Source organism: Hydrocarboniphaga sp., assembly GCF_028291725.1.
Lineage (GTDB): Bacteria > Pseudomonadota > Gammaproteobacteria > Nevskiales > Nevskiaceae > Hydrocarboniphaga.
Genome location: NZ_JAQGNT010000047.1, coordinates 1 through 57,077 on the forward strand (window position 1 = coordinate 1; position 57,077 = coordinate 57,077).

Annotated in this window: 50 protein-coding genes (1 of these 50 running past the window's edge); 21 read left to right on the top strand and 29 right to left on the bottom strand. The window is 65.6% G+C overall.

Going from position 1 to position 57,077, the window contains the following annotated elements; translation table 11 throughout:
* Window positions 1-365: 365 nt before the first annotated feature.
* From vapB to JWQ90_RS13515, 3 genes are all read left to right on the top strand, one after another.
* The gene (vapB, locus tag JWQ90_RS13505; protein WP_299694901.1) at window positions 366-596 is read left to right on the top strand and encodes an antitoxin; all 231 of its coding nucleotides are present in this window, start codon (window positions 366-368) and stop codon (window positions 594-596) included.
* A gap of 2 nt (window positions 597-598) precedes the next feature.
* On the top strand, window positions 599-1,009 hold the full coding sequence (locus JWQ90_RS13510; protein WP_299694904.1) for a type II toxin-antitoxin system VapC family toxin: 411 nt from the start codon (window positions 599-601) through the stop codon (window positions 1,007-1,009).
* A 168-nt stretch (window positions 1,010-1,177) separates the two neighbouring features.
* On the top strand, window positions 1,178-1,576 hold the full coding sequence (locus JWQ90_RS13515; RefSeq protein WP_299694907.1) for a DUF1801 domain-containing protein: 399 nt from the start codon (window positions 1,178-1,180) through the stop codon (window positions 1,574-1,576).
* Between the two features lie 72 nt (window positions 1,577-1,648).
* On the opposite strand, the gene JWQ90_RS13520 is transcribed toward JWQ90_RS13515, so the two are convergent.
* Complete coding sequence (locus tag JWQ90_RS13520; RefSeq protein ID WP_299694910.1) at window positions 1,649-2,590, bottom strand: serine hydrolase; 942 nt, start codon at window positions 2,588-2,590, stop codon at window positions 1,649-1,651.
* Window positions 2,591-2,717: 127 nt separating this feature from the next.
* On the opposite strand from JWQ90_RS13520, the gene JWQ90_RS13525 reads away from it, so the two are divergent.
* Together JWQ90_RS13525 and JWQ90_RS13530 are read left to right on the top strand one after the other, a co-directional pair.
* Window positions 2,718-2,906: a hypothetical protein gene (locus JWQ90_RS13525; RefSeq protein WP_299694913.1), complete on the top strand. Its 189-nt coding sequence runs from the start codon at window positions 2,718-2,720 to the stop codon at window positions 2,904-2,906.
* Between the two features lie 7 nt (window positions 2,907-2,913).
* Entirely contained in the window at window positions 2,914-3,051 is a 138-nt protein-coding gene (locus JWQ90_RS13530; protein WP_299694916.1) for a hypothetical protein, read from the top strand.
* Between the two features lie 33 nt (window positions 3,052-3,084).
* Here JWQ90_RS13530 and JWQ90_RS13535 read toward each other — a convergent pair whose 3' ends face one another.
* From JWQ90_RS13535 to JWQ90_RS13545, 3 genes are all read right to left on the bottom strand, one after another.
* Window positions 3,085-3,558, bottom strand: a complete 474-nt coding sequence (locus JWQ90_RS13535) for an SRPBCC family protein (protein ID WP_299694919.1) — start codon at window positions 3,556-3,558, stop codon at window positions 3,085-3,087.
* Entirely contained in the window at window positions 3,548-3,898 is a 351-nt protein-coding gene (locus JWQ90_RS13540) for a metalloregulator ArsR/SmtB family transcription factor (RefSeq protein WP_299694922.1), read from the bottom strand. Before JWQ90_RS13540 ends, JWQ90_RS13535 begins: the two co-directional genes overlap by 11 nt.
* A gap of 235 nt (window positions 3,899-4,133) precedes the next feature.
* Entirely contained in the window at window positions 4,134-6,371 is a 2,238-nt protein-coding gene (locus tag JWQ90_RS13545; RefSeq protein ID WP_299694924.1) for an NADP-dependent isocitrate dehydrogenase, read from the bottom strand.
* 278 nt (window positions 6,372-6,649) lie between these two features.
* Between JWQ90_RS13545 and JWQ90_RS13550 the strand changes: the two genes are divergently transcribed.
* The 3 genes from JWQ90_RS13550 to JWQ90_RS13560 all read left to right on the top strand — a co-directional run bounded on the left by JWQ90_RS13550 (window position 6,650) and on the right by JWQ90_RS13560 (window position 9,330).
* Window positions 6,650-7,771, top strand: a complete 1,122-nt coding sequence (locus JWQ90_RS13550; protein ID WP_299694927.1) for a hypothetical protein — start codon at window positions 6,650-6,652, stop codon at window positions 7,769-7,771.
* Entirely contained in the window at window positions 7,768-8,493 is a 726-nt protein-coding gene (locus tag JWQ90_RS13555; RefSeq protein WP_299694930.1) for an ABC transporter ATP-binding protein, read from the top strand. Before JWQ90_RS13550 ends, JWQ90_RS13555 begins: the two co-directional genes overlap by 4 nt.
* A 333-nt stretch (window positions 8,494-8,826) precedes the next feature.
* The gene (locus JWQ90_RS13560; protein ID WP_299694933.1) at window positions 8,827-9,330 is read left to right on the top strand and encodes a peroxiredoxin; all 504 of its coding nucleotides are present in this window, start codon (window positions 8,827-8,829) and stop codon (window positions 9,328-9,330) included.
* A gap of 6 nt (window positions 9,331-9,336) precedes the next feature.
* Here JWQ90_RS13560 and JWQ90_RS13565 read toward each other — a convergent pair whose 3' ends face one another.
* From JWQ90_RS13565 to JWQ90_RS13630, 14 genes are all read right to left on the bottom strand, one after another.
* Entirely contained in the window at window positions 9,337-10,533 is a 1,197-nt protein-coding gene (locus JWQ90_RS13565; RefSeq protein ID WP_299694936.1) for a DUF1214 domain-containing protein, read from the bottom strand.
* A 113-nt stretch (window positions 10,534-10,646) separates the two neighbouring features.
* Window positions 10,647-11,486, bottom strand: coding sequence for an SDR family NAD(P)-dependent oxidoreductase (locus JWQ90_RS13570; protein WP_299694939.1), 840 nt, complete (start codon window positions 11,484-11,486; stop codon window positions 10,647-10,649).
* A 36-nt stretch (window positions 11,487-11,522) separates the two neighbouring features.
* Window positions 11,523-12,380 carry an alpha/beta hydrolase gene (locus JWQ90_RS13575; protein ID WP_299694942.1) on the bottom strand — a complete coding sequence of 286 codons (858 nt, stop codon included), beginning with the start codon at window positions 12,378-12,380 and terminating at the stop codon, window positions 11,523-11,525.
* Window positions 12,377-13,561 carry a thiolase family protein gene (locus tag JWQ90_RS13580; protein ID WP_299694945.1) on the bottom strand — a complete coding sequence of 395 codons (1,185 nt, stop codon included), beginning with the start codon at window positions 13,559-13,561 and terminating at the stop codon, window positions 12,377-12,379. Before JWQ90_RS13580 ends, JWQ90_RS13575 begins: the two co-directional genes overlap by 4 nt.
* Window positions 13,558-14,004 (bottom strand): zinc ribbon domain-containing protein, encoded by a 447-nt coding sequence (locus JWQ90_RS13585; protein ID WP_299694948.1) that lies wholly within the window; start codon window positions 14,002-14,004, stop codon window positions 13,558-13,560. The genes JWQ90_RS13580 and JWQ90_RS13585 overlap by 4 nt, the downstream gene beginning before the upstream one ends.
* A 223-nt stretch (window positions 14,005-14,227) precedes the next feature.
* Window positions 14,228-15,106, bottom strand: a complete 879-nt coding sequence (locus JWQ90_RS13590) for a MaoC/PaaZ C-terminal domain-containing protein (protein WP_299694951.1) — start codon at window positions 15,104-15,106, stop codon at window positions 14,228-14,230.
* A gap of 10 nt (window positions 15,107-15,116) precedes the next feature.
* A complete protein-coding gene (locus tag JWQ90_RS13595; protein ID WP_299694954.1) occupies window positions 15,117-16,301 on the bottom strand; it encodes an acetyl-CoA C-acyltransferase in 1,185 nt (394 codons plus the stop codon).
* A gap of 167 nt (window positions 16,302-16,468) precedes the next feature.
* Window positions 16,469-17,581: an acyl-CoA dehydrogenase family protein gene (locus tag JWQ90_RS13600; protein WP_299694956.1), complete on the bottom strand. Its 1,113-nt coding sequence runs from the start codon at window positions 17,579-17,581 to the stop codon at window positions 16,469-16,471.
* 1 nt (window position 17,582) lies between these two features.
* Window positions 17,583-18,815: an acyl-CoA dehydrogenase family protein gene (locus tag JWQ90_RS13605; protein ID WP_299694959.1), complete on the bottom strand. Its 1,233-nt coding sequence runs from the start codon at window positions 18,813-18,815 to the stop codon at window positions 17,583-17,585.
* A gap of 19 nt (window positions 18,816-18,834) precedes the next feature.
* Window positions 18,835-19,875: an NAD(P)-dependent alcohol dehydrogenase gene (locus tag JWQ90_RS13610; RefSeq protein WP_299694962.1), complete on the bottom strand. Its 1,041-nt coding sequence runs from the start codon at window positions 19,873-19,875 to the stop codon at window positions 18,835-18,837.
* 97 nt (window positions 19,876-19,972) lie between these two features.
* Entirely contained in the window at window positions 19,973-20,779 is an 807-nt protein-coding gene (locus tag JWQ90_RS13615; protein WP_299694965.1) for an enoyl-CoA hydratase, read from the bottom strand.
* 24 nt (window positions 20,780-20,803) lie between these two features.
* The gene (locus tag JWQ90_RS13620) at window positions 20,804-21,970 is read right to left on the bottom strand and encodes a thiolase family protein (protein WP_299694968.1); all 1,167 of its coding nucleotides are present in this window, start codon (window positions 21,968-21,970) and stop codon (window positions 20,804-20,806) included.
* A gap of 158 nt (window positions 21,971-22,128) precedes the next feature.
* Complete coding sequence (locus JWQ90_RS13625) at window positions 22,129-22,557, bottom strand: OB-fold domain-containing protein (protein ID WP_299694971.1); 429 nt, start codon at window positions 22,555-22,557, stop codon at window positions 22,129-22,131.
* Window positions 22,558-22,613: 56 nt separating this feature from the next.
* Window positions 22,614-23,795: an acetyl-CoA C-acyltransferase gene (locus JWQ90_RS13630; RefSeq protein WP_299694974.1), complete on the bottom strand. Its 1,182-nt coding sequence runs from the start codon at window positions 23,793-23,795 to the stop codon at window positions 22,614-22,616.
* A 58-nt stretch (window positions 23,796-23,853) separates the two neighbouring features.
* Here JWQ90_RS13630 and JWQ90_RS13635 point away from each other — a divergent pair, with 58 nt between their 5' ends.
* Window positions 23,854-24,081 carry a type II toxin-antitoxin system prevent-host-death family antitoxin gene (locus tag JWQ90_RS13635; RefSeq protein WP_299694977.1) on the top strand — a complete coding sequence of 76 codons (228 nt, stop codon included), beginning with the start codon at window positions 23,854-23,856 and terminating at the stop codon, window positions 24,079-24,081.
* Window positions 24,078-24,467 carry a type II toxin-antitoxin system VapC family toxin gene (locus JWQ90_RS13640; RefSeq protein ID WP_299694979.1) on the top strand — a complete coding sequence of 130 codons (390 nt, stop codon included), beginning with the start codon at window positions 24,078-24,080 and terminating at the stop codon, window positions 24,465-24,467. Before JWQ90_RS13635 ends, JWQ90_RS13640 begins: the two co-directional genes overlap by 4 nt.
* A gap of 4 nt (window positions 24,468-24,471) precedes the next feature.
* Here JWQ90_RS13640 and JWQ90_RS13645 read toward each other — a convergent pair whose 3' ends face one another.
* Both JWQ90_RS13645 and JWQ90_RS13650 read right to left on the bottom strand, forming a co-directional pair.
* Window positions 24,472-25,530 (bottom strand): acyl-CoA dehydrogenase family protein, encoded by a 1,059-nt coding sequence (locus JWQ90_RS13645; RefSeq protein ID WP_299694982.1) that lies wholly within the window; start codon window positions 25,528-25,530, stop codon window positions 24,472-24,474.
* Window positions 25,531-25,533: 3 nt separating this feature from the next.
* Entirely contained in the window at window positions 25,534-26,688 is a 1,155-nt protein-coding gene (locus JWQ90_RS13650; protein ID WP_299694984.1) for an acyl-CoA dehydrogenase family protein, read from the bottom strand.
* A 237-nt stretch (window positions 26,689-26,925) separates the two neighbouring features.
* Between JWQ90_RS13650 and JWQ90_RS13655 the strand changes: the two genes are divergently transcribed.
* The 6 genes from JWQ90_RS13655 to rpoD all read left to right on the top strand — a co-directional run bounded on the left by JWQ90_RS13655 (window position 26,926) and on the right by rpoD (window position 33,531).
* Complete coding sequence (locus tag JWQ90_RS13655) at window positions 26,926-27,696, top strand: enoyl-CoA hydratase-related protein (protein ID WP_299694986.1); 771 nt, start codon at window positions 26,926-26,928, stop codon at window positions 27,694-27,696.
* Window positions 27,697-27,828: 132 nt separating this feature from the next.
* Entirely contained in the window at window positions 27,829-28,206 is a 378-nt protein-coding gene (locus JWQ90_RS13660; protein ID WP_299694988.1) for an OB-fold domain-containing protein, read from the top strand.
* Window positions 28,206-29,351, top strand: a complete 1,146-nt coding sequence (locus JWQ90_RS13665) for a thiolase (protein ID WP_299694990.1) — start codon at window positions 28,206-28,208, stop codon at window positions 29,349-29,351. The genes JWQ90_RS13660 and JWQ90_RS13665 overlap by 1 nt, the downstream gene beginning before the upstream one ends.
* A gap of 137 nt (window positions 29,352-29,488) precedes the next feature.
* Window positions 29,489-30,268: an SDR family NAD(P)-dependent oxidoreductase gene (locus JWQ90_RS13670; protein ID WP_299695041.1), complete on the top strand. Its 780-nt coding sequence runs from the start codon at window positions 29,489-29,491 to the stop codon at window positions 30,266-30,268.
* A gap of 114 nt (window positions 30,269-30,382) precedes the next feature.
* Window positions 30,383-31,297, top strand: a complete 915-nt coding sequence (locus tag JWQ90_RS13675; protein WP_299695044.1) for a dialkylrecorsinol condensing enzyme — start codon at window positions 30,383-30,385, stop codon at window positions 31,295-31,297.
* A gap of 395 nt (window positions 31,298-31,692) precedes the next feature.
* Complete coding sequence (gene rpoD, locus JWQ90_RS13680) at window positions 31,693-33,531, top strand: RNA polymerase sigma factor RpoD (RefSeq protein ID WP_299695047.1); 1,839 nt, start codon at window positions 31,693-31,695, stop codon at window positions 33,529-33,531.
* A gap of 82 nt (window positions 33,532-33,613) precedes the next feature.
* Here rpoD and JWQ90_RS13685 read toward each other — a convergent pair whose 3' ends face one another.
* The gene (locus JWQ90_RS13685; RefSeq protein ID WP_299695048.1) at window positions 33,614-34,504 is read right to left on the bottom strand and encodes a pseudouridine synthase; all 891 of its coding nucleotides are present in this window, start codon (window positions 34,502-34,504) and stop codon (window positions 33,614-33,616) included.
* A 14-nt stretch (window positions 34,505-34,518) separates the two neighbouring features.
* Window positions 34,519-38,715, bottom strand: coding sequence for a hypothetical protein (locus JWQ90_RS13690; RefSeq protein ID WP_299695050.1), 4,197 nt, complete (start codon window positions 38,713-38,715; stop codon window positions 34,519-34,521).
* 337 nt (window positions 38,716-39,052) lie between these two features.
* On the opposite strand from JWQ90_RS13690, the gene JWQ90_RS13695 reads away from it, so the two are divergent.
* Together JWQ90_RS13695 and JWQ90_RS13700 are read left to right on the top strand one after the other, a co-directional pair.
* A complete protein-coding gene (locus tag JWQ90_RS13695; RefSeq protein WP_299695052.1) occupies window positions 39,053-41,674 on the top strand; it encodes a bifunctional diguanylate cyclase/phosphodiesterase in 2,622 nt (873 codons plus the stop codon).
* 533 nt (window positions 41,675-42,207) lie between these two features.
* Window positions 42,208-43,728, top strand: coding sequence for an aldehyde dehydrogenase family protein (locus JWQ90_RS13700; protein WP_299695054.1), 1,521 nt, complete (start codon window positions 42,208-42,210; stop codon window positions 43,726-43,728).
* Window positions 43,729-43,887: 159 nt separating this feature from the next.
* Here JWQ90_RS13700 and JWQ90_RS13705 read toward each other — a convergent pair whose 3' ends face one another.
* On the bottom strand, window positions 43,888-44,844 hold the full coding sequence (locus JWQ90_RS13705; RefSeq protein WP_299695057.1) for a beta-propeller fold lactonase family protein: 957 nt from the start codon (window positions 44,842-44,844) through the stop codon (window positions 43,888-43,890).
* Between the two features lie 226 nt (window positions 44,845-45,070).
* Here JWQ90_RS13705 and JWQ90_RS13710 point away from each other — a divergent pair, with 226 nt between their 5' ends.
* From JWQ90_RS13710 to JWQ90_RS13720, 3 genes are all read left to right on the top strand, one after another.
* Window positions 45,071-47,440 carry a TonB-dependent receptor gene (locus JWQ90_RS13710; RefSeq protein ID WP_299695060.1) on the top strand — a complete coding sequence of 790 codons (2,370 nt, stop codon included), beginning with the start codon at window positions 45,071-45,073 and terminating at the stop codon, window positions 47,438-47,440.
* A 251-nt stretch (window positions 47,441-47,691) separates the two neighbouring features.
* A complete protein-coding gene (locus tag JWQ90_RS13715; RefSeq protein ID WP_299695063.1) occupies window positions 47,692-48,369 on the top strand; it encodes a response regulator transcription factor in 678 nt (225 codons plus the stop codon).
* On the top strand, window positions 48,366-49,760 hold the full coding sequence (locus JWQ90_RS13720; protein WP_299695066.1) for a sensor histidine kinase: 1,395 nt from the start codon (window positions 48,366-48,368) through the stop codon (window positions 49,758-49,760). Before JWQ90_RS13715 ends, JWQ90_RS13720 begins: the two co-directional genes overlap by 4 nt.
* 50 nt (window positions 49,761-49,810) lie before the next feature.
* Here JWQ90_RS13720 and JWQ90_RS13725 read toward each other — a convergent pair whose 3' ends face one another.
* The 6 genes from JWQ90_RS13725 to JWQ90_RS13750 all read right to left on the bottom strand — a co-directional run.
* Complete coding sequence (locus JWQ90_RS13725) at window positions 49,811-51,847, bottom strand: hypothetical protein (protein WP_299695069.1); 2,037 nt, start codon at window positions 51,845-51,847, stop codon at window positions 49,811-49,813.
* Window positions 51,848-51,860: 13 nt separating this feature from the next.
* Window positions 51,861-52,085, bottom strand: a complete 225-nt coding sequence (locus JWQ90_RS13730; RefSeq protein WP_299695072.1) for a hypothetical protein — start codon at window positions 52,083-52,085, stop codon at window positions 51,861-51,863.
* Window positions 52,086-52,234: 149 nt separating this feature from the next.
* Window positions 52,235-53,122: a transporter substrate-binding domain-containing protein gene (locus JWQ90_RS13735; RefSeq protein ID WP_299695075.1), complete on the bottom strand. Its 888-nt coding sequence runs from the start codon at window positions 53,120-53,122 to the stop codon at window positions 52,235-52,237.
* Window positions 53,123-53,129: 7 nt separating this feature from the next.
* A complete protein-coding gene (gene pedF, locus JWQ90_RS13740) occupies window positions 53,130-53,543 on the bottom strand; it encodes a cytochrome c-550 PedF (RefSeq protein WP_299695078.1) in 414 nt (137 codons plus the stop codon).
* A 146-nt stretch (window positions 53,544-53,689) separates the two neighbouring features.
* On the bottom strand, window positions 53,690-55,477 hold the full coding sequence (locus JWQ90_RS13745; protein WP_299695081.1) for a PQQ-dependent methanol/ethanol family dehydrogenase: 1,788 nt from the start codon (window positions 55,475-55,477) through the stop codon (window positions 53,690-53,692).
* Window positions 55,478-56,225: 748 nt separating this feature from the next.
* Window positions 56,226-57,077 carry the 3' portion of a porin gene (locus JWQ90_RS13750; RefSeq protein WP_299695084.1) on the bottom strand. The gene runs 390 nt beyond the window's last position, so the window shows 852 of its 1,242 coding nt (coding positions 391-1,242); its start codon lies off the right edge, out of view — the gene reads right to left on this strand; the stop codon is at window positions 56,226-56,228.

Sequence of the window (57,077 nt, forward strand, 5' to 3'; positions counted from 1 at the left end):
CCGATGCGGGCGCGCTGCTGCGTTGCAAATGCTCGCGATACCTACGGGTATCGCTGCGCTTTGCGCCTTGCATCGCGTCCCGCCTCGGGCGTCCCTCACCGCCAATTCCAATGATCCAGCGGACTAGGCATAAGCATCGGCCTGGCCTTTGGCGTTGCGGTTGGCGCGCTTCTAGGTAACAAGCGTGCCAAGGCAGCATCGGCGTAGAGATGAGCGGCTTAATGCCCAACCAGGCTGCACCGCCTCCGCTTCGCTCTAGCGTGGCCACGGCTTAAGCTCGGCGTTGGGCGCCTCTGCGCGCCTCAGTTGGCTGTTCCTCATCCGGAGTGTATACTTATGAGTATATACATCGCACGGAGACCGGAATGGCAACCGCAAGAGTGTTCCAATCGGGCAACAGCCAGGCGGTTCGGCTGCCGAAGCAGTTCCGCCTCGATGCCTCGGAGGTCGAGATCTTTCGGCGTGGCGACGAGATCGTTTTAAAGGAAAAGGCCAAAGGCATGGCTACGGCTTTTCACCTCCTCGCCGGCATGCCCGACGACTTCTTCGCGGACGGGCGCAAGGACGTTCCCCCTCAAAAGAGAAAGGGCCTCTAGTTGTGGCGCGCTATCTGCTCGACACGAACATCTGCATCTACATTCGGCAGAAGCGTCCCGCCGAGGTCCTCGCGCGCTTCGAGAAGCTCAAGGCCGGGGAGGCCGCGTTGTCGGTGATCACCTACGGGGAACTGCTCTACGGCGCCGCAAAGAGCCAGCATCGGCAAATCGCTATGGATCGCCTGTCTGACCTCATCTCGTTCCTCCCAGTCTTGGAGCTTCCTGGCGATGCGGCTCAGGATTATGGCGAGATCAGGGCTCACCTCGAAACGAAGGGAGAAATCATCGGTGGGAATGATCTTTGGATTGCGGCACACGCAAAGGCGATGAGTCTCGTGCTCGTCACAAACAACGAGCGCGAATTCAAGCGAGTTCCTGGATTGAAGGTTCAAAACTGGGCGGCTAATGCGTGAAGTCGGCGCCCGTTCGACCAGGCACTCCAGGCGACGTCCCTGCCTCGGCTTCGCTGCGGCAGGGCCGCGCGTGAGTTCCGGCGTTGGACCGCGAAAAGCCTGTCGGACGCAGTGTTCAAAAAGATTCAGCAGCTAACACGAGCGTTATATGGCGAGAGTGGAAGCGACATGAGCCAACTTTTTCGATTCCCCAGTGCAGTCAAGCGCGATCCGGCCATCGAGGCGTGGATGCATGAGCATGCCGGTGAATTGGGAGCAATCGCACAGCGCTGGTTTGAAGTGATGCGCGCCTGCGGAGGCGAGGTCCGAGAGTTACTGCATGACGGCCATCCAACCGCGTGCGTGGCTGATGCGGCATTCGGCTACGTCAATGCCTTCAGATTTCACGTCAACGTCGGCTTCTTTCGTGGTGCCGAGATTTCCGATCCGGATGGCCTGCTGGAAGGTACAGGCAAGTTCATGCGCCATGTGAAGCTCATGCCCGGCCGTGAAGTAAATGCCGAGGCGCTTGTAACGCTGATCGGAACGGCATACACGGATATGAAGAGACGTCGGAAGGCGGAATAGTTCGCACTCCAACGCTCCGCAGGATCAGGCCTCGGGGCTACCGCTCCCCGGGCGCCGGGGAGCCGGTCGCGATCAGGGAAGCACTGCCGTCGCGGTCGCCGCCTCGGCCGAACGCAACGGCCGGCCGCTTGCCTGTAACTCCAGCCGCCTGCGCACACGCGTGGCATCGGCAAAGCGCGTCATCGTGCCGATTGAATTCAGGAAGACCATCGAAAGTTTGCGATTCAACGTGGTCGCGCGCATCACCAGGCAGCGCCCGGCCTCGTTGGTGAAGCCGGTCTTCTGCAGGCCGATATCCCAGTCCCGCGGGTAGCGGACCATGCGATTGGTGTTGACGAAAGTCAGCGGACGCCCGCGCACCAGCACCGTGCCTTCAGCCTGTGTCGAATCGCGTCGAATCAAGTCCTGCGTGTCGGCGGCGCTCACCAGTCGAAGCAGGTCGCGGGCGGTGGAGACGGTCTGGCTCGACAAGCCGGCGGGGTCGGCGAAACGGGTCGAGTTCATGCCCAGCGAGCGCGCCGTCTCGTTCATCCGCGCGATGAAGGCCGTGCGTCCGCCGGGATAGCCCCGGCTCAGTGCCATCGCGGCCCGGTTCTCCGAGGCCATCAGCGCCAGCAGCAGCAGATTGGCGCGGCTCAAACGGGTGCCGACCGCCAGTCGCGAAGCGGTGTGCTTTTCACGGTCGACATCGTCGTTGTCGATTTCCAGAACTTCGTCCATCGGCAGCTGGGCACCGATCACCACCATCGCCGTCATCAGCTTGGTCAGCGACGCAATGGGCATTACCACATCGGCATTTTTGGAGATCAGGGACTCGCCGGTTTCCTGGTCCACAACCAGTACCGCCGTGGATTTCAGGGCCAGATCCTCTGCTGCACGAGCCCGGGCCGGGCCAGCCGCCAGCAGCATCGACAGGGCCAGCATGACGTGGCGCAGATAGGGCATGCGCATGGGCGACGAACGCCGCGGAAGGTTTACGTCAGCCACTGATGGTGTCGGCTCGTCGATAGGCAAGCCGGGACTTTAACAACTCGAGTGCCGGCTTGTCACAATCGGCTTGTCTCAATGAGTAGCGCCGATAAATTGGAATCGGAATTCACGTGATCGCGCAGACGCCGATCGCGGAGCTGAGTAGGTTGGGGTGAGCGCAGCGAACCCCAACATCAGCGCGGACGAATGTTGGGGTTCGCTGCGCTCACCCCAACCTACACGCTACGGCGTGGCGCTTGGCTATATGATCATGTTGATCGCATTGAGCGCGGTGTTCGTCGCGATCAAGCGGCACCGGGACATCGAGCTGGGCGGGGTCATCCGGTTCTGGCCCGCCTAGCGCCGACATGGAGGTGTTCAAGGCCGAGTACGCCAATCCGCTTTATCGCCTGCCGATGACGTTCACCGAAATCTTCCCAGTCGGCGTGGTATCCGCGGTATCGGCCGGCCTGTTGCGGAATAGACGCTTTCTGTCCGCGCGTTGAAGCTCCGCCGCGAGCGTCCGAAGTCGAAACGGGCTATCTCAACGAAGCCGCGAAGACCTCCAATTGATCGATACAGGTCCCCCATCCATCGAAGAAGCCCATCTCCTCGTGTTGATCGCGCGTCGCCTTGTCCTTGTGGAGCACGGTGGCCACATAGCGCGTGTCCTGCCCCTCGTCCTCCAAGGTGACGAAAGCGGTAAACGGCATCCAGGGCTCGGCGGCCGGTCTCCATTTCGTGACCAATGCGCTGGTCCACACGATGCGCGAAAGCGGCACGATTTCCAGGAAAGACCCCGGGTTGTCGCTGGTTTCTCCATCCGGCCCGCGCATCAGGGTATGGAAGGAACCTCCGGGGACCAGGTCGAAACCGAGAACCTCGGTGGTCCAGGGCTTCGGGCACCACCATTGCTTGAGGTGGGCGGGCTCGGTCCACGCGGTCCATAACAGGGTTCGCGGCACTCGCAGGCGGCGCGAGATCACGAGATCGAGATCGGTATCAATGGCCATTGGTTTTTTCCTTGGCGTGTAGGGATTCGACGTAAGCGGCGAGACGATCGGAGCGGGATTCCCACATCGCCCGTTGTTCCGCCATCCAGGTTTCAGCGGTCCGCAAAGTCGCGGGCTCAAGCTCACAGGTGCGGATGCGCCCCTGCTTTTTCGATCGGATCAGGCCGCTGCGCTCCAGCACGCCGAGGTGCTTCATGAACGACGGCAGGGCCATTGCGAACGGCGCCGCCAGTTCCTTGACCGATGCGGCGCCGGTGCCCAGGCGACTGACGATGGCCCGACGCGTCGGGTCGCCTAGTGCGAGGAACACCTCGTCGAGCGGGGAGCAATAGTTAGCCATATGGCTAACTTTAGCGGCGTCGGTTTGATCCTGTCAAAGAAGTCGGCAATCCTTTGCCGACGTGTTGCCCCCGGATGCGCCATCACCGCCTCTGTAGGAGCGGGTCATACCCGCGACTCAGGCCTTGAACGGCACAGTCGCGGGTATGACCCGCTCCTACAGCTGCAGTCCGCGGGCAATCCCTTGCCCGACGAGTGGTTCACGTTTGGACAGGGCCTCCGGCCGCCTGAAACCCTCAGCCGCGCGTGGCCGCCAGGGCCGCGTTGAGCGTGCGGCTCGGCCGCATCACGGCCTCCATCTTGTCGCTGTCGGCCAGATAGTAGCCGCCGATGTCGACCGGCTTGCCCTGCACGTCGGCGAGTTCCCCGCCGATGGTCTTCTCGTTCTCGGTCAGGGTCTTGGCCAGGATCGCGAAGCGCGCCTGCAGAACCGGGTCTTCGGTCTGCGCGGCCAGTTCCTGCGCCCAGTACATGGCCAGATAAAACTGGCTGCCGCGGTTGTCCAGCAGGCCGGTCTTGGGCGACGGATTTTTATTGTTATCGAGCAGCTTGCCGGTCGCGGCGTCGAGGGTTTTGGCCAGGATCTTGGCCTGGCTGTTGCCGGTTTTGAGGCCGAGGTCTTCCAGGCTCACTGCCAGCGCCAGGAACTCGCCCAGCGAATCCCAGCGCAGATGGTTTTCCTCCACCAGTTGCTTGACGTGCTTCGGCGCCGAGCCGCCCGCCCCCGTCTCATACATGCCGCCGCCGGCCATCAGCGGCACGATCGACAGCATCTTGGCGCTGGTGCCCAGCTCCATGATCGGGAACAGGTCGGTGAGGTAGTCGCGCAGGATGTTGCCGGTGACCGAGATCGTGTCGAGCCCGCGGATCGCGCGCTCCAGCGTGTAACGCATGGCGCGCACCTGCGACATGATCTGGATGTCCAGGCCGCTGGTGTCGTGATCCTTCAGGTAGGTCTTGACCTTGTTGATCATCTCCGCCTCGTGCGGGCGGTACGGATCCAGCCAGAACACCGCCGGCATGCCGGAGTTGCGCGCACGGGTCACGGCCAGCTTGACCCAGTCGCGGATCGGCGCGTCCTTGACCTGGCACATGCGCCAGATATCACCCGCCTCGACGTTCTGCACCAGCAGCACTTCGCCAGTGGCGATGTCGACGATGCGCGCCTCGCCATCCTCGGCGACCTCGAAAGTCTTGTCGTGCGAGCCGTATTCCTCGGCCTGCTGCGCCATCAGGCCGACGTTGGGCACGGTGCCCATGGTCACCGGGTCGAAATTGCCGTTGGTCTTGCAGAAGTTGATGATCTCCTGGTAGATGCGGGCGAAGGTGCTCTCCGGAATCACCGCCTTGGTGTCTTCGGGCTTGCCGTCGGCGCCCCACATCTTGCCGCCGATGCGGATCATCGCCGGCATCGACGCGTCGACGATCACGTCGTTGGGCGCATGCAGGTTGGAGATGCCCTTGGCCGAATCGACCATCGCCAGTTTGGGACGATGCTCGTGGCAGGCGTGCAGGTCGCGGATGATCTCGTCGTGCTTGGTCGTTGGCAGCGATTCGATCTTGCTGTACAGATCGACCAGGCCGTTGTTGACGTTGATGCCCAGTTCATCGAACAGCGTGGCGTGCTTGGCGAACGCGTCCTTGTAGAAGATCCGCACCGCGTGGCCGAAGACGATCGGATGCGACACCTTCATCATCGTCGCCTTGACGTGCAGCGAGAACATCACGCCGGTGTTGCGCGCGTCTTCCATCTGCTCTTCGTAGAAGTCGCACAGCGCCTTTTTGCTCATGAACATGCTGTCGATGATCTCGCCGGCCAGCAGCGGGACCTTGGGCTTGAGCACGATGGACTTGCCGCTGCGGGTGACCAGCTCCATCTTGACGTCGCGGGCGCGGTCCAGCGTCATCGACTTCTCGCCGTGATAGAAGTCGCCATGCCGCATGTGCGCCACGTGGGTGCGCGAGGCCATGCTCCACTCGCCCATGCTGTGCGGGTTCTTGCGTGCGTAATCCTTGACCGCCTTGGGCGCGCGGCGGTCCGAGTTGCCTTCGCGCAGCACCGGGTTCACTGCGCTGCCCAGGCACTTGGAATAGCGCTTGCGGAGCGTTTTTTCCTCCTCGGTCCTGGGGTCTTCGGGGTAATCGGGGATCTTGTAGCCCTTGGCCTGCAGCTCCTTGACGGCGCTGATCAGCTGGTGCACCGAAGCGCTGATGTTGGGCAGCTTGATGATGTTGGTGTCGGGGAGCAGGGTCAGCCGGCCCAGCTCGGCGAGGTTGTCGGGCACGCGCTGCGCTTCGGTCAGGGATTCGGGGAACTCGCCGAGGATGCGGGCGGCCACCGAGATGTCGCTGGTGGTGACCTTGATGCCGGCCGGCTCGACGAAGGCGCGGATGATCGGCAGAAAGGCACAGGTCGCGAGCAGCGGTGCCTCATCGGTCAAGGTGTAAATAATGGTCGGCTGCTGGGTACTCATTGTCTAAGTCCTAGATTGGGGGGCTCCAGCCCGCGTCATGGAATGGCGGCTTGTAGCCGGATCTGGCCGGCCAAGTGCATTCACTGCTGACGGGTACTGGCAGAATTCTGTGTGCGAGACGCTCTGAAGACTTTTCCACGGCGCCGGTCGGCGCTATCGACAAGCCGACGCGGTGGGAGAGCCAGCCCTTATGTTACGCGGCCCCTCGCGTGAATCAATCGCCGGGGGCGACCGCCGCTGCAAGGACACAAGCCACCGACTACCGACTGATACTTTCCGTGCCGACCGCAAACCCGCTCCTGCTGGAAAAAAAAGCGCTCCGACTGGCCTTTTGGATCAGAAGCCGATCGAACCCGGTCGAGGCGGCGTTCGGCCTGGGATTTCTGATCGTCCTGACGGGGATCGCGGCGCTGATCCTCGCAACGCTGGCAAGGCTCCATGCGGACGAGGCGCTGGAGTTCCTCGGCGCCCATCGGCTGCCGGTCGTGCTGGTCTGCTGGCTCGGCGAACTGTGGGTGGCTCTGGCGCTGTGCAGGAAGCACTTGTCCCTGTGGCGCTCCGGCTGGCTTGCACCCTATCTGCTGCCGGCCGACGAGACATCCGCGTTGGCAAACCAACTACTGGCTCTCGTGATCCGCCAGATGGCGGGAATCATCTGCCTTGCAGGCTTTGGCTGGTGGGCCCGCCCTTCCCCGATCTGGATCAACACAGGGCTTGGCCTGGGCGTTGCGGTTGCCGCGGGCGCAGCGGCAGCGGGAATGCTGACGATCCGTTCGAGAATCACACGGCGCCCGGCGCGGGCCCGCCCGGCAAAGCGCAGCTCGCGAACCATCGCCCTCAAGCCGACTCGGGCCAGCCTGGGCTCCTGGCAGTGGGCGGGTCTGCGCGCGGCCTGGCGCAGCCGCGCCTCGGCTGCCGCCCTTGCACCCGGTTTGTTGCTGATACCGGGCGGCGAGGCGATGCTGACCACCCTGGCGCTGCTGGCAATCGCGGCGTGCTTCGCAGCCGGCCTTGCATCATGGGCGCAGGCAATGAACCGCTTGCTGGTGGCAGCCGCCTGGTTGCGTCCGCAACCGCTGAGTGCTGCGCAGCTGATACGTCCGCTGCTGGTTCCGCCGACGATCATCATCGTCTGCCTGTCGCTGGTCGCGGCGTCGTGCCTGATCGTGTTGGGTACGCCGCCGGTGGTTTCGCTGCTGCTCGCCTCCGGGATGCCGGCGCTGGCATTGCTGCATGGCGCCTGCGTCGCCGCCTTCCGGTATCAGGCCGCCCGCATTACGGCATGGTTTATTGCGCAGACCCTGCTCCTGATGGCGCTGGGGCAGGACTATCCGCCGCTGACACCGGTGCTTTGGGTGCTGTTCATGACGATGCTGATGCTCAAGGCGGCAAGGGCATGAATCCCCTCCTTCGGTTGACCGGCCTGTGCAAAGCCTATGGAGACGTCCCGGTCCTGGAGCAGCTTGACCTGGAGATCGGGGCTGGCCTTTTCTGCGGGCTGGTCGGCGCCAATGGGTCTGGCAAATCAACACTGATGCGCTGTATCGCCGGAATCGAGCAAGCCGACGGCGGCACGATCGAGATCGGCGGCCACTCGCTGCAAGGGGATCTACTGCTGGCGAGAGCGGCTTTGGGCTACGCGGTGGACGTCGGCAGCCTGCCATCGGAGCTGACCGGCAGGCAGTGCCTGGAGTTGGTGAGCCAGATGCGCGGCCTGCCCTCGCCGGATGCGGAGGCTTTCGCGCTGGCCGAAGCCCTGGACCTGATGCCCTGGCTCGATCGCTGGGTGCATGCTTACTCGCTGGGGACGAGGCAAAAGCTATCCGTCGTGCTGGCGCTGATCGGGCGGCCGAAACTCGTGCTGCTCGATGAATCGCTCAATGGCCTCGATCCGGTCGCTGCGTTCACGCTCAAGTACTATCTGCGAGAGCGGGTTCGGTCCCAGGGATGCAGCGTTCTGCTGGCGACGCATGCGATCGAGTCCGTGGAATTCTGGGATCGGGCTCTGCTGCTGGATCGCAGCATCGTCCGCCAGTGGAACATCGCCGAGGCACACATTTCGGGCACCGTGCTGGAACGCGAAATCGTGGCGGTACTGAGCGCCGGAAAACCGCGTTTGTAGGTGCGGGTCCTACCCCAATGTCACTACCTTAGGAAGAAAATCCCCTCTCCCGCTTGCGGGAGAGGGTGGCGCGGAGCGCCGGGTGAGGGGCTTCTTCCCGCCGAACAGCCCCTCATCCGCCCCTTCGGGGCACCTTCTCCCGCAAGCGGGAGAAGGGACTGCAACGCTTAAGGTAGTGCCATTGGGGTCCTACCCGCGACTCGGACCTGCAAGAGCACAGTCGCGGGTATGACCCGCTCCTACAGATGCGGATCGCAGGCTACTATCGGCAATCTCGGCCCTCGATCGATTACAGTCCGCACTGACTCGTTCAACCACTGGAGCCAAGCCAAGATGAGCCTCAACACCGGCGACACGCTGCCCGACGGCAGCCTGCAGGAATATTTCGACGAACCCAATGGCGCCTGTGCGATCGGGCCGAACACATTCAAGGTCTCGGAAATCGCCAAGGACAAGACCGTGGTGCTGTTCGCGGTGCCCGGCGCGTTCACGCCCGGCTGTTCGCTGCAGCACGTGCCGGGCTATGTGAAGCACTACGACGAGATCAAATCCAAGGGCGTGGACGAGATCTGGTGCGTCAGCGTCAACGACGCCTTCGTGATGGGCGCCTGGGCGCGCGACCAGAAGACCATCGGCAAGATCCGCATGTTCGGCGACGGCAGCGCAATCTGGACCAAGGCGCTGGGCCTGGAATTCGATCTGAGCGCGCGCGGCATGGGCGTGCGCTCCAAACGCTATGCGGCGATCGTCAGGAACGGCGTCGTGAGCTTCCTTGCGGTGGAACCCCAGGGCAAGGTCGATGTCAGCAGCGCGGAGTCGGTGCTCAAGCAGTTGTAGCGACGCTCAGCCGTGATAGCGCGCCTCGAGCTGACTGCGGCGCTGCATGATCTGTTGGCGCCGCCGGGCATCGTCGACCCGAGGTGACGCGGACGGCAGCAGCTCGCTCAGCTTCACCAGCCGCGCCACCGGCGTCGGCACGCGCTCGGCCCAGATCCAGCGATACCACAGATAGCCGCGGCGCTGCCCGGCCGCATCCAGCCAGTTGGCGGTACCCGGATCGCGCTGCGCGATCACCATGCGGAACATGCCGTCGTCGTCGATCTGTGCCTGGCGATGGTTGATGCTGGTGATGCGGTTGAAGGGATCGGTGAACTCGTTCCAGAAATTGTAGAGCTGGAAACTCCAGTACGGCGCCGGCTCATGCGGCATTTCGATCAGCAGCGCTTCGTCGTCGGCGACGTCGAAGAACGCGATGCCGTAGTGCACGTATTCCGAGCCGGGCACTTTCTTCTCGGGCGGCGGCAGTTGGTTGTACGGCCGCGTCAGCCGCTCCTGCTTCAAACGCTGCAGGTAATAGGCGGCCAGCGTATGCGCCCAGGTCACCGCTTCATCCAGAAAGCCCGCGGCCTGCTGCGGCGTCAGCGGCTGCGGTGCGAGCCCTTCGTTGCCGAGGCAGACGATGTGGAAGTCCACCGGCCGATGGCGGTCCCAGTCGGTGAGGTACTGGCGAATGCTGAACTTGCGGTCGCCGGGGTTCAGCCGCATCCAGTTGCCGGTCCAGTCCGCGGGGCGCTCGGCGCTGAGCATCAGTTCGAAGCGTCCGTCCTCGTCAATGTGCAGTTCACGCGAACTGGTTTCCAGCGAGGTCTTGAAGCCCGGAAAGATCGGGAAGACACCCTCGTTCAAGTTCAGGATGAAGCCGTCGATGGAGCCGGCCTTGCCCCAGACGCGATACGCCTTGCGGCCGTCGATGACGGCCATGCTGTAGACGTTGTCGAGATTCGGCGCGCCCCAGGGCGCCAGGTGATCGAGACTACGATGAAACGCCGGGAATTCCGGGTCGGAAAAGCAGAAGGCTTCCTGGATCGCGTAGGCGATCAGCCTGGCGAGATAGCGGTGACCTTCTGCAAGGTCGCGCGGGCTATCGGCGAAGTCGGCGGTGGCGATCGTGGCCGCGCTGCGGCCGAGCTTGGCGGCGAAGTCCTGCCAGGCCGCCGACAGCAGCGCGGCGGCAGCTTGTGTCTCAGCATTCAGCGGCATCGTCACTCCCTAAAATCATCGCAGATCAACGTAGGGCGGGAGGAGCGAAGCGCATCCCGCCTTTCGCGCGCCGGCTTCGCGGAAGGCGGGATGCTCCCGCCCTACGCTGAGATTCAGCTCAGATCGGCAAACGTCAGCTCCGGCGCATCGCGGAAGATGCGCGCCTCGTTCTCCGCAATCTGCTGCGCACTCACGCCGACGCCGCGTATGCCCTCGCCGGCTTCGAGCTTCAGCTCCATGATCTTCTGGCCGCCGACGAACAGGCACTTGCCGGTCTTGTCGCCGGACAGGCTGCTGACCATGTACAGCAGCGCGGGCGCGACATACTCCGGCTTCAGGTCGGCCTGGGTCTGCTCGTCCATGCCAACCACGCCGGTGAGGCCGCTGACCGCGGCCGGCGCGATGCTCCACAAGCGGATGCCGGACTTGGCGCCTTCCACGGCGAGCGATTTGGTGAAGGTCCAGATACCGCCTTTCGCAGCGCCGTAGTTGGCCTGGCCGAAGTTGCCGAACAGCGCCGCAGTCGACGTGGTATTGACGATGACGCCGCCCTGCTTGTTGGCGCGCATCCAGCTGAAGATCGGCTTGGTCACCGCGTACGCGCCCTTAAGATGTACCTGCAGCACCGCGTCCCACACCGACTCGTCCATGTTGTGGAAAGCCTTGTCGCGCAGCATGCCGGCGTTGTTGACCAGGATATGCACGGCGCCGTAGGCATCGAGCGCGGCTTTCAGAATCTTGTCGCCGCCTTCGACTCCCCCGACATCGCAGGCAACCGCGACCGCCTTGCCGCCGGCGCCGAGGATTTCATCGACGGTTTTCTGCGCCGCCTCCATGCTGTAGTCGTTGACGACGATGCTGGCGCCTTCGCTGGCCAGCAGCAGTGAATAGGCGCGGCCGAGCGCGCCGCCGGCGCCGGTGATGACCGCGACCTTGCCTTCGAGTAATGCCATGTTGCTTTGCTCCGTATGTCGTGAATCCTTGGGTTTTCAGGCCGGAAGCCGGCGGTGAAGAAAATCCAGCACTGCGGCGTTGAAGGCGTCGTTGTCGTCACCGGCGACCATGTGGCCGGCACCGGCGACGTCGAGAAATTCGGCCGACGGCAGCAGCGACAGGAAGTCCTGCGCCGCCTCGACGCTGACCACGTCGCTGATCGCGCCGCGCACCAGCAGCGTCGGCACTTGCACGCGCTGTGCGGCCTCGCGCATGCGCTCGACAATGCGATGCGTCTCCGGCCGCAGATCGCCCGTGACGAACGCCGGGTCCCAGTGCCAGTGCCAGCGTCCGTCGCCATGCAGCCGCAGATTGCGCTTCAATCCACCGGTGTTTCGCGGCCGCGGCCGATGCGGCAGGTAGGCCGCGACCGCGTCGGCAGCTTCATCCAGAGTGGCGAAGCCATCGGGATTGCCGGTCATGAAGGCGTGAATGCGGCCGGTGCCTTCGCGCTCGACTTTCGGCACCACGTCGACCAGCACCAGGCCGGACGCGATCGGCTGCTTGCTCTCGCCGACCGCGAGCAGGCCGGTCAGTCCGCCGAGCGAAGCACCGACCAGGGCCGGCAGCGGTGGCAACTGTTTCAGGACTTCACGCAGATCGGCGACGAAGCGGCCGAAGCGGTAGTCACCGTCGGGCGCGCGGTCACTGTCGCCATGTCCGCGCAGGTCGAGACTGACAACGTGATAACCCGCCGCGATCAACTCCGTCAGTGCGCGGCCCCAGGATTGGCGCGTCTGCCCGCCGCCGTGCATCAACACGATGCCGGGGCGGCCGACATCGCCACCCACGTCGGCTGCCAGCATGACGCCATCAGCGCCGTTAAAGCGCGTGGCCTTCAGGTCCGCGCTCATACAGTGTGCAAGGACAGCGCTTGCGCGTTGAAGAAGAAGCCGCCGATGGTCAGCAGCGCCTTGCTCGCGCCGTCGACCTGATGGCTGCCAGCCCGGCCCTGCAGTTGCATCACCGCTTCGCGGATGTGGCCGGAACCCTGGGTTGCGCCTTCGGACAGACTGCCGCCATGCGAGTTGAATGGAACGCGGCCGCGCAGCAGCACGCGCTGCTGCGCCCAGTCCCAGTGCTCGCGCATGAAGTCGCCGGCTTCGCCCGGCCTGCACAGGCCGATATTCTCGATCCACGCCAGCGTCAGCATCGAGAAGCCGTCGTAGGGGTAGTACAGATCGACGTCGTCTATCCAGAAATCGCCGCGCCGTTTCATCTCTTCGACCACGATCTGCTGGCCGTGCTGATGCAGGCCGGGCAGCTGGTCTTCGTCGTTGTTCGCGACCATGCCGGAAGCCGCCGCGTTGATCAGCACCGGGCGCAGCGCCATGTCGCGCGCGCGCTCGGCGGTGGTCACGATGAACGCATCGGCACCGTCGATCGCCACGTCCATGTCGTACACGCACAGCGGGTTGCGGATCATGCGGCCTTGCAGGTAGTCATCCATCGTCAGCGGCGTGTTTATCACCGCGTGCTCGTTGCGCAGCGCGTTGGAACGGCTGTTGATCGCGACCATGCCGAGGTCTTCGCGGCGGCGGCCGTATTCGTACAGATAACGGCTCGCCCACGCGGTGTAGCCGACCGATCCGCCCATGGTCTCGGGATCGACCGCGCCCATCATGCCGGTGAGTTCGCCGACGCGGCGGCGCATCGCATCGGCCGCCGCGGCGCGCGACTGCCAGGGCAGACGGTAGGCCGCGTGATAGCAGAGCACGGTGCTGCAGGCGCCGGAATACACCGCGTGCATCGCCTCGTAGATGGTGGTCGCGAAGGTGCCGGTCAGCGACGGGTTCTGCCACCAGGTGATGCGCGGAATGCCGAGTGCAGACTGCATCCACTTGGCCTCCGGTGACGTGCCCGAGCCGCTGATGCCGTCGATGTCGGCGGCGCCCAGCCCTGCCGCGCGGATCGCGGCGACGCAGGCGTCGATCGCCATGCCGGCCTGCGTGCGCTCGTTGCTGGTCTTGGAGAATGGCGTGGTCGCGGCGCTGGCGAACGCGACCTGGTCCTTGATCGGATAACGGACGCTCATTGGCTTGCTCCGCTGAGCTTGAACGCCGGCACCGGGTTTGCCCCGCGATCGATCCAGCTCAACTCCACCGGCAGGCCGATTTTCAGCGCCGCGTTGTCGCTGCCGACGATCGTGCTGGTAAAGCGCAGGCCGGACTGTTCTTCGAGTTCTATCGTCGCCACCGGATGCGGCGTGTCGTAACGGACGCCCGGCGCCGACGGGCCCTGATGCAACAGGATCAGCAGATGGATATGCCCGCGGCCGCTGACCGCGGTCGGGCGGATATCGCGCGACCAGCACTTGGGGCAGATCGGCCGTGGCGGGTGGAACCAGTGTCCGCAATCGCCGCAGCGGTCGATCAGCAACTGCCGATTCAGCAGGCCGCGATAGAAGGCCTTGTTGTCGTGGTCGATGCGCGTGCCGGGAAAACGTTCCAGCAGCTGTTCGTCGGTGAGCGTGTTCATGGGACGCTCCCGGCAGCAGAATCCCCTACCCAGGAACCTCTCCCTCCCCCGCTTGCGGGGGACGGCCGGGGTGGGGGCGGAAGGCGCGGCGCTGTCGTCGCGCCCCCATCCCAACCTTCCCCCGCACGCGGGGGAAGGAGCCGGCCGGTTCCGGGCATCAAGCCGGCTGCTATGAAACTGCTGCGGTCTCTCCCGCTTGCGGGAGAGGGAATGTCATAGGCCGTCATACTTCGTACTCCACATATCCATTATTCAAAACCATCAAACCCCGCTCGACCACCTTGCAACGGAACGCCGCGACGCCAGGCCTCTCATTCCAGACCTCGGTGCGAATCGTCTCGCCCGGGAAGACCGGGTTGGCGAAGCGGCAGTTCATCTTGCGCAGCCGCGACGGATCGTTGCCGCACAGCAGTTTCAGCAGCGCGCGACCGGCGACGCCGTAGGTGCCGAGGCCGTGAAAGATCGGCCGCGGAAATCCGGCCGCGGTGGCGACCGCCGGATCGATATGCAACGGGTTGTAGTCGCCGGACAGACGATAGATCGCCGCCAGTTCCGGCCGTGTCGGCAGGTCCAGCATCGCGTCGGCATCGCGAGCCGGAATGACGTGCGGCTTCGGCGCAGCTTCGGACTTGCCGCCGAAACCGCCGTTGCCGCGCAGGAATACCGCCGCGATCAGCGTCGCCAGGGGTTCAGCGGTTTCGGCATCGACGATTTCGCGCCGCGCATACAGCACCGAACCCTTGTCGGCGCCCTTGTCGTAGATTTCGTCGATGCTGTGATGCGCGATCACGCTGCCGCTGACCGGCAAGGGCCGGTGCAGCGTCAGGTATTGCTCGCCGTGCAGGATCTTCTTCCAGTCGATGCCGGTCTCCGGGTCCATCATCCAGAACGGACCGACACCGAGATTGACCGCCATCATCGGCAGCGCGCGCAGCTCGCCGCCGCGCACGCCCTCGTAGACGTAGTGCAGATCGTCGGCCGCCGGCGGATTGCTGCATGCCGCGCCGAGACCGAGCGCGTACAGAATCGTGTCGCGCTCGCTGTAGGTCTGCGTCAGCGACGGCTGCGGCCAGTGCTTGATCTTGTCGTAATCGAGTGCCATCGGGCGTTTCTCAGGCGATCTCGAACAGCGCGGCTGCGCCCATGCCGCCGCCGATGCACATACCGGCGACCACGTACTTGACACCGCGACGCCTGCCTTCGATCAGCGCATGCCCGACCACGCGCGCGCCGGTCATGCCGTAAGGATGGCCGATCGAAATACCGCCGCCGTCGACGTTGTAGATCGCCGGATCGATGCCCAGATGATCACGCACGTACAGCACCTGCACCGCGAAGGCCTCATTGATTTCCCAGAGCCCGATATCGCCAATTTTCAGACCGTGCTGCTTCAACAGCTTGGGGATTGCGTAGATCGGGGCTATGCCCATTTCCTCAGGCGCACAGCCGGCGACACTCATGCCGCGATAGATGCCCAGCGGCTGCAGGCCGCGGCGCGATGCAAGCGCGGAATCCATGATCACGCAGGCCGATGCGCCATCGGACAGCTGCGAGGCATTGCCCGCGGTGATGACGCCGCCCTCGACCACCGGCTTCAGGCCAGCCAGGCTTTCCAGCGTGGTGTCGGCGCGGTTGCCTTCGTCCCTGGCCAGCGTGACTTCCTTGTACGAAGTCTGCCTGGTGGCCTTGTCGACCACCGCCATCGTCGCGGTGATCGGCACGATCTCGGCGTCGAAGCGGCCGGCGGCCTGCCCCGCAGCAGTGCGCTGCTGTGACAGCAGCGCGTACTGGTCCTGCACCTCGCGCGAGATGCCGTATTTTTTTGCGACGAATTCGGCCGTGTGCAGCATCGGCATATAGGCATGTTCCGCAAAGCGCATCACCTGCTCGTCTTTCTCGCGCGCGACCCATTCGTTGTACGAAGCGTTCAGCGCCGAGATGTTCTCCTGGCCGCCGGCGACGACGATGTCCATGCCGTCGAACAGCACTTGCTTGGCCGCGGTGGCGATCGCCATCAGGCCCGACGCGCACTGGCGGTCGATGGTCTGGCCGGAAGCGCCGACGCCGAGACCGGCGGCGAGCGCGGCATTGCGCGCCAGGTTCTGGCCGGCGGTGCCGGCGGTCAGGCAGGAGCCGATGACGACGTCCTCGACCTCAGTGCCTTCGATGCCGGCGCGCTGCACTGCATGCGCTATGGCATGCGCGGCCAGTGTTGGCGACTTGATGTTGTTCAGAGCACCGCGAAACGCCTTGCCGATCGGCGAGCGTGCGGTGGAGACGATGACGGCATCACGCATGATTCAAGTCCTTTGAAGATTTTATCCCCTCTCCCGCGTGCGGGAGAGGGTCTCGCGTAGCGACGGGTGAGGGGCTGTTGAGACTGCGAGGGCGCAAACCCTCACCCGGCCCTTGCGGGCCACCCTCTCCCACATGTGGGAGAGGGGAAAAGAAATCGCGATCGGTTTCACGCCGCGAACTGCCGTTCCAACTCTTCAACCAGCCGATCACGCCAAACCGGCGTGCTGTCGAGCAGGCTGCCGAGCGCGCGTGCACGGCGATAGAACAGATGTGGATCGGCCTCCCAGGTGGCGCCGATGCCGCCATGCACCTGGATGGTTTCCTTGGCCGCGAACTCAAAGGCCTCGGTCGCCGCAAGCCGCGCGGCGGCGGCTGCCAGCGCCAGCTCCGGCGCATCGGCCTCCAGCGCCCAGGCTGCGTAGAACGCATTGGAACGCGCAATTTCGATCTTGGTGTACATGTCGGCGAGCTTGTGCTTGATCGCCTGGAACGAGCCGATCTGGCGGCCGAAAGCCTTGCGGATCTTCGCGTACTCGCAGGCGCTCTCCAGCGCTGCGGTCGCACCGCCGATCTGCTCGAACGCGATCAGCACCGAGGCACGATCCAGCAGCTTCGGCACGATGCGCTCGCCGTCAGCGCTGAGCAGCCGCGCCGGCGCATCGCGGAACACGATGCGCGCCTGCGGCTGTGCGGCGTCGATGGTCTGCAGCGGCTGGGTCTCGACACCAGGCCCGCGCAGATCGACGTGGTAGAGGCCGACACCGCCGTTTTCGTTGTGCGCGACCACCACCGCGAAATCGGCGATCTGTCCGTGCGGAACCGGCAGCTTGATGCCGCTGAGCTGGCCGCCAACAACGCGCGTCTTCAACCGCGACAACGCATGCTGCGGCAGCATCGCCTCGCTGAGCGCGAGCGTGCCGATCAGCTGGCCGGACGCCAGCGCCGGCAGCAGTTCCTGCTGCATCGTCGTGTCACCGCTGAGCACGAGCGCCTCGGCCGCCAGGTACAGCGACGACGACACCGGCAGCGGCGCCAGCGCGCGGCCGAGTTCTTCGGCGATCACGCAGAGGCTGACGTGGCCCAGACCGAGGCCGCCGAAATCTTCGGCTATCGCGGTGCCGAGCCAGCCGTTCTCGGCGACCGTGGCCCACAGCTCCTTGTCGTAGGGCGCCTTGTCCTCAAGCAGCTTGCGCACGCGATGACGGTCGCAGCGCGCGCTCAGCAGCTTGCGCGCCTCGTCGCGGATCGTTTTCTGTTCGTCGCTGAAGTCGAAGTCCACGCTACTTCCCCACTTGGTTGAAGGGCATCGTCTTGTCGACGCGGATGTCTTCGGGCAGACCCAGAATGCGTTCGCCGACGACGTTCTTCAGCACCTCGTCGGTGCCGCCGCCAAGGCGGTCGATCACCGAGCCAAACCATTCGCTCTGGAACACCGCGTCGAACGGTGCAAACGCCGGCGACATCACGGCGCCGGCCGCGTGCTGCAGATCGAGCGCGAACGCGGTCATCTCCTGCACGAGATTGGCCAGTGTGTACTTGCCGATAGTGATTTCCGGGCCCGGCGTTTCACCGCGCGACAAGGCGGTCAGCATGCGCTGCACGGTGAAGCGCACGCCGGCTTCGCGAATGTAGAAGCTGGCAATGCGCGCACGCACTTCGCCGTCCTCGATCGCCGGCCGGCCGTTGATCTCGGTCTGCCGCGCCAGATTGACGATGCCACCGATCAGCGGCATCAGCTCCTTGATCGCGATATTGGTGCGCTCGCCGGACAGGAAGGCCACCGCGACCCTCCAGCCCTCGCCGACCGCGCCGACGCGATGCGCATCCGGTATCCGCAGATCATTGAAGAACACTTCGTTGAAATTAGAAGCGCCGGTCAGCTGCTTGATCGGCCGGCGCTCGATGCCGGCGGACTTCATGTCGACGATGAAGAACGTCAGGCCCTTGTGCTTGGGCACGTTCGAATCGGTACGCGCGATCAGCACACCCCAATCGGCCATCTGCGCATTCGAGGTCCAGATCTTCTGGCCGTTGACGACCCAGTCGTCGCCGTCCTTCTCGGCGCGCGTGCGCAGGCCGGCGAGATCAGAGCCGGCCGCCGGCTCGGAGAACAGCTGGCACCAGATCAGGTCGCTGCGCAGCGTCGCCGGAATCAGCGCCTTCTGCTCCGGCGTGCCGTGTTTCATCAGCAGCGAGCAGCAGCCGCGATTGACGATCATGAAATGCGCGGTCACCGGCACGTCGAAGCGCGCTTCCTCCTGCATGAAGGTCATGTTCTGCAGCGAGGTGCCGCCGCGGCCGCCGACGTCCTGCGGGAAATAGATCGCGCCGAAACCGGCGTCGTATTTCTTCTGCTGCCAGACGCGCTGCGCCGGAAATTCGGCCTCGAACTCTCCGGTCTCCTGGCCGATGGCGAACGAGGTGCGGGTATCGCGCGGCGCGGCGACCGACGACAGCCAGGTGCGCGCCTCGGCGCGGAACGCGGCTTCTTCGGGTGTGTCGTTGAAATCCATACGGGCTCTCGATTCGGATTCAGATTTGAATGCAGGCTTTGCCGAACTGTTCGGCCTTGGGCGCGCGCGCGATCGCATCGGCGCCCTGCTCCAGCGACACCACGCTCTCGATCACCGGCCTGATGCCGCCGATACCCATCGCGTGCGCCATCGCACGATGCGCGTCGCGGGAGCCGGCGTTGACGCCGTGCACCGCGACGTTGTGTCCTAGCAGATATGGCAGGTAGACGCTGACATCGGCGGTGCTCAGAGCATTGAACACGCTGATGACGCCGCCGGGCCGCACCGCGCGGATCGATTGGCTCAGCGTCACCGTGCCGCCCGGGTCCATCACCAGGTCGGCGCCGAGTCCGTCGGTGAGGTCAAGCACCGCGCGGCTCCATTCCGGCGTCCTCATGTAATTGATCACGTGATCGGCGCCGAGTGCGCGCGCGCGTTCCAGCTTGTCGTCGCTCTTGGAACTGAGGATCACCGTGGCGCCGAACTGCTTGGCGAACTGCAGCGCAAACAGCGGTATACCGCCGCTGCCCTGGATCAGCACGACGTCGCCGGACTTGATTGCGCCGTGTTCGACGATCGCGCGCCAGGCGGTGAGCCCGGCGAATGGCAGGGTCGCGGCTTCGAGGTCGGACAGATGCGCCGGTACCGCAACGACACTGTCGGCGCGCGTGCACAGGTACTCGGCGAACGTGCCGTGCAGCAGCGGCCCGCCCAGCGTATTGCGCGCGATCAGGTCCGGGTGCGGCTTGCCCGACAACCAGCCCTGCACGTAGACCGGATTGACGCGTTCACCGGTTTTCAGGCCAACGACATCAGCGCCAAGTTCGACGATCTCACCCATGCCTTCGCCGCCCGGAATCAACGGGCGCGTCTGTTCGGCCGCGGCATAGGCGCCGTTGACGACCTTGTAGTCGCGCAGGCCGACACTGGCGGCGCGCATTTTCAGCAGCACTTCGCCGGCGCCAGGACGCGGCACGTCGCGATCGACGTAGTGCAACTGGTCGAAACCGACACCGTCGAGTTGCAGGGCCTTCATTTGCCGGGCCTCAATCGCGGACAAGGTCCGCTCCTACAGTCGCGGATCGAGGGTCGCAATATTCCTGTAGGAGCGGACCTTGCCCGCGATTGGGACTCATGCGCCCGAATCGATATCCGTGTCATGGCCCGATCCCAGCTTTCTTCGCCACCGCCATCGACACCTCCATGCCGCGCGCAACCATCTCCTTGAACTCCTGCGTCGACGAACTCAGCAGATGCGTATCGAAATGCGCGTCGAGCGCGTTGCGATAGCCCTGGATGTCAGCGGTGCGGTTCAGCGAGCGCTTGATCATGCGCATCGCGATCGGCGGCGCCAGCGCAATCTGCTGTGCGAGTTTCAAAGTGAACGCTTCCAACTGCACGCGCGGCACGACGTGGTTGATCATGCCCCACTCCTTGCCTTCGGCCGCGCTCAAGCGCTGGCCGGTGAACAGGAACTCCTTGGCCTTGCGCAAGCCCAGCACCCAGGGATGCACCAGCGCCTCGACGCCGGCCGCGCCCAGGCTATGCACGACCGGATCGGAGAAGAACGCGTCCTCGCTGGCCACCATCAGGTCGCAGGAATTGGCCACCATGAAACCGGCGGCGATGCAGGCGCCCTGCACTTGCGCGATGGTCGGCTTGGGAAAGTCGCGGATGCGCATCGCGTTGCCGTAGTAGTGCTCCTGCTCCCACAGCCAGTGTTGCTCCGGCGTGTGATGGCCACGCTTTTCTGCACCTTCGGCCAGGTCGTGCCCTGCGGAGAAATGTGCGCCCTTGCCGCCGAGTATCAGCACGCGAACGCTGTCGTCGTTCTTCGCGCACTCCAATGCGTGATCGAGTTCGGCCAGCAGCTGCTCGCTTTCGGCGTTGGCTTTGAACGGGCGGTCATGACAGACGCGGACCACCGCGCCCAGCTGTTCGTAGGTGATTTCGCTGTAAGTCATGGCGTCCGTTCGCGAGGCCTGCACCTACTTCGACAGGATCGTCACGCAGCTCGACCCCGGGAAACCGTAGACATGCGTCAGGCCGGTCTTCAGTTCGCGCTGCACCTGATGCGGGCCGGCGACACCGCGCAGCTGGCGCACGATCTCGTGCACCTGACGCAGGCCGGAGGCGCCGATCGGCTCGCCGTTGGCGAGCAGGCCGCCGTCGGTATTGGTCGGCAGACGGCCGCTCAGCGAGGTTGCGCCGTCGGCGATCAGCGCCTCCTGCTCGCCGTGCTTGCACAGGCCGATTTCGGCCAGATGCATGATCTCGTGGCCAACCTCGGTGTCCTGGCACTGCACGATGTCGATGTCCTCGGGGCCGATGCCGGCGGACTCGAACGCGGCCCTGGCCGCGGCCTCGCTGGCACCGATGGTGGCGCGCGCCGAGAACGAGGTCGCCTGCACGTCGATGCTGCCGTATTGGCGCGTGACGAACTCGCCGGCACGCAGAAAGATCGGCGTGCCGCTGAAGCGATGCGCGATGTCGGCACGGCACACGATCGCCGCCGCGGCGCCGTCGCTCGGCGAGCAGAAGTGATACTTGCGCAGCGGATCGCAGACCATCTGCGAGCTGTCGATCTCATCGGCCGACAACGCCGAACGCCGCCAGGCCGCCGGGTTCAGCTCGCCGTTCTGGAAGGCCTTGACCGCGGTGCGCGTCAGCGTCGCCGGGGAGATGCCGTACTCGTGCATGTAGCGCTGGATCTTCATCGCGAAGAACTGCGGATTCACGGTCAGGCCGACTTCACCGTACCACTGCGGCAGGCCGGTGGAATCCATGCTTTCGCCTGCGGAAAAAGCGCCTTTCGGATGCTTGTCCAGGCCGATGCAGATGCCGATGTCGGCACGGCCGGCGCGGATCGCGTTGGCCGTGTTCAGCAGCAGGTTGCCGCCGGTGGCGCAGCCGTTGAACATCTTGCTGATCGGCACGCCGGTGTAGCCGAGGAACTTGGTCATCGTCTCCGGCATCATCACCGACAGGCTGCCGACATAGCCGACCTGGATGTCGCGCCAGCCGAGGCCGGCATCGTCCATCGCCTTGTTGGCGGCGACCACGCCCATCTGGATGGCGGAGACGTCGTGGTGACGGCCGAAGGGATACAGGCCGACGCCGATGATCGCGATGTCATTGGAATTCGTGGTTGCCATTGGCGTTCTCTAAGTGGTGCGGCACATTAATTTTGAAACGTCATTCCCGCGCAGGCGGGAATCCAGAGTTCGCGGATGAGTGCTCGACGGCCCTGGATTCCCGCCTTCGCGGGAATGACGGTAGGTTGTGAATGTTTTGTTATCACTGTGTCACGACCCTAGTAGGTCGCTATCGGCGCGAATGCGAAGCTGATGATCTCGTTGCCCTGCTCATCGATGCGGAACGGCTCCAGCACCAGTTCCATGTCCATGCCGATGTGCAGCTTCGAGGCATCGCTGACGGTCAGGCGGCTTTCGACCACGACACCTTCCGGCAACTCGATATAGCCGACGCCGAAGGGCTTGAAGCTCTTGACCTCGCCGGTATACGGCGGCACCGGCGGCACGAAGTTCTGAATCGTCCAGGTCCACAGCTTGCCGCGACGGCTCAGTTCGACGCTGTCGACCTTGCGGCCGGCGCAGCTCGGGCAGTTCTGCTGCAAGGGAAAGTGAAACTCGCTGCATTCGGGGCAGCGGCCGCCGATCAGCTGCGGCGCGGCGGAAGGCCAGGTGAAGAGGTCTTCCTTGATGGGGATCTGCTTGCCCATGTTTGTTTTCTCGTGTGCTCTTGTGTGTCGGGAATGAGTGGCTGAGGCGTGGAGGTTCAGGCGATTTCGAACAGCGCCGCAGCGCCCATGCCGCCGCCGATGCACATCGTCACCACTGCGTATTTCACGCCGCGACGACGGCCCTCGATCAGCGCATGGCCGGCCAGCCGCGTGCCGGAAACACCAAACGGATGGCCGACCGCAATCGCGCCGCCATCGACATTGAATTTGTCCGGATCGATACCGAGCTTGTCGCGGCAATACAGCGCCTGCACCGCGAAGGCCTCGTTCAATTCCCACAGGCCGATGTCGTCGATCTTCAGGCCCGCGCGCCTGAGCAGCTTGGGCACCGCGTACACCGGGCCCACGCCCATTTCGTCGGGCTCGCAGCCGGCGACCTGAAAGCCGCGGTAGATACCGAGCGCTTGCAGGCCGCGGCGCGCGGCCTCCTTCGCGCTCATCACCACGCAGGCGGCGGCGCCGTCCGACAGCTGGCTGGAGTTGCCGGCAGTCACGGTATAGCCCTCGCCCATCACCGGCTTGAGCTTGATCAGGCCTTCGATATTCGTCTCGGGACGATTGCCCTCGTCCTGCGTCAAGGTCACCGGTTCTTCGCCGATCACCGCGCCGGCCTTGTCCTTGAGATGCTTGATCGTGGTGAACGGCACGATCTCGGCGTCGAAGCGGCCGGCAGCTTGTGCCGCAGCGGTACGCTGCTGGCTCAGCAGCGAATACTGATCGGCCGCATCGCGCGACACCTTGTAGCGAGACGCCACATTCTCCGCCGTGAGGATCATCGTCGCGTAAACGCCGGCGTGATGCTCCTGCACCCAGTCCTCGCGCGTGCGGAAGCTGTTGCGATGGTCCTGCACCAGCGACACCGATTCGACGCCGCCGGCGACGATCACCTCGGCTTCACCGGCGATGATGCGCGTCGCCGCCATCGCGATGCTGTTGAGCCCCGACGAGCACTTGCGATCGATGGTCGCACCCGCCACACCGACTGGCAGACCCGCACGCAGCGCGGCCTGGCGCGCGATATTGGAACCGGTCGCGCCTTCCTGCCAGGCGCAGCCGAGCAGCACGTCGTCGATCTCGTCCGGCGACAGCCCCGCACGCCGCACCGCCTCGGCAATCACATGCCCGGCCATGGTCGCGCCATGCGTGTTGTTGAGCGCACCGCGAAACGCCTTGCCGATACCCAGGCGTGCGGTGGAGACGATGACGGCTTCGTTCATGGCGTGCTAGATTTCTGGCCAGTTGGTTTAATGAGTTGGTTCAAATGAGTGGGCTCAAATGAAAACCGTCAATCTGCACGAGGCGAAGACCCATCTCTCGGCCCTGGTCAGCGCGGCGGCGGCAGGCGAGGAAATCGTCATCGCCAAGTCCGGCAAGCCGATGGCGCGGCTGGTGCCGCTGGCACAGAAGGAGCCGCGCAAGCCGGGGCTGCTCAAGGGAATGACCGTGCCGGAATCGTTCTTCGATCCCCTGCCGGAAGACGAACTGAAGGCATGGGAGGGATGAGCGACGCGCTGCTCGATACCCACGCGCTGCTGTGGTGGCTGATCGACTCGCCGAAGCTTTCCACCATCGCCAGGAGTCAGATCGCAGTCCCCGAAACCCGGGTCTGGGTCAGCGCTGCTTCCGCCTGGGAGATCGCGACCAAGCACCGATTGGGCAAGCTGCCCGAAGCCGAACCCTTGATTTCGGACATGCCGCTGTATCTTCGCCAGGCGGGCTTGCGCGAGTTGCCGGTTTCGGTTGAGCACGCGGTCGCCGCCGGCCGGCTGCAAGGCGAACACCGCGATCCCTTCGACCGCATGCTGATCGCCCAGGCGCTCGCGCTGGACTATCCGGTCGTGACCAAAGACCCGGCGTTCGCCGGCTTCGGCGTACGTACGATCTGGTAGCGGCTCAAGCTGCGGCATCGTCGCGCTCAGTCAGGTCGGCCCAGAAGTTTTCCGCGCCGCGCGCGGCAACTGCGGCACCGAGCCGCTCGGCCCAGTAGCGGTCGTTGCCGAATTCGCTGCGCCAGGACCACAGTCGCTGCGTCGCATGGCGCAGCGCGTATTCGTGGGTGAAGCCGATCGCCGCGTGCACCTGATGCGCGGTGCCGGTGGCCAGGCCGATTGCCTGGTTCGCACGCAGTTTCGCAGCGGCGATCTGGAAGCTCGCCGGGCCGCGGGCCGCAGCCTGGCAGGCAGCACGCGCGGCGCAGGCGACCGCAGCGGCATCGCTGCCGAACAGCGCCAACTGTTGCTGCACGGCCTGGAACTGGCCGATCGCGCGGCCGAACTGCTTGCGCTCCTTGGCGTAGTCGATCGAGCGATGCAGCGCTGCTTCGAGCGCGCCGGTGATCTGCGCGACACGCAGCAAGGCACAGCGCTCGTGGACATCCGCGGCATCGGCAGACGCAACCGGCGCGGCCTGAACCGCCGCAGCTTCGAAATACAGATCGTCTCGCGGCTCGCCCGATAGATTGTGTGCCGCATGAACGCTCGCCGCGGCACTCGGCAGCAGCAGCAGCAGCAAATGCGGCCTGCCCTCGAACTCGAGCACGGCGGCGACGCTCTGCGCGTCGCGCCCCCAGGGAACGCGCTTCAGCGTGCCGCTGAAAACATAGCCGTCCGCGCTGCGGCTCAGCTGTCCCTGGATTTCGGCCGCGACTGTGGATACGCCGGCAGGCAGGTCGAAGCCGGCATCGGTTGCCAGCCTCGACGCGAGCATGGCTTCGCCGATCGGCAGCGGGATGCCGTAGTAGCCGACCGGATGCAGCACCGCGAGCACATCTTCCCAGTCGCCGCCGACACCGCCGCGGTCTTCCGGGACCAGCACCAGCGGCAAGCCGAGCTCCTCGACCTGGTTCCACAGGGCCGACGAAAAACCCTCGCGCTCGGCCCGCGATGAAATATCGCCGGCGTCGCGGAACAGGCGGATCACCGCATCGGCGAGCATCTGTTTCTGTTCGCTCATGGCTTACCGGAGCCCCAGGCCGCGCGCGATGATGCCGCGCAGGATTTCGCGGGTACCGCCGCGCATCGAGAACGAGGGCGAGGTCTGCAGCAGATACGTCAACACCTGCACAAAATCGCTGTCGTCTTCAAGCCTCACACCGGAGTCGGTGATGCTCTGCACCAGCACTGGTAGCGATTGTTCAAAGCTGTTGCCGAGATCCTTGACGATGGCGGCCTCGATCGTCGGGTCCTTGCCCTGCGCGAGCTGGCCGGCGACCGACAGCGACATCTGCCGCAGCGTCCACACTTCGGCGGCGGTGCGGCCGATCACCTGGCGCAGCACTTCGGACGGATTCGGCCCGGCGACGCGCAGCAGTTCCAGAAACAGCGCCAGGCTCGACATGTAGCGCTCCGGCCCGCTGCGCTCCAGGCTCAGCTCGCCGGTGCACTGCGCCCAGCCGGCGCCCTCGACACCGAGCAGGCATTCGGCGCCGACGATGCAGTCCTCGAAGAACACTTCGTTGAAATGGGTTTCGCCGATCAGGTCGACGATCGGGCGGATGCGGATGCCCGGCGTGTTCAGCTCGATCAGAAACTGCGACAGCCCGGCCTGGCGATTCTTCTCGTCGACCGGCGCGCTGCGCACCAGCGCGATGATCAGCTGGCAGCGCTGCGCCTGCGTGGTCCAGATTTTCTGGCCGTTGATCTTCCAGCGGCCATCCGGCTGACGCTCGGCGCGCGTGCGCACGCTGGCGAGATCGGAGCCGGCGTTGGGCTCACTCATGCCGATGCAGCAATAGACTTCGCCGCGCGCCATGCCCGGCAGGTATTTCTGGCGCTGCTCCTCGCTGCCGAACTTCAGCAGCGCCGGCCCGGACTGGCGATCGGCAATCCAGTGCGCGCCGACCGGCGCGCCGGCGGCGAGTAGCTCTTCGAGCAGCACATAGCGCTCGATGCTGCTGCGCTCATAGCCGCCGTAGCGCTTGGGCCAGACCATGCCGACCCAGCCTTGCGCGGCCAGCTTCTTCGAGAAGCCGGCGTCGTAGACCGCCCAGGAGTTGGCCTTCTTCACCGCCGGCGTCGACACCAGCTCGGCCTTCAAAAAGGCACGGATCTGCGCGCGGAATTCGCCGATGCCGGGCGGCAGCACAACAGGATCGAAACTGAAACTCTGCATGTCGTAGGTCGGCTCAGTGGCGAGGCGTGCGTTCGATGATGTGGCCGAGGGTGCGCATTGCCGCCTGGTAGTGCCGGAATCGGGGGATTTGGCTGCCCTGCATCCGATCGTTGTAAGATGACTTCTAAATGGGATACTAATTCAAGCCTTAGACGAAAGCCAGCGTCAGGACATCACCGTTACCGCACCCCACCGGGCCCGGCCGCGACTGACAATATCGACCAATTGAGGATACCAATGAGCATCGAATTCACCCAGCAGGACGGCATCGCCACGGTCACGCTGAACCGCCCTGACAAGAAGAACGCGATGCTGATCGGCATGCGCGACCGCATCGCCGAGATCGCCGAACAGATCAACGACGACGACGGCATCCGCGTGGCGATCCTCACCGGTGCGGGCACTGACTTCTGCGCCGGTGCCGACGTGTCGGAGATGGCGAAAGGCGGCATCAACGGCTCGCTGTTCAAGGCGCGCCACATGCAGAAGGCAATCAAGGGGCTCGGCCATATCGAGAAGCCGCTGATCGGCGCGATCCGCGGCGTCGCGGTCGGCATGGGCATGTCGATGGCGCTGGCCTGCGACTACGTGATCGCAACCGAGACGCTGCGCATGGGCGCGGTGCAGCGCAAGATCGGCCTGTGCCCGGACGCCGGCAACGTCTGGTTCCTGAACCGCCTGCTCGGCACCGCCCGCGCCAAGGAGATGGTGTTCTCGGCGCGCATGGTGGGCGCCAAGGAGGCGCTGGATATCGGCCTGGTGTCGAAGATCGTCGCCGACGACCAGCTCATGAACGAAGCACTGACGCTGGCCAAAACTTTTGCCGAAGCGCCGACGCTGGCGCTGGGCATGGCCAAGCGCATGTTCGATGTCGCGTCGACGATGACGCTCGACCAGTTCATGGATTTTGAGGGCACCACGGTGCCGCTGATCGCACAGACCGAGGACTTCAGGGAAGGCACGCGCTCGTTCATCGAGAAGCGTCCGGCGAAGTTCACTGGCAACTGATCTTCCCGGCCCGCGCGCTACTGAATGGAGCCACTGTAGGAGCGGTCCTTGACCGCGATTACGCCGGTGCAGCCTCAATCGCGGTCAAGGACCGCTCCTACAGTGGTGTCTTCAATCGACTGGGAACCTTCAATGCCCGACATCCAGCCCGAACGGCAATACCGCGAGTTCCTCGCCCAGGGACGCTTCATGATCCAGCGCGCACGCGGCAGCGGCCGCTATATTTTTTATCCGCGCGTCGCCGAGCCGGTGACGGGCGACACCGATCTGGAATGGGTCGAGGTCAGCGGTCGCGGCACGGTGTATTCGACGACGCTTGTCCGGAAAAAACCCCCAGAGCCCAGCTACAACATCGCGCTGATCGATCTTGCCGAAGGTCCGCGGATGATGTCGCGTGTGATCGGCCTGGCGCCCGGGGACGTGCGCATCGGCATGGCGGTGCTCGCCGCTGTGATCGACGACGACGGCACGCCGCTGGTGGTGTTCGAGCCAGCCGGAGCGAGCCGCTGATGTACGGTTTCCCCAGCGGAAAGACCGCGATCGTCGGCGCCGCGACCTTCGGCGTCGGCAAGTCGCCGGGCTTCGACTCGATGGATCTGACGATCCGCGCCAGCCTGCTCGCGCTGGCCGATGCCGGCATGGAGCTGAAGGAAGTCGATGCGCTGTTCATCGCCCAGCCCCAGGACACCCTCGCCGGCCTGAGCTTCGCCGAGGCACTCGGCCTGCAGCCGAAGATCACCGACTGCAATCGCAGCGGTGGCAGCGGCTTCATGCTGCAGCTCGAACATGCGGCGCTGGCGCTGCACGCCGGCTACTGCGACGTCGCGCTGATCGCCTACGGCAGCAACCAGGCGAGCGCCAGCGGCGCGCTGGTGCAGACCTCGAAGAACGCGTTCTGGGACGCGCAGTACAAGCCGCTGCGGCCAATCTCTGCTTATGCGCTCGCCGCGGCGCGGCACATGCACCAGTACGGCACCACCAAGCGCCAGTTGGCCGAAGTCGCGGTCGCGGCGCGGCGCTGGGCGCAGCTGAATCCCGAGGCGGTCATGCGCGATCCGCTGAGCGTGGACGAGGTCGTCAGCGCCCGCATGATTTCGGACCCGCTCGGCCTGCGCGACTGCTGCCTGGTGACCGACGGCGCGGCGGCGATCGTGATGACCCGCGCCGAGCGTGCCCGCGACACCGCGAAGAAACCGGTTTATGCGCTGGCATCGGCGAGCACCGTCACGCATGCGGACATCTCGTCGATGCCGGATCTGACCGTGACCGGCGCCGTCGAATCCGGCGCACGCGCCTACGCACAGGCCGGAGTGAAGCCGGCCGACATCGACGTGGTGCAGGTCTACGACGCGTTCACGATCAACACGATCCTGTTCCTGGAAGACCTCGGCTTTTGCGCCAAGGGCGAAGGCGGCCGTTTCGTCGAGAGCGGCGCGATCGCGCCGGGCGGCTCACTGCCGGTCAACACCAGCGGCGGCGGCCTGTCCTATTGCCACCCCGGCATGTTCGGCCTGTTCACGCTGGTCGAATCGGTGCGCCAGCTGCGCGGCGAATGCGGCGAGCGCCAGGTTGCCGATGCCGGACTCGCGCTGGCGCACGGCAACGGCGGGCTGCTGTCGAGCCAGGCCACGGTGATCCTCGGCATTAGCCCGTAATCGATGAAAAGCATTCTTGACGTCCATGCCCGCAGGTCGGCAATCCCTTGCCGACGTGCACACCCGCATGCGCAATCACCGCCTCACGTCGGCAAAGGATTGCCGACCTACGGGGCACTATCGACAAAAGCCGTCCAATGAACCATCAACTCAATACGAGCTTTTCACTGCAGGGCCGATGCGCACTGGTCACCGGTGCATCGAGCGGCCTGGGGCTTCATTTTGCGTTGACGCTGGCCGAGGCCGGCGCCGTGGTCGTGGTGGCCGCGCGGCGCATCGACAAGCTGCAGCGCGTGGTCGACGAGATCGCTCAACGAGGCGGCACGGCGCATGCGGTCGCAGTCGACGTCGTCGATTCGTCCAGCGTCACAGCCTGCTTCGACCGCATCGCGGCGCTGGGCCTGGTCGCGGATGTGGTCATCAACAACGCCGGCACCGTCAGCTCCAAGCCGGCGCTGCAGCTGAGCGAAGCGGAATGGGACGCGGTCGTCGACACCAACCTCAAGGGTGCCTGGCTGGTGGCGCAGGAAAGCGCGCGTCGGCTGGTCGCGGCCAAGCTGGGCGGCGCTATCATCAATACGACCTCGATACTCGCCGAACGAGTGGCTGGCGGCGTCGCGCCGTATTGCGCATCCAAGGCCGGCCTGCGCCATCTGACACAGGCGCTGGCGCTGGAATGGGCACGCTATGGCATCCGCGTCAACGCGCTGGCTCCGGGTTATATCGCGACCGATCTGAACCGCGACTTCCTGGAATCCGAGCTCGGGCAGAAGATGAAGGCCCGGGTGCCGCAGCGCCGCTTCGGCCAGCCCGCGCAACTCGACGGCGCCCTGCTGCTGCTGGCTTCGGACGCGGGCAGCTATATCACCGGCGCCTATCTGCCGGTGGATGGCGGCCACTTGCTAAGCTCGCTCTAGTCGAATCGGGCCCGATCCGGGGCACACCGCGCTGACGCGCCCGCCTTCGCCGATGGCTCAGAACTTGCCCGGCAAGCGGGCCATCACCGCGTTCAACCGGCCCTATCGGAACCCATGAAAAAAGTATTGGCGCTGTACTACAGCCAGACCGGCCAGCTCGAACGCATCATGCGTTCGACGATGTCGCCGTTCCTGGGGCGTGACGACATCGAGGTGCACTTCCAGGAGATGCGGCCGGTCAAGCCCTACCCGTTCCCGTGGCCGGTCATCCGCTTCTTCGACCAGTTCCCCGAATGCGTGACGCTCGACCCGCCCGAGATCGAGCTGCCGGGGTTCGACGCCAGCCTGAAGTACGACCTGGTGATGTTCGGCTATCAGACCTGGTATCTGTCGCCGTCACTGCCGGCGACCGGTTTCCTGAAGTCCCGCTACGCCAGCGTGCTGCGCGACACGCCGGTGGTCACCGTGATCGGCTGCCGCAACATGTGGTTCAAGGGGCAGGAGGCGGTGCGCAAGCTGATCACCGCCGCGGGCGGCCGCTTCGCCGGCAACATCGTCCGCGAGGACCAGGGCAGCCGCGCCGAAACCTTCATCACGGTGACGGTATGGCTGCTGACCGGGCGGCGAGAAACCTGGAAGGGCGTGCTGTCCCCGGCCGGCGTCTCGGAGGCCGATATCGCCGGGGCTAGCCGCTTTGGCCGGCAGGTCATGGACGGCCTGCTGGACGGCCGGCTGGCCCGCGGCGACGCGGTCCTGAACGGCCACGAGAGCGCCTTCGTGCTGCAGAAATACATCCTGGTTGAAGAAGTCGCGACCCGCGGTTTCCGCCTGGGCGCCTGGCTGGTGCGGCTGGCCGGCAAGCAGGGCGCGCCGCTGCGCGTGCCGCTGCTGGGGCTGTTCGCGCTGCTGCTGGGCATCGGCATCTGCACGGTGATTCCGATCACCTTGCTGGTGCTGCTCGTGGTCAGCCGTTCGGCCGGCTACAAGCGCTGGATGCAGCAGCAGACTCTGTATCTCGAAGGGGCCTGAATCCGGATTGAAGGTGTTATACTAGCCGACGTCCTACGCTTCTTCGGAGCTGCCGACGCTCATCGCTTCGACGCCGAGACGAACCAGTTTGCGTATCCGGACTTTCAGCTCAAGCAACATCGGCAGGCCGTACCGCCTGCCGGTAAATGCCGCTTTGCGTCAGTCCGGACCGCACCCCGGCGGCATCCCGCCCATCGCGGAACCTTCACTGCCCGTCGCGACCACGGCCCTGGTCGCCGACCTCGGCCTCACCTGCCCGCTGCTGCCCCTTTGACCCGACCCCGGCTCATCGCGGCCCCCTTCACGACTCAAAACGATCGCGCCCGCGGGCACGCTCGCTCTTCAATCGATTGCCAATACGGGCAAGTGTGCCCGGGATTCATGGAGATTTACCGATGAACATGCCCGAACCGACCACGCAGCAGACCCAGCAGACGCAGATCAAGGCCCTGATCGCGCTGGGCAAGGAAAACGGATACCTGACCCTGTCCGAGATCTCCGATCACCTGACGGGCGTGTCGGACGAGGAGCATGTCGACGACGTGATCCTGACCATGCGCGGCATCGGCATCCCGGTGTTCGAGGAAGCGCCGCAGGGCGAGGCGCAGATGTTCTCGGACCCGTCCGCCGCCGCCGAAGTCGACGAGGAGGTCGCCGAGGAGGCCGCCACCGCATTGACCGCCGGTGATTCCCTGGCCAACCGCTCCACCGACCCGGTGCGCATCTATATGCGCGACATGGGCGGCGTCGACCTGCTCGACCGCGAAGCCGAAATCCGCATCGCCAAGCGCATCGAGGAGGGCCTGAGCAACGCGCTCTACGCCGTGGCGCAGTCGCCCGAGTCGATCGACATGCTGCTGGACGCCTACGCGGCCGCCGCCGGCGACCGCAAGCGCCTCGGCGAAGTCCTGCTCGGCTTCGCCGACGAGGGCATGGATCTGCCGGTGGTCCACGGTGCGCCGGAGACCGCCGTGGCCGAGGACGACAGCGCCGAAGAGGAAGAGGAAGCCAAGATCAGCGGCGCCGACCCGGTGCTCGCCGAGGCCGCGTTCGCCGAAATGCGCCGCCTGCACGGGATCGCCGTCGCCACCTCGCAGACCGCCGGCGCCGCACCGGAGCTGCTGCAGCGGCAGCGCGCCGAGACCGCGGCGCAGGTGATCACGCTGCGCCTGGCACCCAAGCTGGTTGCCGAACTCAACCTCAAGCTGCGCGGCAAGCGCGACGCGATCCGCGCGCTGGAAATGCGCATCCTTAATCTGGCGGTCAACGACGCCGGCATGAGCCGCGAGGACTTCCTCGCCCGCCGCCGCCAGGACGGCCTGACCGACACCCGCTGGCTGGACACGGCGATCCGCGGCAAGCGCAAGTATTCCGCCAAGCTCGCGGCCCACAAGGACGAGATCGAAGCGCTGGCCGGCCAGCTGCGCCAGATCGAAGCCGACAGCCGCATGTCGCTGGAAGAGATCGAGGACATCGCCCGCCGCCTGGCGCTGGGCGAGAGCAAGGCGCGCGGCGCCAAGAAAGAGATGATCGAGGCCAACCTGCGCCTGGTGATCTCGATCTCGAAGAAATACACCAACCGCGGCATGCAGTTCCTGGACCTGATCCAGGAGGGCAACATCGGCCTGATGAAGGCGGTCGACAAGTTCGAATATCGCCGCGGCTTCAAGTTCTCGACCTATGCCACCTGGTGGATCCGCCAGGCGGTGTCGCGCGCGATCGCCGACCAGGCGCGCACGATCCGCGTGCCGGTGCACATGATCGAAAGCGTCAACAAGGTCAACCGCGTCAGCCGCGAAATCCGCCAGGCCAAGGGCCGCGAGGCGACGCTGGCCGAGATGGTCGAGAAAACCGAGATGAGCGAAGCCAGCCTGCAGAAGGTCTACAGCATCGCGCGCGAGCCACTGTCGCTGGATACCCCGATCGGCGACGACGGCTCCGCGAACATCGGTGATCTGGTCGCCGACAACACCATCCTGTCGCCGCTGGAAGCGGTGACCGCCGAGTTGCTCAACCAGTCCACGCACCAGCTGCTCAACAGCCTGTCCGAGCGCGAATCGCAGATCCTGCGGATGCGCTTCGGCATCAACATGGAGTCGGAGCACACGCTGGAAGAAGTCGGCAAGCACTTCGAGCTGACCCGCGAACGCATCCGCCAGATCGAAGCCAAGGCCCTGATCAAACTGCGCCACCCGACCCGCGCCGAGCATCTGCGTTCGTTCGTTGCGGATTAAGACACGCGATCACCGCGGCTGTAGGAGCGGGTCATACCCGCGACTGAGACCCCACCGACACAGTCGCGGGTATGACCCGCTCCTACAGGTGCAGCTGGCTCTCGAAGGTCCGGGATTCGCTGGTGACCGGATCGATGAACGACAAGGCGCGAGCGAGCAGCTTCAGCGGCCGCGCATAGTCGTCCTCGGCCTCGGCCAGCAGCTGCGGGTACCAGCGATCGTTGAGGATCGGCATGCCCAGCGCGGCCATGTGCAGCCGCAGCTGGTGCTTGCGACCGGTCAGCGGCCGCAGGCGGTAGCGGCCGATGTCGCCCTGCGCCTCGATCAGCTCGATCGAGGTCTGCGCATTCGCTGCACCCTCGACTTCTGCCATCCTGAAAAACGGCTCGCCCGCGACAACCCGGCTGCTCCGCTGCAGCGGAAACTTCGCGTTGGGCAGCAATGGCGCCAGCGCCTCATAGACCTTGACGATGCGGCGCGCGGAAAACAGCGCGCTGTACGAAGCGCGGCTGTTGTCGTTCACGGAAAACATCACCAGGCCGGCGGTGCCGCGGTCCAGGCGATGCAGCGGCACCAGCTGGTCGAGCCCGGTGTCGCGCCTGAGCCGCACCAGCAGGCATTCCTCGACGTAGCGGCCGGCCGGCAGCGTCGGCAGAAAATGCGGCTTGTCGGCGACCAGCAGGTGTTCGTCGCAGAAAACGATCGCGGCAGCGAACGGAATCGGGGTTTCGTACGGAAGTTCGCGGTAGTAGTGAACCAGCTGCCCGGCAATGAACGGCGCATCGACGCCCAGCACCCCGCCCTGCGCGTCGCCGACCTTGCCCTGCCGCATCCGCGAAGCCCAGACCGGGCGGCCGACGCCGGGGAAACGCTGGTCGAGAAAGTCCAGCAGCAGAACCCAGGGCCCCGACGGCAACCGCACGCGGCTGACACCGACGCCGGCGGCTGATGCGGCCGCGATCTGTGGGAACATCGCCGGCCGACGCCCTACTCGACCGCGTCCGGCGCGGGCTCGGCGGCGTCCTTCGCCGGCGCATCGAAAACCACTGGCGCTCTCACTGATTTTTTCCACAGACCGCCGTCGCTATAGCGGTCCCAGCCCCAGCGCAGCCAGCCGAGCAGCGCATTGGCGAGCCACAGCGCCCACAGCAGCATCAGCACGCGGTAGACCCAGATCGACACCGACAGCACCCAGGCCCGCGGCAGCGCCGGCTCGTAGCGGTCCTGGTACCAGTGCAGGCTGTTGCCCATCGAGCCGTTGCCGCTGATCTGCATGTCCGGGCTGCCGAGCAGGCCCGCGGCGACCGCGCTGAACAGCAGCGACAGCGCCAACGCGGTCCACAACGCCAGCAGCACCTGCATCGCATTGAAGCGCGTGCCGGTCAGGGAGCCGCCGTAGCGGCCGCGCGCGCCAATCGCGATCAGCCAGCCCGCGACCACCGCCGCGGCCCAGACCGGGATCTGCGACAGGCCGATCATCAGCAGCGCCCACTGCCAGCCGCGTAGCGGCGTCAGCGGGACGCGGCCGAGCGCAAAGGCCACCGCGATCAGTACGCCGAGCACCCCCCAGAACAGCACCGCCGGACCCAGCCGCGGCCCGCCGGCATAAAGCACCCAGCGGTCGGCGGGCAGCTCGATCGCCAGGTCGGCGTTGACGCCGGCCAGCCCCAGGTTCAAGGCCGGCGTGCGCAGCAGCGCCCGCAGGCCCTGGTCGCCTCGCAGCTTGAGATCGACTGACTGCGCGCCGGGATGCAGGGCCAGCACCACATCGCGCTGGCCGGCATCGAGGCGCGCCGACTGCGGCCGGCCGTCGATGCTCAGGCTTTGCAGCGACCAGCCTTCGGGCAGGCTCAGCCGGTGCGAGCCGCCCTGGCTGGCACGCAGCTGCAACGTCAGCGCGAGGTCGGTGACACGCTGGCCGGCGGCCACGCTCAGCGAGGCATGATCGAGGGTCAAAGTCTGGCCCGGCACACCGGCAGGACGGCCAACCTCCACGTTCAGCGACTCGCCCGGCCAGGGCCGGTAGACCGGCAGCCAGCCCTCGTTCTCGGTCACGCCGATCGCCGGCAGCCCGCTGAACTGCGCATGCCACAGCGAGCTGATATCGAAGCGCCAGGTTTCGAACAGATCGTCGCGGCTCGCGGCCGTCAGCTGCAGCCGATCGACGATCGCCAGCCGCGAGGTCCAGTGAGCCTCGAGCTGGCCCGGCGCGAAACTCAGCAGCAGCCGGCCGTCGCGGCTGCGCAGGTTCTCGCCGATCGGCCGCTCGCCGGCCAGCAGCGGGATCTCGATCGCCGCGGCTTCATGCGCGGCACCGAGCCGCTGCAGCGTGGTTGCGACTTCCCAGTCCAGCCCCAGACGCAGCTCGCGGGTGAGCTGCCACAGCGGCGGCAGGTTCTGCGCGGCGCCCTCGGCGGCGCGCTGATCGGCCGTCACCGGCCGCAGCAATTGCAGCGCTTCGGCGGGACGGCCAAGCTCGTCGACGCCGCCGAGCTGCCAGCTGCCGACCTCGGCCTCGACGCGCTGCGGCTTGGCCGGCAAGGGCAATGACAAGGAACTGAAACCCGCCAGCGGGCCTTCGATCGTCAGTTCACTGTGCCCGGCCGGCAGCGCAGCCCACAGGCGCCCGGCCTCGTCGCGCCGCGTATCCAGCGCGCGATCGCCGAGCCGCAGCGACGCCGGCTGCCAGACGCGGTTCTGTTCGCCCGGCGTCAGGAACGGCAGCGGCAGCGCCAGGCCCGCGACGTAGGCGGCATCGACGCTCAGGCGCAGGATCAGGCGCTCGTTCTGCACCGCGATGCGCAGGCGCGACAGCGTCGCGCAGGCCGGCGCGCAATCAGGCGGCGCCAGCAGGCGCTCGCGCAGCTGCGCCAGCAGATCCGGCGTCGGCGCGACGGGTGGCGCCGATTCGGGAGCGGATTCGGGCTCGGCCATCGACGCGTCTTCGACGACTTGCGCCTGCGCATCGCGCGGCGTGAACGACAAGCTCAGTGCCAGGATCAGCGTGGTGGTGGCGCCCGCCGCCGCCGGTGTGATGCGCGGCATCCGCAAATCCGATGCGAGCCAGCGCGACAAGCTCAAGGCGATCAGCGCCAGCGACAGCAGCTGCAGGCTGCGCGTCAGCCACGGCGGGATCAGCCACAAGTGCAAGGTTTGCTCGCCGGTGACCGGCCCGCTCCAGCTCAGTGCGAGTTCGCGCCACTGCCATTTCGGCAGGCCCGGCCCGGTCTGCGTCAGCGCCCTGGGATCGAGTTGCTGGATCGACTGCCGCGACAGCGAATCGGCCGCGCCGTAAGTACTGGCCGCATCATTGGCGGTGATATTTTCAGCCTTGGCTTGCCGGGCGGCGGTCACCATGGCCATCGGGGCGGACGCCGGCATCGGCATTTCGTGACCGCCCATTTCCTCCATTTCCACGGTCATCGGCATCACGCCGGCGTCGGCCGACGTCAGCTCCAGCTGCGGATACAACGCCAGGCGCGCCTGCTGGATCGCAAACGGCAGCGCGATCAGCAGCACCGCGGCAGCCGCGATCCAGCGATAGCGCGACAGCCACAGGCCGAGCGCGCCGCTGCGCATCGCCGGCGGCAGCGCCTGGAGCAGCGCCAGCGCCGCGATCAGGTTGATCCACGACCAGCGCGGCGCGCCGGGCTCGTGCCAGATCAGAACCAGCGTCAAAAGGCTCAGCAGGCCGGTGCCGGCACCGAACAGCCGAGACGCGGCGATGGCCGCGATCAGCACGACGAACAGATCGAGCAGCGTCCATTGCGACATCCAGGTGCCGGGCACCTGGTCCACGCCCGACGCCGCGAACAGACGCCAGGCCGGCGGCAGATGCAGCGTCGTGCTCAGGCTCTGCATGTCGACGTTCCATCCGTGCGCGGGCATGCGGCGCCCGGCGCCTTCGATGCGGCTGTCGGCCGTCAATTCGAGCTGGCCGCGACGCACTTCGACGCCGACACCCTCGCCCTGCCGCGTGATCAGCTGCGGCGCGCCGTCGACCAGGACCTGGCCGAGCAGCAGCGGCGCGGCGGCCTCGAGACGCCAGCGGCTTTGCAGGCGCCCGGCGAGATGGTCCTGCACGGTGTAGCCGCGCCCGTCGAAATCCAGCCAGATCTGGCGCTCGAGGCTCAGCTCGTCGGAATCGGCCTGCATCTGGCCGCGCTGCTGTTCGCTGAGCGTCAGCGCGGCATCGGCGCCCAGCAGAAACGCCGGCAGCTCGCGCCACTCGTCCGGCATCTGCGTCTGGCGCGGATCGATCGCCGGCGCGCCGGCCAGATCGACGCGGCGCAACTCGGGCCTGGCCCGGAACGACCAGACCTCTTCCTTGGGCCAGGACTCCGCCGGTGCAGGCGCGGTGACCGCCAGCAGCGGCTTAGCGGCGCGCGCCATCAGCTCGATCCGCCACAGGCCGGGGCGCGCCTGGACGCTCAGACGGCCGTCATCCTCCAGATGCACCGGCAGCGCGCTGGCGATGCTCAGCGCCGTCCATCCCGGCGGCAGCACCGGCCCGATCCGCTCTTCGCGCACGTCGCCCGCGATTTCCAGCTCGATGACGGTGCTCAGGCGCGGCGGCACATCATCGTCGACCAGGCGAAACACCTTCAGCGCGAGATGATTGCCCTGCGCCGCGGCGACCGCGTCGTTGCGGCCCAGCCACAGGCGGTCGCCGCTATGCACGGGATGCGCGATGCCGCGCCCGTCCAGCTTGAGCTGCAGCAGACCCGCATCGGGCGGCAGGCGCAGCGATTCAGGCAGACGCGGCCAGTCCCAGCGGCCCTCGAGCCGATAGCGGCCGGCCGGCAGCTGCACTTGCGGATGGCCTTCGCGTGCGATCACGGCCACGTTCGCCGCCTGGCTCGCGCCGCCGTCGCGGCTCACGTTCTGCGGCCAGGCATCACCGTCGCCCGGCAGTTCCAGCCAGCCGGGTGCGTACAGCTCGGCATCCATCTGAAACCGTCCGCCGTGCGCGTCGAGCTGCAGTTGCAGCGACGAGGGCCAGCGGCACAGGCGCGAGCTATCGTCGGCCAGCGGACAGGGGCGCGGATCGTCGCCGCCGAGCACCCAGGGAACCCAGCTGCGCAGCGGCGCCGGCAGTTGCGCCTCGGTCAGCGGCGCCGAGGCGGCACCGGCACTCGCCAGGGCCAGAAGCGCGCCGGCGAAGGATCTGATCCATGAACCCATTCAACACTCCCCCTGCGTAACCGGTGAGACTCGCCGAGTCTACGGTTCTCCACTGTCCTCGCAGCCTATCCGATTCGGCTGCGGCGGCCAGGCCGTAGGTCGGCAATCCTTTGCCGACGTGAGGCCCCGATTGCGCATCGAAGGCAAACGTCGGCAAAGGATTGCCGACCTACGGCCAACAGTCCGATCGATCCCCGGGTCTTGACGCAGCAGCGCCCGGGCACCGCGATGGTTTGATCCGACTGTCACCATTCATCCGCCAGGACCCCGGCTTGGTCGTTCAGGCGACCCTGCCACCGGCCTGCTGAAGTCTGATGCGGGGCCGATGGAAGGATTGATGAGCGAGCCACGAGAGCGAGAGAGTTTCAGCGACTTGAACCGGGGCCCGATGAAACGGCTCTGGTGGCGCTTCCTCACGCTTTTCAGGCAAGCGGCGCAGCCTCCGCCCGGACGTTCGCCAGCCCTGGCCTCCGAACTCGCCGAAGCCCAGCGGATCGCCCGTGTAGGCGGCTGGCGCTGGGATCTGGCTTCCGATGTCGTGCTCTGGTCGGAAACGGTGTTTGAAGTCTTCGGGCTGCCACCGGCCGAAACCGCTCCGAGCTACGCCGACCAGCGCCGGCTGTTCACCGCCGACAGCTTCGCCCGCCTCGACAAAGCCGTAGACGCCGCGATCTCGGCTGGCCTTGCCTACGAAATCGAGCTGGAACTGCTGCATAGCTCGGGTGCTCGGCGATGGATGACGGTTCGCGGAGAAGCAGTGCGTGATTCCGCCGGCCACGTCGTGGCACTCCGCGGCATCGTGCAGGACGTCAGCGAGCGGCGGCGGATCGAACAGGCCTTGCGCGACAGCCAGCAACGATTCCGCGCGATCTTCGACTCGATGCTGCAATTCATCGGCGTTCTCAGCCCCGATGGCCGACTGCTCGACATCAACCAGACCGCGCTGGATTTCTCCGGACTGCAGGCAGCGGACGTCGTCGGAAAGCAGGCCTGGGATACCTATTGGTGGAACGCGACGCCACAAACCCAGGATCGGTTGCGTGATGCGGTAATGCGCGCGGCAAGAGGCGAGCTGGTGCGTTACGACGCCGAAGTGCGCGGAGCGGACGGCCGCATCATCACGCTCGATTTTTCGCTGAAGCCGGTGTTCGACGCCGACGGCAAAGTCGAACTGCTGATCCCCGAGGGCCGCGACGTAACCGAGGATCGCAGAACACGGGCCGCGCTGGCCGAGAGCGAAAGCCGGTTCCGGCAGTCGATGCGCAACGCGCCGATCGGCAAGGCTCTGGTCGGCCTGGACGGCGCCTTCATCGAAGTCAATGAAGCACTGAGCACGATGCTCGGCTACTCGATGCCGGAGCTGCAGGCCAAGACTTTCCAGGATCTGACCCACCCGGACGATCTCACCGCCGACCTCGCGCAGGTCGAGGCCCTGATCGAGGGCAAGCGCGACAGCTACCGGATGTACAAACGCTATATCCGGTCCGACGGGCGCGTAGTCGATGCCCAGCTCGACGTCACGCTGCTGCGCAACGCGGACGGCGCGCCGCTGCATTTCATCTCGCAGATCCAGGACGTCACCGAACGCAGCCGCCTGGAAGAGCAGCGTCAGGCACTGAACCAGCGTCTGACCCTGGCCCTGCAGGTATCCGGAATCGGCGTCTGGGATTTTGATCTGGCCGCCGGCAATTTCGATATCGACGACGCGCTGTACCGGATCTACGGCAAAAAGCGCGGCGACGTTACCGACTACGCAGCCTGGCGCGATACCGTGGCGCCCGAGGACTTCCCGCGGGCCGAAGCGGCCTTCATGGCCGCGATCGAGCAGAAAACTTCGCAGGTGAATGATTTCCGTATCCAGCATCCGAAGCTGGGGCTGCGGTTCATCGAGTCCGCCTTCGGTGTGGTGCTCGACCAGAATCAAGAAGTGGTACGGCTGGTCGGCGTCAACATGGACGTGACCGAGCGCTGGCAGGCCGAGCACCGCATGAGCGAAAGCCGCGCGCTGCTGCGCAACCTGATCGACAACCTGCCGATGTGGATTTCGATGGTGGATGCCAAGGGCCGCTACGTGGTCACCAACCGGCGCAACGCCAAGACACTCGGCATGCCGGTCGCAAAGATCGAGGGACGCCACTACCGCGATGTTCTTCCGGCAGCGGCTCTGCAGCGCAACGGCTCACACTGGGCGCAGGCCATTGCCGGCGCGACCGTGGAGGCCACCGACCACTTCGTCGAGGACGGCCGGGTGATCCATGTGCAGGGCGTCTACCTGCCGATCAGCGAAGGCCCGCAAGCCGGCAACAGCCTGGCAGTGTTCAGTGACGTCACCGACCTCAAACACACCGAATCGAAGCTGGGGCAATTGAATCACCGCCTGGAACAGCGCATCGCCGAGGTGCTCGCACTGCAGGAGCTGCTCAGCGAGCAAGCCACCCGCGACGGCTTGACCGAGCTCTTCAACCGCCGCTACTTCGACGACGCACTGTCCCGCGAGATCGATCGCGCCCAGCGTGAAGCCTACGAGGTGAGCCTGATCATGGCCGATTTCGATCACTTCAAGCGCTTGAACGATCGGCATGGCCACCAGGTCGGCGACGCAGTGCTGCAGGCCTGGGGCGAACTGCTGCGCCAGGAAATGCGCGCCAGCGACATCCTGTGCCGCTACGGCGGCGAGGAGTTCGCCATCGTATTGCCGCGCTGCTCCCTGGAACAGGCCGCCGCGCGCGCCGAGTCCCTGCGCAAAAAGCTGGAGGATCAGATCCTGACGACCCGATACACTCCCACTCCAATCATGGTCACCATTTCACTGGGTGTCGCCTGCGCGCAAGCCGGGGCCGGCTCTCCCGAAGACCTGATACGCGCAGCCGATGGGGCGCTTTACCGAGCCAAGAATCTGGGCCGCAACCGGGTGCAGTGCGAGCTGTCGCATCCCAGCGACGAAACCGCGGCGCGGTAGGCAGGCGGCACGCTCTCGGGGCTTTTGCATGAGCGCCCAAGCACGCCGCGACGCCGTTGACACACTTTGTGTCAGCTATGAGATGGCCGGCACGATCGCGATACCAGACGCGCGGCCGGTCGGGCTTTCGGGCGAGGCTCGGATATCGAGGCCAGAGCTTCGACCGGATCTTGGCCGAGGCCCTGCGGCGCCTGATAATCACCTGATAATCATTTATATATCAACGAACTCGGCTTTGCCGGAGCGCCGGGCTCGGGGCCATAGACACGCGGTTCGCCAGCATCCCGGCCGCGCACTGCAGCACCTGCCTCGCACTCCGATCCGCGCCGTCCGATCTGGCATGACCGATGCACTGCGGGAGCCCGCGTTCACTGGCCGCCCTGTTGGCGACCCGGTGTAATGAGCGAAACGATTCAGCAAATAAATCCATCCGTAGGCGCATGCTGGCGATTGCGAACCGCACACGGTTCGGCAGCGGCGCAGCGCCAGTCGATAGACGCCGCACCTGACAAACCAACGAGGAGATCCAAAAAATGAAGTACGCACATCCCGGCACCGCAGGTGCCATCGTCAAGTTCAAGTCCAAGTACGGCAACTACATCGGCGGTGAGTTCGTGCCGCCGGTCGATGGCGTGTACTTCACCAACCCCTCGCCGGTGACCGGCAAACCGATCGCCGAATTCCCTCGCTCCAACGCCGCGGATATCGAAAAAGCGCTGGATGCCGCCCACGCCGCCGCCGAAGCCTGGGGCGAAACCTCGGTGACCGCGCGCTCGCTGGTGCTGCTGAAGATTGCCGACCGCATCGAGCAGAATCTGGAACTGCTGGCCGTCACCGAAACCTGGGACAACGGCAAGGCCGTGCGTGAAACGCTGAACGCCGATGTGCCGCTGGCCGCCGATCATTTCCGCTACTTCGCTGGCTGCATTCGCGCCCAGGAAGGCACGCTCGGCGAGATCGACGCCAAGACCACCGCGTATCACATCCATGAGCCGCTGGGCGTCGTCGGCCAGATCATCCCCTGGAACTTTCCGCTGCTGATGGCCGCGTGGAAACTGGCCCCCGCGCTGGCGGCCGGCAACTGCGTCGTGCTCAAGCCCGCCGAGCAGACACCGCTGTCGATCACGGTGCTGATGGAACTGATCGGCGACCTGCTGCCCAAAGGCGTGCTCAACGTCGTTCACGGCTACGGCAAGGAAGCCGGCGAAGCCCTCGCCGGCAACAAGCGCATCGCCAAGATCGCGTTCACCGGCTCCACGCCGGTGGGCTCGCACATCATGAGTCTGGCGGCGAAGAACATCATTCCGAGCACGGTCGAACTCGGCGGCAAGAGCCCGAACATTTTCTTCGAGGATGTGATGCAGGCCGAGCCGGAATTCATCCAGAAATGCGCCGAAGGCCTGGTGCTGGCGTTCTTCAACCAGGGCGAGGTCTGCACCTGCCCGTCGCGCGCGCTGATCCAGGAATCGATCTACGAGCCGCTGATGGCCGAGGTGATGAAGAAGATCAAGGCGATCAAGCGCGGCGATCCGCTGGACACCGAGGTGATGGTCGGCGCACAGGCCTCTGCACAGCAGTTCGACAAGATCCTGTCCTACTTCACCATCGCCAAGGAGGAAGGCGCGCAGGTGCTCACCGGCGGCGGCGTCGAGAAGCTCGAAGGCGTGCTCGGCACCGGTTACTACATCCAGCCGACGCTGCTCAAGGGCCACAACAAGATGCGTGTGTTCCAGGAAGAAATCTTCGGGCCGGTGGTCAGCGTCACCACGTTCAAGACCGAGGAAGAAGCCATCGCGATCGCCAACGACAGCGAGTTCGGCCTCGGCGCCGGCCTGTGGACGCGCGACATCAACCGCGCGTATCGCGTCGGCCGCAAGATCAAGGCCGGCCGCGTCTGGACCAACTGCTATCACCTGTACCCGGCGCATGCCGCCTTCGGTGGCTACAAGCGCAGCGGCGTCGGCCGCGAAACCCACAAGATGATGCTCGACCACTACCAGCAGACCAAGAACCTGCTGATCAGCTACGACATCAATCCGCTGGGCTTCTTCTAGGCCGAAACAGTAGGTCGTATATGGATCGCCGACCTACGACGGCTGCGTCCCTCGATACGCCGCTGCGCGGCTACTCGGGAGGAACGGGGGATCGCGCAGGACTCTCCGTTCCTCCCGAGTAGCTTCGCTTGCGAAGCGTATCGAGGGACACAAGCCAGCTCAGCGGATCGCGACGCCCCAGGGCTTCTTGCCGACGGCGATCGTGTCGACGACCTGGTTGGTCGCGGTGTCGATCACCGAGACGTTGTCGGTGCGGCCGTTGGCGACGAACAACAAGCCACCATCCAGTGTCATCGCCATGTTCCAGGGGCGCTGGCCGACCGGCACCGTGGCGATCACCTCGTTGGTCCTGGTGTCGATCACCGACACGCTGCCGGCGCCGCCGTTGGTGGCGTAGACGCGCTTGCCGTTCGGATGCACCGCGATACCCGCGGGGCGCAGCGCCGTGGTGATCGACTTGACGACCGCTGAACTCGCGACATCGATCACGTCGACCATGCCGGCGCCTTCGTTGGCGACATAGGCGGACTTGCCATCCGGCAGAAAGTCGAGCCCGCGAGCGGCGCCATCGACCTTGATCCGCGCCACCGACTTGCCTGCCACCAGGTCGATCACGTCGATGTCGTGGCTCTCTTCGTTGCTGACCAGCAGCTGCCTGCCGTTGGGGTTGTAGACGCAGTGCTCGGGGTTGCGTCCCTGCACGTCGATCTGCCGCGTCTGAACCAGGCTCGCCACGTCGATGAACACCGCCTGGTTGGCCTCCTCGGAGCACACCGCCAGGGTCTTGCCGTCGGGCGACAGATCGATCGCCTCGGGGGCCTTGCCGACCGGGATGGTTTTCTTCAGCTCGCCGGTCGCGGTGTCCACGGCCAGCACCACGCTGGCATCGGCATCGACGACGAACAGCAGCTTGCCGCTGCGATCGACGACCACGCCCTGGATCTTCTTGCCCAGGCTGACATTGTTCAGCAGCGTCGCCGTCGCCGGCTTGCCGTTGGCGATCTCGATCACGCTGATGGTGCCGTCGCCCTCGTTGGGAACATAGGCCCGCTCGGCATGGGCCGCGGTGCAGGCCAGCGATGCCGCGAAACAGCCTGCGGCGTGAAGCTTGTTCATGGTCGAACTCTCCTGATGATCGGCGTTCCGGGCTATGCCGGATGTTAGTGCATGCGAGCTGAAAGGCTTTGCAGCCGCTGCCAACATCGCGCCTTGGACGCCCGAGTGCATTAGGAGAAAATCCCGAGTTCTTCTCCAGGCGCGCAGCGCTGCCGGCATGCTGGTTAGTCTGCTCGACAAGCCGCCGCTATGCCCGGCGTGAAAAAATAGAACGGGAGGAGAAACCGTGCATCGCACTTCATCGACTCTGCTAGGTCTACTGCTGCTATCGTCGCTGTCGTCGAGCTTCGCCCAGAATCTCGCGGCGACAACGCTTGCAGACGCACCGCCGGCCGAGTTGGAGGAGATCGTGGTGTTCGGCATCACGCCGTTCCCCGGCGGCGAAGGCGACCTGCAGCATTACCCGGGCAATGCCCAGGTGTTCGGCGCGGACAGCCTGCGTGATCGCCAGAGCCTCAACCTCAGTGAGTTCCTCGGCAGCAGCGCCAGCTCGGTGCATCTGTCGGATGCGGCCAACAACCCGTTCCAGGCCGATCTGTTCTATCGCGGCTACGGCGTGTCGCCGCTGCTGGGCCTGCCGCAGGGCCTGGCGGTGTACCAGGACGGCGTGCGCGTCAACGAGCCTTTCGGCGACACCGTGAACTGGGACCTGATTCCCGAAGCCGCGATCCAGCGCGTCGAGCTGATCCCGGGCTCCAATCCGGTGTTCGGCCAGAACACGCTCGGCGGCGCGCTCTCGGTGCACACCAAGACCGGCTGGGATCAGCCGGGCGTCGAGGCCGAAGTCAGCGGCGGCTCGTTCGGCCGTATCAGCAGCTCGCTGGAATACGGCGTGGCCGGCGACGATACCGCGCTGTTCGCGGCGCTGCAGACCGAAGACGAGGACGGCTGGCGCGATCATTCCGCGAGCCGCGTGCGCCAGCTGTTCACGCGCGCGTCCTATGGCAAAGGCGACGACGGCGCCGACCTGATCGTCACCGCCGCCGACAACCAGTTGCGCGGCAATGGCGCGGTGCCGATCGAACTGATGCTGGCCGAGGGCCGCGACGCGGTGTTCACCTATCCCGACCAGACGGCGCCGCAGCTGTTCTTCGTCGACCTGCTCGGTCGGCATCGCCTGGACGAAAAATCCACCCTGTCCGGCGGCGTCTACTACCGCCAGAACCGCATCCATGCGTTCAACGGCGACGGCAGCGAATTCGCGGCCTGCGCCGATCCCGGCGACGTCGACGCCCAGGGTCAGCCGCTGCTGTGCGACAGCAACGATGGCGACGAGGCAGTGATCAACGACGCCGACGGCAAGCCGGTCACTGCCAGCGACACCAACGACTCGGCCACGCAGAACACCAGCAGCACGATACAGCGCGGCTACGGCGCCAATCTGCAATGGGCCTACGACGGCCTGCTGCTGCAGCGACGCAACCGCGTCTACCTCGGCGCCAGCTACGATCGCGGCCGCACGCTGTTCCATTCCGAAACCGAACTCGGCGCGCTGACCGACGAGCGCGGCACCGTCGGCAGCGGCATTTACGACGAAGAATCCCTGGTGAGCTTGCGCGCGATCAACAGCAACATCGGCGTGTTTGCATCCGACGTCTGGCAGGCCACGGATCGATTGAGCCTGACCGCGTCGGGCCGTTTCAACCGCGCCGAAGTCAAGCTCACCGACCTCGGCGAAGACGACGACCTGGACGGCAATCACCACTTCTCGCGCTTCAATCCCTTACTCGGCGCGACCTATGAGCTGGGCTATGGCCTGACCCTGTTCGGCTCTGTATCGGAAGCCTCGCGCGCGCCGACACCGGTGGAACTGAGCTGCGCCAATCCGGACGCCCCGTGCAAGCTGCCGAACGGCTTCGTCGACGATCCGCCCTTGAAGCCGGTGATCACGCGCACGTTCGAAATCGGCCTGCGCGGCGGCAGCAAGGCCTTGCATTGGAACGGCGCGCTGTATCGCGGCGTCAGCCGGAACGACATCATCTTCATCACCGACGGCGCGCTGAGCAACGAGGGCTATTTCAGCAACGTCGGCAATACGCTGCGCCAGGGCGCCGAGTTCGGCATCGACTGGGCGGCGCTGCCGTCGCTGAAACTGTCGGCTTCGTACACCTATGTCGACGCCGAGTTCCGCGAGAACTTCCAGGTCAATACACCGAACCATCCGCTACGCGATCCGGACGATCCGGAAGAACCCGCGGCAGGCACCGGCGATGTGCACTCGGGCGACCGGATTCCGCTGGTCCCGCAGCACCTGTTCCGCGCCGCCGCCGACTGGCATCGCGGCGGCACCCGGCTCGGCCTGGAGATGGTGGCGCGCTCGTCGTCGCGCTATCGCGGCGACGAGGCCAACCTCGACCCACAGCGCATCGGCGGCTTCGCGATCTTCAACGGCCAGGTGTCGCAGGACGTCGGCCGGCACCTCACGCTGTTCGGCAAGATCACCAACCTGCTGGACACGCACTACAACAGCTTCGGCGTCTACGGTGACAGCGCGGCAGTGCTGGGCGAGGACTACGAAGATGCGCGGCGCTTCGTCGGGCCGGGCGCACCGCGCGGTGTGTTCGTCGGTGTGCGTATGAGCTTCGCCGGGAGCTGAGCGTAGGGGTGTAGGTTGGGGTGAGCGCAGCGAACCCCAACATCGGCGCGGAACGAATGTTGGGGTTCGCTGCGCTCACCCCAACCTACGCGATTGATCCGGACGCTGTGTCACCACCGCGACAGTGTGTGTCGCGCGCTCGCGACGCATGCGCTATTTCGCCGAGCATGCGATGTGATTTCAAGCACTTGCGCGCGCCGTGCGGCTGGCCTGTTCCTTGCGCCTGCGGCTGCACAGTCCCGGGAGAGACCATGAGCCACACAGGCCAGAACAAGGACAGCATCCGCGTGCTGCTGATCGACGATCACGCGGTGGTTCGTGAGGGCTACCGGCATCTGCTCGGCAGCACCGGCCGCATCAGCGTCGTGGCCGATGCCGACTCGGGCGCCGCGGGCTATCGGCGCTTTCTGAAAGGCGGAATCGACGTCGTCGTGATCGACCTGTCGATGCCCGGCGTCGGCGGGCTCGAAGTGCTGCGCCGGATGAAGCATCGCGAGCCCGAGCTGCATGCGCTGGTGTTCAGCATGCACGAGGAGCCGGTGATCGTGGAGCGCGCGCTGGCGGCCGGGGCCACCGGCTACCTGAGCAAGCGCTCCGATCCGCGCACGCTGATCGACGCGGTCACCCGCGTCCACGCCGGATCTCGCACCGTGGACCCGGCGCTGCTGCCGAACGTTGCGGCGCGCGGTCGCGCGAGCAGCTGCGCAGCCCCGACGCTGCTGCACCAGCTCTCCGGCCGCGAATTCGAAATCTTCCGCCAGCTCGCCGAAGGCCACAGCGTCTCCGAAATCGCCCAGCACCTGTCGCTGAGCGGCAAGACCGTCGCCAACTATCACACCGCGATCCGCGGCAAGCTCGGCGTCGGCAATTCCGCCGAACTGGCACGCCTGGCGATCGCCGCCGGCGTCGTCCGCCTGGAGGCAGCATGATTTCGCTGGAACGTGTCGACCCGCGCCGCCTGCCGCTGCGCTGGCAGCTGTCGCTGGCGATCGTGCTGGTGCTGTCCGGCACGCTGGCGATTGCGATCAGCGTGGTGCTGCGCAATGCGCGCAACGCGGTCGCGGACGAGCTGCAGGCCAGCCTCAACTCCACCACCAGCAGCCTGGATGCCACTCTGTCGCTGCTCGAAAGGCTGCCGCCCGGCGAAGTCGACACCGCGCTTTACGACTGGATCGCGGCGCAGACCGCGAGCCGCCATCTGTGCGTGGCGCTGCGCTCCGGCCCGATCGGCTTCGTCAACGGCACCGAGTGTCCGCGCATGCACAGCGCCGAGCTGTCGGCACCGGCCTGGTTCGCGCGCGGCGTGGTCGAGGCGCCGCATTCCGAGCGCCGCCAGCTGCTCGTCGACGGCCGCCAGTACACCGTGCTGCTGGTCGCCGATCCCAGCGAGGAGCTCAACGAATCCTGGGACGAAACCCGCGAACTGCTGCAGCTGATGGTGCTGATGGGGTTCGCGGTCAATGCCCTGATCCTGATGCTGGTGACCATCGCACTGCGCCCGCTCGATGCCGCGACCGGCGCCCTCGCCCGCCTGCACGACGGTGATTTCGAACTGCAGCTACCGAAGACCGAGGCGCGCGATCTGCGCCGGCTGGTCAGCGGCATCGAGCGGCTCGCGCAGCGGCTGGCGCGTAGCGCGGGCGAGAACCGGCGTCTGCTGCTGCAGAACCTCGACCTGCAGGAAGAAGAGCGCCGGCTGATCGCGCGCGAGCTGCACGACGAGATCGGCCAGCATGTCACCGCGATCGAGATGGCGACCATCGGCCTGGAGGGCTCGGCGAATGCCGCGCGCATCCACGAATCGGTCTGCGAGATCCATCAGCTGAGCCGCCGCATGATCCGCCGCCTGCGTCCCGCCGCTCTCGACACGCTCGGCCTGGCCGGCGGCCTGCAAGCCCTGCTCGCGCAATGGCAGGCCAGCCAGCCGCAGATATCGGTGGTCGACGAGATCGACCCGCTGTGCGAGCGCATCGACGCGTACACCGCAACCCATGTCTACCGGATCGTGCAGGAGGCGCTGTCGAACGCGGTACGCCACGCGCGCGCCGACCGGCTCGAAGTGCAGCTGCTGATCGTCAACAGCGAGATCCGTCTGCGCATCGCCGACGACGGCCACGGCTTCGATCCGCAGACGCAGACCGCCGGACTGGGGCTGATGGGCATACGCGAACGCATCAAGGCGCTCGGCGGCGAGATGGACATCGTCACCGGCCGCTATGCCGGCTGCCGCTTGCAGATCCGCCTGCCGTTGCCGGCTACGCGCCGGCGCAGTGCGGTAGTGAACACGTTGGCGATCGTGGCAGCTCGTAGGTTGGGGTGAGCGCAGCGAACCCCAACATCAGCGCGGACGAATGTTGGGGTTCGCTGCGCTCACCCCAACCTACGGGACAAGCGCTGACGCAACTTGGCGTCGTCGCGCAGCGGTGCCCAGATCGGGTCGTTGCGCAATAGCGCCGGCGTCAGCGGCGCGCGGTAGCGTCCGCTCATGTAGGGCTGCTGCAGCAGCGTCGTAATCGCGGCGAGCGCGGCCTGCCGATTGCCGGCCAGCATCTCGGCCTGCGCCAGCACCTCCAGCGCGTTCAAGGCGAACTGGTCGCCGCTGTGCGAGGCGCGGCGCGTCGCGATGCAATCCGCGCCGTCCAGCGCGGAGGCCTGCTCCCCGACTTCGGTCAGGCACAGCATCGAGCGCAGATACACGCCGGCCGCGCTGTTGTCGGTGATGCTGCCATTGTCATAAGTCTTCAACGCGCGATGACCGCCGGCGAAAGCCTGCCGCGCCGCCTCGGCATCGCCCTGCGCGAGTTCCACGGTCGCCAGCAGGACGTAGTAATCGGCCACGCCGATGCCAACCGTCGTCAGATCGCCGGCCAGCGCAGCCTGCAAGTCGCTGCGCGCCTGCTGATACCGGCCGCGGTAGATCCGCTGCAGCATCTGGAACGCGAATACGTCCGCCACCGCGGGCTGCAACGCCAAGGCGTCGAGCTGGTGCTGCGCGGCGTCGAGCTGGCCGTCGGCCTGCTCGATCAGCGCGGCATTGACTTTCAGCGTCGCGTCGTCCGGGCTGATCGCCAGCGCGCGCGCCGCCATCTGCCGCGCCGGATCGAACTGCCGGTTCGCCAGCAGATACAGCGCATAGGTACTCAGCAACTCGGAATTGCGCGGGTCGAGTTCTGCGGCATCGTGCAGATGCTTCAGAACTCCGGGCCAGTTGCTGCGCTGCCACTCGATCTGGCTGATTGCGCGCAGTGCGTCGGCACTGTTGGGCAGGCGCTGCACCGCGCTTGCGAAAGCCTGCTCGGCACCGCTCAGGTCGTTGTCGCACATGAAACGCACGAAGCCGCGCGCGAGATCGGTTTCGCCGTCGTCCGGCTGCAAACGCCAGGCAGTTTCGGCGGCGTGCCGCGCCTGTTCGCAGGGGTGCTCGGTCAGATCCAGGCCGAAGTAGGCGCGGTCCGCATTGACCCGCGCGAGCCGCGCCCAGGCCAGCGCGAAACCCGGGTCCAGCTCCACCGCCTTGGCGAACCATACGGCCGCCTCATCCAGATAGCCCGGCTCCAGCACGCGACGATGCGCAGCCATGCCGCGGAGATAGGCGTCATAGGCCTTGGCGTTGTGCGTCGGGTCGGTGGACAGCGCACGCTGCTCGGCCGGCGTCAGCCGGGCGCGCAGCGCATCGACGATCGCCAGCGCAACCTCGCTCTCGACATCGAAGACATTGGTCAGCTGGCGGTCGTAGGTTTCACTCCAGATCTGCGCGCCGGTATTCGCCGCGATCAGCTGCACGATGATCCGCGCCGATTCACCGCGGCGCTGCACGCTGCCTTCGACGATATGGCTGACGCCCAGCTGCTGGGCCAGCTGCCGCAGATCGGGCGTCCGGCTCGCGTAGTAGCTGGCGGAGGATCGCGAAATCACCCGGAACTCGCCGATCTTCGACAGCCGGCTTTGAATCTCGTCCTGAATCCCGTCGGTGAACCAGGATTCGTCCGCCGCACCGCCGAGGTTCTTGAATGGCATCACCGCCATCGACGGCATCGCCGCGTCGGGGCCGGCTGGCCAATGACGCAGCACGATGTCGCCCAGCAGCAGCACGGCGCCGACCGCGACGATCAGCAGCCCGCTGCGCCCCAACGCGACGCCGAACAGCGGCGGCCGTTCCAGGCCCGGATCGAGATCGCGCTCGCGCTTCAGGCCGTCGGGCGTGAACTCATAGATCCAGGCCAGTGCGACGACCAGCGGAATGCCGAGCAGCGTGCCGATGACGACCCAGCGCACCGCCCAGTTGGGAACGTCGAAGAACGGGAAAACCTGCGTCGCCACCTGCACCAGCAACCAGGCCGCACCGGCGTAGATCGCCAGCGCACGCAACACATTGCGGCGCCGGAGTTCGGCGAACAGCCCGCTCAAACCGGGAGTCCGCTTATTTTCTGACGGGCTGTTGCTGGTTGGTGTGGACCGGGCCGACCGGCGGCGGCGGCGGCGGAACCATGCAGCTCGGGTCCGCGGCCATGCTCTTGTCGGCGCAAGACGGATTCGCTTTTTTCTTGTGATGGTGGGCAGGCGCCGGCGTGGCGTCGTCGGAGCCGTCGTCCGCCAATACCCCGGTTGAAATCAAGCCCAGCGACAGTAAAGCGGACAACAGCATCAGACGGTGTTTCGCCACGGCCAGTCCCCAGCAGGTTTGATGAACACCCGGATTCTCCGGCGAGCGGACGCCAACGGCAAGAGCGCAGTGAACCCCAACATTGGTCCGCGCTGATGTTGGGGTTCGCTGCGCTCACCCCAACCTACGGGCTACGGGCGTATTGGCGCGGCCATCTCCGGCGCGACATAGTCGATACCGTACTGCGCGAAAATCTTCTGCAGCTCGCCGCTCTGCTGGAGCTGCGACAACGCGGCGAGCAGCGCCGCCTTCAGCTTAGGATTACCGGCCTTGATCGCAATGCCGACATCCCAGGCGGTGCGGTACAGGCCCTGCAATTCGGTGCTGCGGGTTTCGATCGCCGGGCCGCCGAGCTGCTTGAGCAGGCCCTGCAGTTCGCCGCGCGGCGCCATCACCGCATCGACCTCGTCGTTGGCGAACGCCTGCACGGCCGCCGTCGCCGTCGGCAAGCGCTCGGCACTGGTGCGCAGGCGGCCGCCATAGGCACCGCTCATGTAGTAATCGCTGATCGAGCCTAGTTCCACGCCGACCTTGGTGCCGACCAGCGACAGCGGCGTGGTCATGTTCCTGTAGCGCCCCGGGCGGTAGGCGATGCTGACCGCCTCGTGGAAATACGGCGCGATCAGCTCGGCCTTGTCCTGGCGCTTGACGTACTCCGGGTCCATGCCGACATGCAGCATCAGGTCGGCGACACCGCCGCCGAGGTAATGGCCTTTCCAGATGTTGTTGCGCAGATCGTCGTCGGTGTCGTCGCCGGCGGAGATCGGCCGCAGGCGCAGCGTCAGGCCGAGCTGCCTGGCGAGCGCGCCGGCCAGATCGACATCGACGCCGGTATAGCGGCCCTGGTCCTGGTACGAATACGGCGGGAAGTCGCGATACACCGCGACTTCCAGACCGCCGCGCTCGCGCGCCTGGTCGAGCTGATCGAGCACCGGCTCGCCCTGCTCGTCGGCCGGCAAGGCCGGCAGCGCGAAACCGAGCATCAGCAGCGATGCGCAAACCGCCGAGTAGCGTTTCATGGCGACATCAATCCTGATGCACGCTGTCGAGATAGGCGCGAATCGACCAGATCGCCTCTTCGCTGAAGATTTCGCCGAACGGCGGCATATAGGTCACACCGTTGCGGATCGAACCGTTGCGGATGCGCATCTGGAAATACTCGTCGCCGTCGTCGCCGACCGGCAGGTTGCGCAAGTCCGGAGCGATGCCGCCGGAGACAGCGCCGAGGCCGTGGCAGCGGGCGCAGTTCTGGCCATAGGCGGCTGCACCGATCGTGATCGCCTTCTTGTTGTCGCGATAAGGGTTGACCGTCAACGGGCCTTTCAGCTTCGGCAGATCCTGGGTATCAACCGCCTGCGGCGTGACGTTGCCATGCGCCTGCGCGACGAGTGCGGTGACGGCCAATAAAAGTGCAGCGAGTGCGGGAACAATGGTTTTCATGGCGGTTCTAGCCTGGTTGTTTGAATGCTGGGTGTTCGGTGTAAAGCCGTCGGCTGATTCGCAAGCTGTAGGAGCGGGTCATACCCGCGACTGGAGCTCGCAGAACAGAGTCGCGGGTATGACCCGCTCCTACAGTTGGAGAGTCGCTACTTCGCAGCCGCCTGCGTGCGATGCAGCTTGAACACCCAGAGCATGCCGCCCTGGGTGATGTCCTTGACCTTCTTGGCGACTTCACCGCCCCACAGCGGCACCGCACCGCCCCAGCCCGAAGCGACCGCGACGAACTGCTCGCCGTCCTGCTCCCAGGTGATCGGCTGGCCAACGACGCCGGAACCGGTCTGGAATTTCCACAGCTCCTTGCCGGTCTTCGCATCGAAGGCCTTCAGGAAACCTTCCGGCGTGCCGGTGAACACCAGGTTGCCGGCCGTGGTCATCACACCGCCCCACAAGGGCGCGCCATTGTTGTATTCCCAGACGATCTTGCCGGTGGCCGGGTCCATCGCGCGCAGCACGCCGATGTGGTCTTCATACAGCGGGCGGATGGTGAAGCCGGCACCGAGAAACGCCGCCCCTTTCTTGTAGGTGATCGGCTCGTTCCAGATGTCCATGCCCCACTCGTTGGACGGCACATAGAACAGGCCGGTGCCCTGGTTATAGGCCATCGGCATCCAGTTCTTGCCGCCGAGGAAAGACGGTGCGGCGAACACCGAGCTGCCCTTCTCCTCCTTGCCGGGATCGCCGGGGCGATTCGCGGTTTCGATCGGACGGCCGGTCTTCATGTCGACGCCGCTGGCCCAGGTCTGTTTGGACACGAACGGCGATACGCCTAGCAGCTTGCCGTTAGTGCGATCCAGCACGTAAAAGAAGCCGTTGCGATCGGCCTTGGCGCCGGCTTTAACCGTCTTGCCGTTCTTGATGTAGTCGAACGGAATGAACTCGTTGACGCCGTCGAAATCCCATGAATCGTGCGGTGTGGTCTGGTAGCTCCACGCGATCTTGCCGGTGTCGGCCTTCAGCGCCAGCGTCGATGCCGAGTACAGGTTGTCACCCGGGCGCGTATGCGAGTTCCAGGGCGAAGGATTGCCGGTGCCGCAATAGATCAGATCCACGTCCACGCCGTAGGTGCAGCCTAGCCAGGTGGCAGCGCCGCCGGACTTGTACTGGTCACCTTCCCAGCTCGCGTTGGTCTTGCCGGTGATGCCGTTGTCCTTGCCGTTGAGCGTGCCCATATGGCCTTCGACGGTCGGACGCGTCCAGATGATCTTGCCGGTCTTGGCATCGCGTGCATCGACCCGGCCGACCACACCGAACTCGCCGCCGGAGACACCGGTAACGATCATGTTCTTGACGATCAGCGGCGCCGCGGTGTTGGAGTAGCCAGCCTTGTAGTCGTCAAGCTTTTCGTTCCACACGACTTTGCCGGTGTCCTGGTTCAGCGCCACCAGATGCGCGTCGAGCGTGCTGAAGATCACCAGATCGTCGAACAGCGCGGCGCCGCGATTGACCACGTCGCAACACGGCATGATGCCGTCGGGCAGACGGTGCTCGTAAGCCCACAGCTTCTGGCCGGTTTTGACATCCAGCGCCCAGATTCGCGAATACGAGCCGGTGATGAATATCTTGCCGTTATAGACCAGCGGCTGGCTTTCCTGGCCGCGCTGTTTTTCGTCGCCGAACGAGAACGTCCAGGCTGGCACCAGGTCACCGACGGTGTCGGCGTTGATCGTCGTCAACGGGCTGTAGCGCTGGCCGCTCTGGCCCATGCCGACGGTCAGCACGTCGCTGGTGGATGTCGCGTCTTTCGAGATCATATCGGCGGTGACGCCGGCCGCGATGACCGGCAGCGACATCGCGGCCAGCAACACGCCCAGACTCCCCGCCAACGCCAGCCCTGCACGCCGCGATTCGCCGCGGCGCCGTGGAATATTTTCCATCTGCTTGTCTCCTGAATTCTTATATGGGGGTGAGCCCCTGCGGCATCACCGGCGCGCCGTAAAGCACGATCGATGCCACGCGAGTCTTTGCGCTCGAAGCGAGCCTGCTCCGCTCGCGCTGCTCGCGTCCTACACTGCCATTAGGCTGTTTTTAAGCCTTATTTATAAATCTGTCCTACATGACAGATAGCGCGCACATTCGCTGAACTCAGATTGCTGCTACCCGTCTGAACGCAGCCTTTACTCCAAGTGTCACCGGCGCATGACGCGCGCCGCCGAAGTGTCCCGTTCCCGATACGGGCGATCGACGAAACAAGATTCCGGCAAACCGTGATCGATCAGCATGGGCGCCTGGTCCGCGGCACTGTAGGAGCGGACCTTGTCCGCGATTGAGGCTGCACCGGCGCAATCGCGGTCAAGGACCGCTCCTACAGCTCCAGCTGGCAACGGCGGTTTGATCTGCAGGAGCCCTGCACCCACAAAACCAGAGCCCGGCAACCGCGATCGATCAGCATAGCCGCCCGATTCGCGGCACTGTAGGAGCGGACCTTGTCCGCGATTGAGGCTGCACCGGCACAATCGCGGTCAAGGATCGCTCCTACAGTTCCAGCTGGCAACGGCGGTTTGATCTGGAGGAGCCCTGCACCGAAAAAAAACCGGGTGTTGAGCCCGGTCGAATCAAGAAGTCCCTCTCCCTCTCCCGTCGCTACGCGACACCCTCTCCCAGGAGAGGGAAAACACAGCGGCTTCAGAAGGACAGGAAAGCGCCGACGTTGAAGTTGTTGCTGGTGTTCTTGCCGCCGTCGTGAGCCTTGGTGCTGACGTCGCTGAACTCGGCGAGCAGGGTCAGGTTCTTGGTCAGCGAGTGATAGACGCCGCCGGTTACCTTGCTGTTCTTCGACAGCAGGTTCGGCGTTGCCGCGCGATCCGCGGAGCCGGCGAAATCCAGATTGCTGACTCCGTAGTTCAAGCCCAGCTTGGTCTTGTTGATCGTGTAGGTGGCCTGCAACAGATAGCCGTCGGAATCGCGCTTGTTGCCGAAGCCGTCGTCGCTGAGCACGAACAGGCCGGTCGTGCCCAGGCCGCTGCCGGTGTAGTAGCTGCCGAGCAGATCCACGGGGCCGAACTTGGCCTTGGCCGCGACATCGAAACCGCTGCTGGTGTAGTCCTGGCCGGTCGGCAGATGCTGGGTCTGGGTGATGAAACTCGACGAGAAATACAGGTCGCCGAGCTTGTACGCGAGCTTGCCGTGGAAGCCCGGCTTGCCTTCGGCGGTGGCCGGGCCCTGCAGCAGCGGCTCCAGCGGATCGAAGATGCCCAGGGTCAGCGTCAGGCCGCCGAGCAGCGACGGCGTGGTGTAGTTCATCTGCGCCAGCGTATCGGCGTAGAGGTAACCGAAGCCGATGCCGCCCAGCGAGGTGTTGGCCGGCGCGCCGCCCGACATCGCGCCGCCGACACCGACGCCCGGCAGGGTCATGTCGTTGATGATCGCGTCGAAGCCGAACAGCCCGAAATTGCGGCCCAGCGAGAAGGTGCCGATGTCCTGGTTACCGAAGGTCATGAACACCTGGCGCACGTCCAGGCCGGTGGTGCCGAGCGC

Excerpts from the sequence above, each read along its gene's own strand:
- JWQ90_RS13565 (WP_299694936.1), bottom strand. The coding sequence starts at position 10,533 with ATGCCGCTGAATGCTGAGACACAAGCTGCCGCCGCGCTGCTGTCGGCG.
- JWQ90_RS13590 (WP_299694951.1), bottom strand. The coding sequence starts at position 15,106 with ATGGCACTCGATTACGACAAGATCAAGCACTGGCCGCAGCCGTCGCTG.
- JWQ90_RS13660 (WP_299694988.1), top strand. The coding sequence starts at position 27,829 with ATGCCCGACATCCAGCCCGAACGGCAATACCGCGAGTTCCTCGCCCAG.
- JWQ90_RS13690 (WP_299695050.1), bottom strand. The coding sequence starts at position 38,715 with ATGGGTTCATGGATCAGATCCTTCGCCGGCGCGCTTCTGGCCCTGGCG.
- JWQ90_RS13605 (WP_299694959.1), bottom strand. The coding sequence starts at position 18,815 with ATGGATTTCAACGACACACCCGAAGAAGCCGCGTTCCGCGCCGAGGCG.
- JWQ90_RS13670 (WP_299695041.1), top strand. The coding sequence starts at position 29,489 with ATGAACCATCAACTCAATACGAGCTTTTCACTGCAGGGCCGATGCGCA.
- JWQ90_RS13620 (WP_299694968.1), bottom strand. The coding sequence starts at position 21,970 with ATGGCAACCACGAATTCCAATGACATCGCGATCATCGGCGTCGGCCTG.
- JWQ90_RS13545 (WP_299694924.1), bottom strand. The coding sequence starts at position 6,371 with ATGAGTACCCAGCAGCCGACCATTATTTACACCTTGACCGATGAGGCA.
- pedF (WP_299695078.1), bottom strand. The coding sequence starts at position 53,543 with ATGAAAACCATTGTTCCCGCACTCGCTGCACTTTTATTGGCCGTCACC.
- JWQ90_RS13560 (WP_299694933.1), top strand. The coding sequence starts at position 8,827 with ATGAGCCTCAACACCGGCGACACGCTGCCCGACGGCAGCCTGCAGGAA.
- JWQ90_RS13580 (WP_299694945.1), bottom strand. The coding sequence starts at position 13,561 with ATGAGCGTCCGTTATCCGATCAAGGACCAGGTCGCGTTCGCCAGCGCC.
- JWQ90_RS13675 (WP_299695044.1), top strand. The coding sequence starts at position 30,383 with ATGAAAAAAGTATTGGCGCTGTACTACAGCCAGACCGGCCAGCTCGAA.
- JWQ90_RS13635 (WP_299694977.1), top strand. The coding sequence starts at position 23,854 with ATGAAAACCGTCAATCTGCACGAGGCGAAGACCCATCTCTCGGCCCTG.
- JWQ90_RS13535 (WP_299694919.1), bottom strand. The coding sequence starts at position 3,558 with ATGGCCATTGATACCGATCTCGATCTCGTGATCTCGCGCCGCCTGCGA.
- JWQ90_RS13645 (WP_299694982.1), bottom strand. The coding sequence starts at position 25,530 with ATGAGCGAACAGAAACAGATGCTCGCCGATGCGGTGATCCGCCTGTTC.
- JWQ90_RS13595 (WP_299694954.1), bottom strand. The coding sequence starts at position 16,301 with ATGCGTGATGCCGTCATCGTCTCCACCGCACGCTCGCCGATCGGCAAG.
- JWQ90_RS13735 (WP_299695075.1), bottom strand. The coding sequence starts at position 53,122 with ATGAAACGCTACTCGGCGGTTTGCGCATCGCTGCTGATGCTCGGTTTC.
- JWQ90_RS13720 (WP_299695066.1), top strand. The coding sequence starts at position 48,366 with ATGATTTCGCTGGAACGTGTCGACCCGCGCCGCCTGCCGCTGCGCTGG.
- JWQ90_RS13640 (WP_299694979.1), top strand. The coding sequence starts at position 24,078 with ATGAGCGACGCGCTGCTCGATACCCACGCGCTGCTGTGGTGGCTGATC.
- rpoD (WP_299695047.1), top strand. The coding sequence starts at position 31,693 with ATGAACATGCCCGAACCGACCACGCAGCAGACCCAGCAGACGCAGATC.
- JWQ90_RS13585 (WP_299694948.1), bottom strand. The coding sequence starts at position 14,004 with ATGAACACGCTCACCGACGAACAGCTGCTGGAACGTTTTCCCGGCACG.
- JWQ90_RS13700 (WP_299695054.1), top strand. The coding sequence starts at position 42,208 with ATGAAGTACGCACATCCCGGCACCGCAGGTGCCATCGTCAAGTTCAAG.
- JWQ90_RS13630 (WP_299694974.1), bottom strand. The coding sequence starts at position 23,795 with ATGAACGAAGCCGTCATCGTCTCCACCGCACGCCTGGGTATCGGCAAG.
- JWQ90_RS13685 (WP_299695048.1), bottom strand. The coding sequence starts at position 34,504 with ATGTTCCCACAGATCGCGGCCGCATCAGCCGCCGGCGTCGGTGTCAGC.
- JWQ90_RS13515 (WP_299694907.1), top strand. The coding sequence starts at position 1,178 with ATGAGCCAACTTTTTCGATTCCCCAGTGCAGTCAAGCGCGATCCGGCC.
- JWQ90_RS13575 (WP_299694942.1), bottom strand. The coding sequence starts at position 12,380 with ATGAGCGCGGACCTGAAGGCCACGCGCTTTAACGGCGCTGATGGCGTC.
- JWQ90_RS13625 (WP_299694971.1), bottom strand. The coding sequence starts at position 22,557 with ATGGGCAAGCAGATCCCCATCAAGGAAGACCTCTTCACCTGGCCTTCC.
- vapB (WP_299694901.1), top strand. The coding sequence starts at position 366 with ATGGCAACCGCAAGAGTGTTCCAATCGGGCAACAGCCAGGCGGTTCGG.
- JWQ90_RS13695 (WP_299695052.1), top strand. The coding sequence starts at position 39,053 with ATGAGCGAGCCACGAGAGCGAGAGAGTTTCAGCGACTTGAACCGGGGC.
- JWQ90_RS13650 (WP_299694984.1), bottom strand. The coding sequence starts at position 26,688 with ATGCAGAGTTTCAGTTTCGATCCTGTTGTGCTGCCGCCCGGCATCGGC.
- JWQ90_RS13745 (WP_299695081.1), bottom strand. The coding sequence starts at position 55,477 with ATGGAAAATATTCCACGGCGCCGCGGCGAATCGCGGCGTGCAGGGCTG.
- JWQ90_RS13615 (WP_299694965.1), bottom strand. The coding sequence starts at position 20,779 with ATGACTTACAGCGAAATCACCTACGAACAGCTGGGCGCGGTGGTCCGC.
- JWQ90_RS13530 (WP_299694916.1), top strand. The coding sequence starts at position 2,914 with ATGGAGGTGTTCAAGGCCGAGTACGCCAATCCGCTTTATCGCCTGCCG.
- JWQ90_RS13705 (WP_299695057.1), bottom strand. The coding sequence starts at position 44,844 with ATGAACAAGCTTCACGCCGCAGGCTGTTTCGCGGCATCGCTGGCCTGC.
- JWQ90_RS13715 (WP_299695063.1), top strand. The coding sequence starts at position 47,692 with ATGAGCCACACAGGCCAGAACAAGGACAGCATCCGCGTGCTGCTGATC.
- JWQ90_RS13540 (WP_299694922.1), bottom strand. The coding sequence starts at position 3,898 with ATGGCTAACTATTGCTCCCCGCTCGACGAGGTGTTCCTCGCACTAGGC.
- JWQ90_RS13570 (WP_299694939.1), bottom strand. The coding sequence starts at position 11,486 with ATGGCATTACTCGAAGGCAAGGTCGCGGTCATCACCGGCGCCGGCGGC.
- JWQ90_RS13665 (WP_299694990.1), top strand. The coding sequence starts at position 28,206 with ATGTACGGTTTCCCCAGCGGAAAGACCGCGATCGTCGGCGCCGCGACC.
- JWQ90_RS13655 (WP_299694986.1), top strand. The coding sequence starts at position 26,926 with ATGAGCATCGAATTCACCCAGCAGGACGGCATCGCCACGGTCACGCTG.
- JWQ90_RS13730 (WP_299695072.1), bottom strand. The coding sequence starts at position 52,085 with ATGCTGTTGTCCGCTTTACTGTCGCTGGGCTTGATTTCAACCGGGGTA.
- JWQ90_RS13555 (WP_299694930.1), top strand. The coding sequence starts at position 7,768 with ATGAATCCCCTCCTTCGGTTGACCGGCCTGTGCAAAGCCTATGGAGAC.